The sequence below is a fragment of the Paracoccus gahaiensis genome, from assembly GCF_005048225.1.
Taxonomy (GTDB): Bacteria; Pseudomonadota; Alphaproteobacteria; order Rhodobacterales; family Rhodobacteraceae; genus Paracoccus; species Paracoccus gahaiensis.
The window spans coordinates 223,997-279,268 of sequence record NZ_SUNI01000004.1 but is presented as its reverse complement, the minus strand read 5'-3'; the positions used below and the strand labels follow the sequence as shown (position 1 = coordinate 279,268).

55 protein-coding genes (2 of these 55 only partly in view) are annotated in these 55,272 nt (G+C 69.8%); 22 read left to right on the top strand and 33 right to left on the bottom strand.

The window, feature by feature from the left end; all coding sequences use genetic code 11:
• The 4 genes from FA743_RS07605 to argH form a co-directional block, all read right to left on the bottom strand.
• Positions 1–1,348 carry the 5' portion of a DUF4175 domain-containing protein gene (locus tag FA743_RS07605; protein WP_342774377.1) on the bottom strand. It extends 1,166 nt beyond the left edge of the window, so the window shows 1,348 of its 2,514 coding nt (coding positions 1–1,348); its start codon is at positions 1,346–1,348; its stop codon lies off the left edge, out of view.
• A gap of 83 nt (positions 1,349–1,431) precedes the next feature.
• Entirely contained in the window at positions 1,432–2,697 is a 1,266-nt protein-coding gene (gene lysA / locus FA743_RS07600) for a diaminopimelate decarboxylase (RefSeq protein ID WP_136885261.1), read from the bottom strand.
• The gene (locus FA743_RS20260; RefSeq protein WP_169308808.1) at positions 2,698–2,865 is read right to left on the bottom strand and encodes a hypothetical protein; all 168 of its coding nucleotides are present in this window, start codon (positions 2,863–2,865) and stop codon (positions 2,698–2,700) included.
• A complete protein-coding gene (argH, locus tag FA743_RS07595; RefSeq protein WP_136885260.1) occupies positions 2,862–4,262 on the bottom strand; it encodes an argininosuccinate lyase in 1,401 nt (466 codons plus the stop codon). The genes FA743_RS20260 and argH overlap by 4 nt, the downstream gene beginning before the upstream one ends.
• 22 nt (positions 4,263–4,284) lie before the next feature.
• Here argH and FA743_RS07590 point away from each other — a divergent pair, with 22 nt between their 5' ends.
• Positions 4,285–4,833 (top strand): TlpA disulfide reductase family protein, encoded by a 549-nt coding sequence (locus FA743_RS07590; RefSeq protein WP_246054876.1) that lies wholly within the window; start codon positions 4,285–4,287, stop codon positions 4,831–4,833.
• Here FA743_RS07590 and FA743_RS07585 read toward each other — a convergent pair.
• The gene (locus FA743_RS07585) at positions 4,811–5,386 is read right to left on the bottom strand and encodes a DNA-3-methyladenine glycosylase I (protein ID WP_136885258.1); all 576 of its coding nucleotides are present in this window, start codon (positions 5,384–5,386) and stop codon (positions 4,811–4,813) included. The genes FA743_RS07590 and FA743_RS07585 overlap by 23 nt on opposite strands.
• Positions 5,387–5,490: 104 nt before the next feature.
• Between FA743_RS07585 and FA743_RS07580 the strand changes: the two genes are divergently transcribed.
• From FA743_RS07580 to phbB, 3 genes are all read left to right on the top strand, one after another.
• The gene (locus FA743_RS07580) at positions 5,491–6,297 is read left to right on the top strand and encodes an EAL domain-containing protein (RefSeq protein WP_246054882.1); all 807 of its coding nucleotides are present in this window, start codon (positions 5,491–5,493) and stop codon (positions 6,295–6,297) included.
• Positions 6,298–6,440: 143 nt separating this feature from the next.
• Positions 6,441–7,613: an acetyl-CoA C-acetyltransferase gene (locus FA743_RS07575; RefSeq protein ID WP_136885256.1), complete on the top strand. Its 1,173-nt coding sequence runs from the start codon at positions 6,441–6,443 to the stop codon at positions 7,611–7,613.
• A 78-nt stretch (positions 7,614–7,691) separates the two neighbouring features.
• Positions 7,692–8,414, top strand: a complete 723-nt coding sequence (gene phbB / locus FA743_RS07570; RefSeq protein WP_136885255.1) for a beta-ketoacyl-ACP reductase — start codon at positions 7,692–7,694, stop codon at positions 8,412–8,414.
• 75 nt (positions 8,415–8,489) lie between these two features.
• On the opposite strand, the gene FA743_RS07565 is transcribed toward phbB, so the two are convergent.
• From FA743_RS07565 to FA743_RS07555, 3 genes are read right to left on the bottom strand one after another with little or no spacing between them, the layout of a single operon-like run.
• Positions 8,490–8,654, bottom strand: a complete 165-nt coding sequence (locus FA743_RS07565; RefSeq protein WP_136885254.1) for a YdcH family protein — start codon at positions 8,652–8,654, stop codon at positions 8,490–8,492.
• A gap of 60 nt (positions 8,655–8,714) precedes the next feature.
• Positions 8,715–9,473, bottom strand: a complete 759-nt coding sequence (locus FA743_RS07560; RefSeq protein ID WP_136885253.1) for a tRNA1(Val) (adenine(37)-N6)-methyltransferase — start codon at positions 9,471–9,473, stop codon at positions 8,715–8,717.
• Complete coding sequence (locus FA743_RS07555; RefSeq protein ID WP_135311930.1) at positions 9,466–9,675, bottom strand: putative signal transducing protein; 210 nt, start codon at positions 9,673–9,675, stop codon at positions 9,466–9,468. The genes FA743_RS07560 and FA743_RS07555 overlap by 8 nt, the downstream gene beginning before the upstream one ends.
• A 75-nt stretch (positions 9,676–9,750) precedes the next feature.
• Between FA743_RS07555 and FA743_RS07550 the strand changes: the two genes are divergently transcribed.
• Positions 9,751–10,752, top strand: a complete 1,002-nt coding sequence (locus FA743_RS07550; RefSeq protein ID WP_246054875.1) for a polyprenyl synthetase family protein — start codon at positions 9,751–9,753, stop codon at positions 10,750–10,752.
• Between the two features lie 150 nt (positions 10,753–10,902).
• On the opposite strand, the gene FA743_RS07545 is transcribed toward FA743_RS07550, so the two are convergent.
• Entirely contained in the window at positions 10,903–12,237 is a 1,335-nt protein-coding gene (locus FA743_RS07545) for an ammonium transporter (protein WP_136885252.1), read from the bottom strand.
• Between the two features lie 391 nt (positions 12,238–12,628).
• Between FA743_RS07545 and FA743_RS07540 the strand changes: the two genes are divergently transcribed.
• On the top strand, positions 12,629–14,914 hold the full coding sequence (locus tag FA743_RS07540) for a transglycosylase domain-containing protein (RefSeq protein ID WP_136885251.1): 2,286 nt from the start codon (positions 12,629–12,631) through the stop codon (positions 14,912–14,914).
• 69 nt (positions 14,915–14,983) lie between these two features.
• Here FA743_RS07540 and FA743_RS07535 read toward each other — a convergent pair whose 3' ends face one another.
• A complete protein-coding gene (locus FA743_RS07535; RefSeq protein WP_136885250.1) occupies positions 14,984–15,607 on the bottom strand; it encodes an MlaC/ttg2D family ABC transporter substrate-binding protein in 624 nt (207 codons plus the stop codon).
• Entirely contained in the window at positions 15,576–16,379 is an 804-nt protein-coding gene (locus FA743_RS07530) for an MlaA family lipoprotein (protein WP_246054874.1), read from the bottom strand. The genes FA743_RS07535 and FA743_RS07530 overlap by 32 nt, the downstream gene beginning before the upstream one ends.
• A 118-nt stretch (positions 16,380–16,497) precedes the next feature.
• Between FA743_RS07530 and FA743_RS07525 the strand changes: the two genes are divergently transcribed.
• The 3 genes from FA743_RS07525 to FA743_RS07515 all read left to right on the top strand — a co-directional run bounded on the left by FA743_RS07525 (position 16,498) and on the right by FA743_RS07515 (position 20,968).
• The gene (locus tag FA743_RS07525; protein WP_136885248.1) at positions 16,498–18,249 is read left to right on the top strand and encodes a type I secretion system permease/ATPase; all 1,752 of its coding nucleotides are present in this window, start codon (positions 16,498–16,500) and stop codon (positions 18,247–18,249) included.
• Entirely contained in the window at positions 18,246–19,562 is a 1,317-nt protein-coding gene (locus FA743_RS07520) for an HlyD family type I secretion periplasmic adaptor subunit (RefSeq protein ID WP_136885247.1), read from the top strand. Before FA743_RS07525 ends, FA743_RS07520 begins: the two co-directional genes overlap by 4 nt.
• Before the next feature lie 95 nt (positions 19,563–19,657).
• The gene (locus FA743_RS07515) at positions 19,658–20,968 is read left to right on the top strand and encodes a short-chain fatty acid transporter (protein ID WP_136885246.1); all 1,311 of its coding nucleotides are present in this window, start codon (positions 19,658–19,660) and stop codon (positions 20,966–20,968) included.
• Between the two features lie 82 nt (positions 20,969–21,050).
• Here the strand turns inward: FA743_RS07515 and rnr are convergent, their stop codons facing one another.
• The 4 genes from rnr to FA743_RS07495 are packed head-to-tail and all read right to left on the bottom strand — an operon-like array spanning position 21,051 to position 25,626.
• A complete protein-coding gene (rnr, locus tag FA743_RS07510) occupies positions 21,051–23,297 on the bottom strand; it encodes a ribonuclease R (protein WP_136885245.1) in 2,247 nt (748 codons plus the stop codon).
• Positions 23,298–23,304: 7 nt separating this feature from the next.
• Positions 23,305–23,721: a GNAT family N-acetyltransferase gene (locus FA743_RS07505; protein ID WP_136885244.1), complete on the bottom strand. Its 417-nt coding sequence runs from the start codon at positions 23,719–23,721 to the stop codon at positions 23,305–23,307.
• The gene (gene dapE / locus FA743_RS07500; protein ID WP_136885243.1) at positions 23,718–24,857 is read right to left on the bottom strand and encodes a succinyl-diaminopimelate desuccinylase; all 1,140 of its coding nucleotides are present in this window, start codon (positions 24,855–24,857) and stop codon (positions 23,718–23,720) included. The genes FA743_RS07505 and dapE overlap by 4 nt, the downstream gene beginning before the upstream one ends.
• A 1-nt stretch (position 24,858) precedes the next feature.
• On the bottom strand, positions 24,859–25,626 hold the full coding sequence (locus tag FA743_RS07495; protein ID WP_136885242.1) for a sulfite exporter TauE/SafE family protein: 768 nt from the start codon (positions 25,624–25,626) through the stop codon (positions 24,859–24,861).
• 181 nt (positions 25,627–25,807) lie between these two features.
• Here FA743_RS07495 and FA743_RS07490 point away from each other — a divergent pair, with 181 nt between their 5' ends.
• Both FA743_RS07490 and FA743_RS07485 read left to right on the top strand, forming a co-directional pair.
• Positions 25,808–27,415, top strand: a complete 1,608-nt coding sequence (locus tag FA743_RS07490) for an acyl-CoA dehydrogenase family protein (protein WP_246054873.1) — start codon at positions 25,808–25,810, stop codon at positions 27,413–27,415.
• A 94-nt stretch (positions 27,416–27,509) separates the two neighbouring features.
• On the top strand, positions 27,510–27,965 hold the full coding sequence (locus FA743_RS07485) for an META domain-containing protein (RefSeq protein WP_169308807.1): 456 nt from the start codon (positions 27,510–27,512) through the stop codon (positions 27,963–27,965).
• 104 nt (positions 27,966–28,069) lie between these two features.
• On the opposite strand, the gene recO is transcribed toward FA743_RS07485, so the two are convergent.
• From recO to FA743_RS07430, 11 genes are all read right to left on the bottom strand, one after another.
• The gene (gene recO, locus FA743_RS07480) at positions 28,070–28,789 is read right to left on the bottom strand and encodes a DNA repair protein RecO (RefSeq protein ID WP_136885239.1); all 720 of its coding nucleotides are present in this window, start codon (positions 28,787–28,789) and stop codon (positions 28,070–28,072) included.
• 120 nt (positions 28,790–28,909) lie between these two features.
• On the bottom strand, positions 28,910–29,839 hold the full coding sequence (rarD, locus tag FA743_RS07475) for an EamA family transporter RarD (protein ID WP_136885238.1): 930 nt from the start codon (positions 29,837–29,839) through the stop codon (positions 28,910–28,912).
• Positions 29,840–29,878: 39 nt separating this feature from the next.
• Complete coding sequence (locus FA743_RS07470) at positions 29,879–30,214, bottom strand: DUF1491 family protein (protein ID WP_136885237.1); 336 nt, start codon at positions 30,212–30,214, stop codon at positions 29,879–29,881.
• On the bottom strand, positions 30,211–31,218 hold the full coding sequence (gene era, locus FA743_RS07465) for a GTPase Era (RefSeq protein ID WP_136885236.1): 1,008 nt from the start codon (positions 31,216–31,218) through the stop codon (positions 30,211–30,213). Before era ends, FA743_RS07470 begins: the two co-directional genes overlap by 4 nt.
• Complete coding sequence (gene rnc, locus FA743_RS07460) at positions 31,215–31,907, bottom strand: ribonuclease III (protein ID WP_136885235.1); 693 nt, start codon at positions 31,905–31,907, stop codon at positions 31,215–31,217. Before rnc ends, era begins: the two co-directional genes overlap by 4 nt.
• Positions 31,904–32,695, bottom strand: a complete 792-nt coding sequence (lepB, locus tag FA743_RS07455) for a signal peptidase I (protein ID WP_136885234.1) — start codon at positions 32,693–32,695, stop codon at positions 31,904–31,906. The genes rnc and lepB overlap by 4 nt, the downstream gene beginning before the upstream one ends.
• Positions 32,696–32,806: 111 nt before the next feature.
• Positions 32,807–33,217, bottom strand: a complete 411-nt coding sequence (gene acpS, locus FA743_RS07450; protein ID WP_136885286.1) for a holo-ACP synthase — start codon at positions 33,215–33,217, stop codon at positions 32,807–32,809.
• Between the two features lie 46 nt (positions 33,218–33,263).
• A complete protein-coding gene (locus FA743_RS07445) occupies positions 33,264–33,998 on the bottom strand; it encodes a pyridoxine 5'-phosphate synthase (RefSeq protein ID WP_136885233.1) in 735 nt (244 codons plus the stop codon).
• 29 nt (positions 33,999–34,027) lie between these two features.
• A complete protein-coding gene (locus FA743_RS07440) occupies positions 34,028–34,852 on the bottom strand; it encodes a 4-(cytidine 5'-diphospho)-2-C-methyl-D-erythritol kinase (RefSeq protein ID WP_136885232.1) in 825 nt (274 codons plus the stop codon).
• 13 nt (positions 34,853–34,865) lie between these two features.
• Positions 34,866–36,842: a tetratricopeptide repeat protein gene (locus FA743_RS07435; protein ID WP_246054872.1), complete on the bottom strand. Its 1,977-nt coding sequence runs from the start codon at positions 36,840–36,842 to the stop codon at positions 34,866–34,868.
• Between the two features lie 88 nt (positions 36,843–36,930).
• Positions 36,931–38,586 (bottom strand): electron transfer flavoprotein-ubiquinone oxidoreductase, encoded by a 1,656-nt coding sequence (locus FA743_RS07430; protein ID WP_136885231.1) that lies wholly within the window; start codon positions 38,584–38,586, stop codon positions 36,931–36,933.
• A 242-nt stretch (positions 38,587–38,828) separates the two neighbouring features.
• Here FA743_RS07430 and greA point away from each other — a divergent pair, with 242 nt between their 5' ends.
• Together greA and FA743_RS07420 are read left to right on the top strand one after the other, a co-directional pair.
• Positions 38,829–39,299, top strand: coding sequence for a transcription elongation factor GreA (gene greA, locus FA743_RS07425; protein ID WP_136885230.1), 471 nt, complete (start codon positions 38,829–38,831; stop codon positions 39,297–39,299).
• 4 nt (positions 39,300–39,303) lie between these two features.
• Positions 39,304–40,317, top strand: coding sequence for a hypothetical protein (locus FA743_RS07420; RefSeq protein WP_136885229.1), 1,014 nt, complete (start codon positions 39,304–39,306; stop codon positions 40,315–40,317).
• Here the strand turns inward: FA743_RS07420 and FA743_RS07415 are convergent.
• Positions 40,314–40,802 carry a GNAT family N-acetyltransferase gene (locus FA743_RS07415; protein ID WP_169308806.1) on the bottom strand — a complete coding sequence of 163 codons (489 nt, stop codon included), beginning with the start codon at positions 40,800–40,802 and terminating at the stop codon, positions 40,314–40,316. The genes FA743_RS07420 and FA743_RS07415 overlap by 4 nt on opposite strands.
• Before the next feature lie 49 nt (positions 40,803–40,851).
• On the opposite strand from FA743_RS07415, the gene FA743_RS07410 reads away from it, so the two are divergent.
• Both FA743_RS07410 and FA743_RS07405 read left to right on the top strand, forming a co-directional pair.
• Complete coding sequence (locus FA743_RS07410; RefSeq protein ID WP_246054871.1) at positions 40,852–41,661, top strand: AzlC family ABC transporter permease; 810 nt, start codon at positions 40,852–40,854, stop codon at positions 41,659–41,661.
• A 1-nt stretch (position 41,662) separates the two neighbouring features.
• Positions 41,663–41,992 (top strand): AzlD domain-containing protein, encoded by a 330-nt coding sequence (locus tag FA743_RS07405; RefSeq protein ID WP_136885226.1) that lies wholly within the window; start codon positions 41,663–41,665, stop codon positions 41,990–41,992.
• Here FA743_RS07405 and FA743_RS07400 read toward each other — a convergent pair.
• The 4 genes from FA743_RS07400 to FA743_RS07385 are packed head-to-tail and all read right to left on the bottom strand — an operon-like array spanning position 41,977 to position 45,542.
• Complete coding sequence (locus tag FA743_RS07400; RefSeq protein ID WP_136885225.1) at positions 41,977–42,603, bottom strand: hypothetical protein; 627 nt, start codon at positions 42,601–42,603, stop codon at positions 41,977–41,979. The two genes, FA743_RS07405 and FA743_RS07400, sit on opposite strands and share 16 nt — an antisense overlap.
• Before the next feature lie 16 nt (positions 42,604–42,619).
• On the bottom strand, positions 42,620–42,772 hold the full coding sequence (locus FA743_RS07395; RefSeq protein WP_136885224.1) for an aa3-type cytochrome c oxidase subunit IV: 153 nt from the start codon (positions 42,770–42,772) through the stop codon (positions 42,620–42,622).
• A gap of 53 nt (positions 42,773–42,825) precedes the next feature.
• On the bottom strand, positions 42,826–43,848 hold the full coding sequence (locus tag FA743_RS07390; RefSeq protein ID WP_169308805.1) for an MBL fold metallo-hydrolase: 1,023 nt from the start codon (positions 43,846–43,848) through the stop codon (positions 42,826–42,828).
• Positions 43,845–45,542: an acyl-CoA dehydrogenase family protein gene (locus tag FA743_RS07385; RefSeq protein ID WP_136885223.1), complete on the bottom strand. Its 1,698-nt coding sequence runs from the start codon at positions 45,540–45,542 to the stop codon at positions 43,845–43,847. The genes FA743_RS07390 and FA743_RS07385 overlap by 4 nt, the downstream gene beginning before the upstream one ends.
• A 112-nt stretch (positions 45,543–45,654) precedes the next feature.
• On the opposite strand from FA743_RS07385, the gene FA743_RS07380 reads away from it, so the two are divergent.
• Positions 45,655–46,602 (top strand): L-threonylcarbamoyladenylate synthase, encoded by a 948-nt coding sequence (locus tag FA743_RS07380; protein ID WP_136885222.1) that lies wholly within the window; start codon positions 45,655–45,657, stop codon positions 46,600–46,602.
• Between the two features lie 83 nt (positions 46,603–46,685).
• Here FA743_RS07380 and FA743_RS07375 read toward each other — a convergent pair whose 3' ends face one another.
• A complete protein-coding gene (locus FA743_RS07375) occupies positions 46,686–48,113 on the bottom strand; it encodes a Glu/Leu/Phe/Val family dehydrogenase (RefSeq protein WP_246054870.1) in 1,428 nt (475 codons plus the stop codon).
• 260 nt (positions 48,114–48,373) lie between these two features.
• On the opposite strand from FA743_RS07375, the gene FA743_RS07370 reads away from it, so the two are divergent.
• The 4 genes from FA743_RS07370 to FA743_RS07355 all read left to right on the top strand — a co-directional run bounded on the left by FA743_RS07370 (position 48,374) and on the right by FA743_RS07355 (position 50,301).
• The gene (locus FA743_RS07370; protein WP_136885221.1) at positions 48,374–48,982 is read left to right on the top strand and encodes a TetR/AcrR family transcriptional regulator; all 609 of its coding nucleotides are present in this window, start codon (positions 48,374–48,376) and stop codon (positions 48,980–48,982) included.
• Between the two features lie 134 nt (positions 48,983–49,116).
• On the top strand, positions 49,117–49,629 hold the full coding sequence (locus FA743_RS07365; protein ID WP_169308804.1) for a hypothetical protein: 513 nt from the start codon (positions 49,117–49,119) through the stop codon (positions 49,627–49,629).
• A 5-nt stretch (positions 49,630–49,634) separates the two neighbouring features.
• Positions 49,635–49,919, top strand: coding sequence for an I78 family peptidase inhibitor (locus FA743_RS07360; RefSeq protein ID WP_136885220.1), 285 nt, complete (start codon positions 49,635–49,637; stop codon positions 49,917–49,919).
• 46 nt (positions 49,920–49,965) lie between these two features.
• Positions 49,966–50,301, top strand: coding sequence for a DUF2794 domain-containing protein (locus tag FA743_RS07355; protein ID WP_136885219.1), 336 nt, complete (start codon positions 49,966–49,968; stop codon positions 50,299–50,301).
• 17 nt (positions 50,302–50,318) lie between these two features.
• Here the strand turns inward: FA743_RS07355 and hrpB are convergent, their stop codons facing one another.
• Positions 50,319–52,787 (bottom strand): ATP-dependent helicase HrpB, encoded by a 2,469-nt coding sequence (gene hrpB / locus FA743_RS07350; protein ID WP_136885218.1) that lies wholly within the window; start codon positions 52,785–52,787, stop codon positions 50,319–50,321.
• 128 nt (positions 52,788–52,915) lie between these two features.
• On the opposite strand from hrpB, the gene FA743_RS07345 reads away from it, so the two are divergent.
• Both FA743_RS07345 and FA743_RS07340 read left to right on the top strand, forming a co-directional pair.
• The gene (locus tag FA743_RS07345; RefSeq protein WP_136885217.1) at positions 52,916–54,286 is read left to right on the top strand and encodes a YcjX family GTP-binding protein; all 1,371 of its coding nucleotides are present in this window, start codon (positions 52,916–52,918) and stop codon (positions 54,284–54,286) included.
• A protein-coding gene (locus tag FA743_RS07340; protein ID WP_136885216.1) for a YcjF family protein crosses the window boundary here: on the top strand, positions 54,283–55,272 show its 5' portion. It continues 90 nt past the right edge of the window; 990 of the gene's 1,080 nt are visible here — the first part of the coding sequence; it begins with the start codon at positions 54,283–54,285; its stop codon lies beyond the right edge, outside the window. The genes FA743_RS07345 and FA743_RS07340 overlap by 4 nt, the downstream gene beginning before the upstream one ends.

Below are 55,272 nucleotides of genomic sequence, written 5' to 3'. Positions count from 1 at the left end.
CCAGCAGGCCCACGGCCCCGCGCAGCTCGGCATAGAGGTCGGGGGCCACGAACCCGTCGGGCTGCCAGGTGACGGCGCGCAGGATCTCGGCGCTGCGGCGGGCATTGTCGCGCGACCACAGCAGATCGCGGCGCATCTCGATCAGCGCGGCCGCGACGGGGTTGAAGAAGCGCCGCCCCGGCAGGGCGACCGCCACCGGGTCGGACTGGCCGACCTGCGCGATGCCGTCCTCGGCGCGCAGGGTCACGGTGACCGGCAGGTTGGCCCAGGGGTGGCGCGACAGATCCTCGGCCAGCTGGCCCCGGACCTCGCGCCGGTCGCCGCGCGGCAGGGCCAGGTCCAGTGTCACCGGATCGCGCGGCTCGGGCGCGGTCGCCAGGCCGAAGCGGCGGTCGACGGCGCCCAGGTCCAGCGCGATCACCGCCTGCCCCTGCACGACGCCATGATCGTCGCCCGCCTCGAAATCCTGCAGCATCCGCCCGTCGGCGCGCCGCACCGGCGCGGCCCCGGCCCGGATGACCGGAGGCGAATCGGGCAACACCGTCACGTCGAACTGCCGGTCCGCGATGCGGATGGTGCCCGACTGCTCGGCGCGAAAGGCCGAGGCGCCGGCCGCGTCCTCGCTCGCCGGACCGATATCCTGCTCGGGCCCCGCGCCCCCGTCATAGAGGCGAAAGCTGACCGTGCTGCCCTTGGGCAGCTCCAGCGCCACGGGCGCGGGGCCCGCCTCGCCCGCCAGCGCGTTCAGATAGATCGTCGGGCGCCGCGTATAGGCGGGCGGCTCGGCCCATCCCTCCCAGGCCGGGCCGGTCAGCGCGGCCTCGCCGGAAACAGGCGCGGTCATCGTCGCCGCGATGGCGCGCAGGCCCTGCCCGGTCTGGGCCGCGCCCCCGAAGACCAGCGCCATGACCAGCGCGACCATGCCCGCCAGCCGCAGCGCATAGGGATCGCGCCGCGCCAGATCCGCATCGGGCCGCACCGCCCGCGCCGCATCCGCCGCCGCCTGCATCTGCGCCAGATGCGCCTGCCACAGCGCACCCTCGCCGCCGATCGCGGCCCGGTCGGCCAGCGCGCTCAGGGGCCGCCCGGGCAGCGTCCGGTCCAGCCGCGCCAGCGCCTCGGCCTGCCGCACCCGGCGAAAGCGCCAGCCGCCCCAGCCCGCCGCCCCGACCACCGCCAGCAGCCAGACCCCCGCGATCCACGGCAGCACCGCATCCGGCAGCCCGGCAACCAGCCCCAAGGCCAGCGCGGCGAATCCCACGGCCAGCAGCGTGACCAGCGGCCAGAAGGCCCGGGCGCCCCGCTCCCACGCCATGCCCCACAGGGTCAGGCGCAGCGCGCGGCCCACCGGGCCCTTCTTCTTTGCGAAAATACCCTCTAGGGTCCGGGGGCGGACAGCCCCCGGCCTTCCGGCTGCATCCTGACGTCCGTTCAAAGCCATGCGGGGATGCTATCGCGCCCCAGCATGTCCTCATATGTCGGGCGTGCCCGGATGACGGCGAAGTGATCGCCCTGCACCAGAACCTCGGGCACCAGGGGCCGCGAGTTGTATTCCGACGCCATCACCGCCCCGTAGGCCCCAGCCGAGCGGAAGGCCACCAGCTGACCAGCCGCCATTCCGGGCAGTTCGGCGCCCTTGCGAAAGGTGTCGCCCGATTCGCAGACCGGGCCCACCACGTCATAGGGCCGCACCCCGGCGCCCACCGAAGGTTCGATCAGCGGGACGATGTCGTGATGCGCCCCGTACATGGCCGGGCGCAGCAGGTCGTTCATCGCCGCGTCCAGGATCAGGAAATCGCGATCCTCGCCGCGCTTGACATAGATGACCTGCGACAGCAGCACGCCCGCATTGCCGACGATGTTGCGGCCCGGCTCGATCTCGATCTCGCAGCCCAGATCGCCCACCGTCTCGCGGATGACCTGTCCGTAATCCAGCGGCAGCGGCGGCGCCGAGTTGTCGCGGCGATAGGGGATGCCCAGGCCCCCGCCCAGATCCAGCCGGGTGATCGCATGGCCCTCGGCCCGCAGCGCGCGCGTCAGGTCCGCCACCTTGGCATAGGCCGCGCGGAACGGGTCCAGGTCGGTCAGCTGGCTGCCAATATGCACGTCCACGCCCACGACCCGAAGGCCCGGCAGCGCGGCCGCCTCGGCATAGACCTCGATCGCGCGCGAGATCGGGATGCCGAACTTGGTGTCGGACTTGCCGGTGGCGATCTTCTCGTGCGTTTTGGCGTCCACGTCGGGGTTCACGCGGACGGCCACCGGAACCTCGACCCCCATGCTGGCGCAGAGCGCCGACAGGGCCCGCATCTCGGGCTCGGATTCCAGGTTGAACTGGCGGATGCCGCCCTCGATCGCCATGCGCATCTCGGGGATGGTCTTGCCCACGCCGGAAAAGACGATCCGGTCGCCGGGCACGCCCGCCGCCTTCGCGCGCAGGTATTCCCCGCCCGAGACGACATCCATCCCCGCGCCCAGATCGCCCAGCAGCTTCAGCACCGCCAGGTTCGAGTTCGACTTGACCGCAAAGCAGACCAGATGGTCGGTCCAGTCCAGCGCCTGCCGGAACAGGCCGAAATGCCGCGTCAGGGTCGCCGCCGAATAGACATAGACCGGGGTGCCGACATGCTGGGCGATGCAGGACAGGGGCACGTCCTCGGCATGCAGCTCGCCCTGCTTGTACTGGAAATGGTCCATCTACAGCTGCGCCGACACGCCGATCCGCGCGTCTCCGCTGAGGGTGACGCCCATCTGCTGCTGCAGCGGCTTCTCGACCGGGCGCTGCGGGGCGCCATCGACGCCGCAGCCGGTCAGCAGCAGAACCACAACCACCACGACGGCCACCAGGATCGTGACGTTTCTCATGCCAGTTTCTCCTTCCAACGGGCGATCTGCGCGCGGACCTGATCCGGCGCCGTGCCGCCATAGCTTTGGCGCGAGGCGACGGAATTGTGCACGCCCAGCACGTTGAACACATCCTGCCGGATCTGGCCATGCACCGATTGCATGTCCTCCAGCGTCAGGTCGGGCAGGTCGACGCCCCGCCCCTCGGCCATGGCGACCAGCGATCCGGTGACGTGATGCGCGTCGCGGAAGGGCAGGCCAAGTTCCCGCACCAGCCAGTCGGCCAGATCGGTCGCGGTGGAGAACCCGATCCCCGCCGCCGCCTCCAGCCGGTCGCGATTGGCGGTCAGGTCCGACAGCATCCCCGTCATCGCCGCCAAGGCCAGCATCAGCGTGTCGGCGGCGTCGAAGGTCTGTTCCTTGTCCTCCTGCATGTCCTTGGAATAGGCCAAGGGCAGGCCCTTCATCACCGTGAACAGCGCCACGGTCGCACCCAGAATGCGGCCGATCTTGGCGCGGATCAGCTCGGCCGCATCGGGGTTGCGCTTCTGCGGCATGATCGAGGACCCGGTCGACCACTTGTCCGACATCGACACGAAGCTGAACTGGGCCGAGGACCAGATGACCAGCTCTTCCGCCAGTCGCGACAGATGCACCGCGCAGATGCTGCTGGCCGACAGGAATTCCAGTGCGAAATCGCGGTCGCTGACGGCATCCAGAGAGTTAGCCATGGGCCGGTCGAAGCCGAGCGCCTGCGCCGTCATGTCCCGGTCGATGGGATAGCCGGTCCCCGCCAGCGCCGCCGCCCCCAGGGGCGATTCGTTCATCCGGGCGCGCGCGTCCTGGAACCGCGACAGATCTCGGCCGAACATCTCGGCATAGGCCATCATGTGATGGCCCCAGGTCACCGGCTGCGCGGTCTGCAGATGGGTGAAGCCCGGCATGACCCAATCGGCCCCCGCCTCGGCCTGCGTCACGGTGGCGCGGATCAGGGCGCGCAGCCCCTCGATGGCGGCGTCGCACTGGTCGCGGACCCACAGCCGGAAATCGGTCGCAACCTGGTCATTCCTCGACCGGCCCGTGTGCAGGCGGCCTGCGGGTTCGCCGATGACCTCCTTCAGGCGGGCCTCCACGTTCATGTGGATGTCCTCCAGCGCGGTCTGGAAGGGGAAATCGCCGGCCTCGATTTCTGACAAGACGGTGAGCAGGCCTTTCCCGATCGCCTCGGCATCGCTATCGCTGATGATGCCTGTGGCGGCCAGCATGGCCGCATGGGCCCGGCTGCCCCGGATATCCTGGGCGTAGAGCCGCCGGTCGAACCCGATCGAGGCGTTGATCGCCTCCATGATCGCATCCGGCCCGGCGGCAAAGCGCCCGCCCCACATGCTGTTGGCAGAGGTCTTGGGCCGGTCGGTCATATATCAGTCCTTCGGAGGTCACATGCTGCGTTCCGCCCTGCTTTATACGGCCCTTGTTTTCGGTGCAAACGCCGCCTTCGCGGCGGACCCCGACTGGCAGGCCGCCCGCGACGGGGGGCTGGACAAGCTGGTCGTGGCCGACGCGCCCGTCCCCGTCCCGGACACCGAGTTCACCGACCCCGAGGGCGGCACCCATAGCCTGGCCGACTGGCAGGGTCAGGTCGTGCTGCTGAACTTCTGGGCGACCTGGTGCGCGCCCTGCCGCGAGGAGATGCCCGCGCTGGACCGTCTGCAAGCCGAACTGGGCGGCGACGATTTCCAGGTGGTGACCATCGCCACGGGCCGCAACGCCCCCGACCGGATCGACGACTTCTTCGACGAGGTGGGCGTCGAAAACCTGCCCGTGCTGCTGGACCCGCGCCAGCAGGTGGCCCGCGCGATGGGCGTGGTGGGCCTGCCCGTCACCGTGCTGATCGACCGTGAGGGACGCGAGGTCGCCCGCTATCTGGGCGACGCCGAATGGGATTCGGAGGCCGCCAAGGCGCTGGTCACGCAGCTGACAGCGCCCTGACCTGGGCGTGCCGGGGGCAGGTCGCCAGATGGTCGTTGACCATGCCGGTGGCCTGCATGAAGGCATAGGTGATGACGGGGCCGCAAAAGCCGAAGCCCCGCGCCTTCAGCGCTGCCGACATGGCGCGCGAGGCCTCGGTCTGGGTCGGCACCGACCCCATGTCGGGCCAGGCGTTCTGGACCGGAGCGCCGCCCACGAAGGACCAGAGCCAAGGGGCAAAGCCCTCCTCCGCCTCGATCTGCCCGAACAGGCGGGCGCCGCGCACGGTCGCCTCGATCTTGCCGCGATGGCGCACGATGCCGGGGTTCTGCAGCGCGCGGGCCACGCGAGCCTCGTCCCACAGCGCCACGCGGGCGGGGTCGAAGCCCTCGAACTCGGCCCGGAAGGCGTCGCGCTTGCGCAGGATGGTGATCCACGACAGGCCGGCCTGAAACCCGTCCAGCACCAATTTTTCCCACAGCGCGCGCCCGTCATGTTCGGGAACGCCCCAGTCGCGGTCGTGATAGGCGACATAGAGGGGATCGGTCCCGCACCACGGGCATCTGTCAGTCATCGGTTAACCCTGAGCCCAGAAAGCCGTCCTGATTCACCTCAGGTTAGGGCATCATGTCCAGAGTGCAAGCTGACCCGACCGCAATGAGGCCCCTCGTGAGCGACATGACCACAGACAACAGCTCGCCCTTGGACGACGCGATCCGACGGCAGTCCCGCCTGACCCTGTCGGCCGTCACGGCGGCGGTCGAAAAGCGCAGCGCCACACTGGCCTTCCAGCCGATCGTGCAGGCCGACCAGCCCGGCAGGGCGGCCTTCTACGAAGGGCTGATCCGCATCATCGACACGACCGGCCGGCTGGTGCCGCTGCGCGATTTCATGCCGCAGGCAGAGGTCACCGAACTGGGACGCAAGATCGACTGCCTGTCGCTGTCGCTCGGTCTCGAGACCCTGGCCGAGGATCCCAGCCTGCGCCTGTCGATCAACATGTCGGCGCGCTCGATCCTCTATCCCGACTGGATCGGGGCCCTGCGGCGCGGCATCACCGAGGATCCCACGATCGGCGAACGGCTGATCCTCGAGATCACCGAAAGCTCGGCCATGGGCATGCCCAAGGAGGTGCAGGGCTTCATGGAAGAGGTGCAGGGCCACGGCATCAGCCTGGCGCTGGACGATTTCGGGGCGGGCTACACCTCGTTCCGCTATCTGCGGGATTTCTGCTTCGACATGATCAAGATCGACGGGCAGTTCATCCGCGAGATCGCCACCAAGCCCGACAATCAGGTGCTGACCCGGGCGCTGCAATCCATCGCGCATCACTTCGACATGTTCACCGTGGCCGAGGCGGTCGAGACTGCGGACGAGGCCGCCTTCCTGATCGATATCGGCATCGACTGCCTGCAAGGCTATTATTTCGGCGCGCCCACCATCGCCCCGCCCTGGCGCCGCCCCCCCTCTCTCGCCAGCCGCTGAGGGGCGGGTCCAAATCTAAACCAATCGGTTCGATATGGGCGGACCATCCTAAAGTCAGAGGGTTCGGCTTGACCTTGCGTCCTGAAACAGCATCCTGACCCCAGATTGCCGGCCAGCCCGGCAACAGAGGGAAGGAGCCCGTCATGACAAAAGCCGTTATCGTTTCCGCCGCTCGGACACCGGTCGGAAGTTTCCTGGGGGCGTTTGCGAATGTGCCCGCACATGACCTGGGGGCCGCCGTCCTGGCCGAGGTCGTCCGCCGGTCGGGCATCGACCCTGCCGAAGTCGACGAGACGATCCTGGGACAGGTCCTGACCGCCGCGCAGGGACAGAACCCGGCCCGTCAGGCGCATATCAAGGCCAGCCTGCCGCAGGAATCGGCAGCTTGGGGCATCAACCAGGTCTGCGGCTCGGGCCTCAGGGCCGTCGCGCTGGCAGCCCAGCAGGTGATGCTGGGCGATGCGCGGGTCATCCTGGCCGGCGGTCAGGAAAGCATGTCGCTGTCGGCCCATGCGACCTATCTGCGGGCCGGCCAGAAGATGGGCGACATGCAGATGATCGACACGATGATCCGCGACGGGCTGTGGGACGCCTTCAACAACTATCACATGGGCCAGACCGCCGAGAACGTGGCAGAGAAATGGCAGATCAGCCGCGAGCAGCAGGACGAATTCGCCGTTGCCTCGCAGAACAAGGCCGAGGCGGCGCAGGTCGCAGGCCGCTTCGACGACGAGATCGTCGGCTACACCGTCAAGACCCGCAAGGGCGACACGGTCGTGGACAAGGACGAATATGTCCGCCACGGCGCCACGATCGAGGCCATGCAGAAGCTGCGCCCGGCCTTTGCCAAGGACGGCTCGGTGACGGCCGCGAACGCTTCGGGGCTGAATGACGGCGCGGCGGCGGTGATGGTGATGACCGAGGACGAGGCCGCCCGGCGCGGCCTGACGCCCCTAGCGCGCATCGCCAGCTATGCCACCGCCGGCCTGGACCCCGCCATCATGGGCACCGGCCCCATTCCCGCCAGCCGCAAGGCTCTGGAGAAGGCCGGCTGGTCGGTCGGCGATCTGGATCTGGTCGAGGCGAACGAGGCCTTTGCCGCCCAGGCCTGCGCCGTGAACAAGGACATGGGCTGGGATCCGTCCATCGTGAACGTGAACGGCGGCGCCATCGCCATCGGCCATCCCATCGGAGCCTCGGGCGCGCGGGTGCTGAACACGCTGCTGTTCGAGATGAAGCGCCGCGACGCCAAGAAGGGCCTGGCAACCCTGTGCATCGGCGGCGGCATGGGCGTCGCCATGTGCCTCGAGCGCTGATCGATATTCCGGCGCGCAACGATCTTGCGTGCCGGATACCTATTGTTTACCAAGATTTCGAGTTAAAGGGAGGGGATCATGTCCAGAATTGCACTTGTCACCGGAGGGTCGCGCGGGATCGGCGCCGCCATCTCGAAGGCGCTTCAGGCTGCCGGCTTCACGGTCGCAGCGAATTATGCGGGCAATGACGACGCCGCCCGCGCCTTCACCGAGGAAACGGGCATCAAGACCTTCAAATGGTCCGTCGCCGAGTACGATGCCTGTGCCCAGGGCGTGGCGCAGGTCGAGGCCGAGCTGGGCCCGATCGACGTGCTGGTCAACAATGCCGGCATCACCCGCGACGCGCCCTTCCACAAGATGACCCCCCAGCAATGGAAGGAGGTCATCGACACCAATCTGAGCGGCGTCTTCAACATGACCCATCCGGTCTGGCCCGGCATGCGCGAGCGCAAATACGGGCGGATCATCAACATCAGCTCGATCAACGGGCAGAAGGGCCAGTTCGGCCAGGTGAACTATTCCGCCGCCAAGGCGGGCGATCTGGGCTTCACCAAGGCCCTGGCGCAGGAGGGCGCGCGCGCCAACATCACTGTCAACGCGATCTGCCCCGGCTATATCGCGACCGAGATGGTGATGGCCGTTCCGGAAAAGGTCCGCGAATCGATCATCTCGCAGATCCCGGTCGGCCGCTTGGGCGAGCCCGACGAGATCGCCCGCGCGGTCGTCTTCCTGGCATCCGACGAGGCCGGCTTCATCACCGGCTCGACCATCAGCGCGAATGGCGGCCAGTTCTTCGCCTGACCCTGGCCCCTGAACGACGGAAGGCCCGCGCAGATGCGCGGGCCTTCTTCATGAATTCTTCATGGTGCGACGATATCAGTGGGCGTATCGGGTGATCTGTTCCTTCAGACGAAGCTTTTCACGCTTCATCGCGGCAATTTCGAGATCGCTTGTCCCGGGACTTCTCTGCGCCCTTTCGACGGCGACAGACAGGTTCTGGTGTTTCTTGCGAAGTTCCTCGACGTGGGAAGCAACAGTCATCACAATCCTCCTGTATGGTTGTGTCGGACAGGTCGAGTGCATCACAGGATTTCGATTCTGTCACGGGACTTTCGCAATCCCGAGGTCGATCGGCGCGCCCTGGCGCAGGATTGCCTGCGCGGTGACCGTCAGATCCTCGCCGTCACGCCCGTGGACGGGTGCCGCATGGGTGATCAGGGGCGCCAGCAGCCGCAGCGGGCTGCGGGCCCCCTTGCGCGCGGCGACCAGCACGCGCCCTGCGGGATGGCCCACGCGCGCGGCGATCGGCAGGATCGTGACCCCCCCCGCCCGGCCTTGCAGCGCCGCCATCACCCCGTCCAGACGGTCGGCACGTTGGATGACCACCAGCCAGCCGCCCGGACGCAGCCGGCGCAGACCCGCATCGATCCAGAGCGCCAGCGGCGTCTCCTCGCGCCGCGCCCCGGCCCGGCCGGGATCGGGGGCGGGCGTGCCGCCCAAGAAGAAGGGCGGGTTCATCAGCACATGATCGAAGAGGGCAGCCCGCAGCGCCGGCGGAGGATCCGCCAGATCGCCGGTCAGCACGTCCAGCGCGATCCCGTTCGCGGTCGCATTGGCACGGGCCAGGTCGGCATAGGCGGCCTGCCGCTCCAGCCCCGTCAGGATCAGGCCGGGAATGCGCCAGCCCAGGCACAGGCTGGCCGTGCCCGCCCCGCAGCCCAGTTCCAGCACCGCTTGCCCCGCCCGGGCCGGGCAGGCGGCGGCCAGCATCACCGCATCGGCGCCCGCCCGATAGCCCCGCGCGGGCTGCGCGATGCGCAGCCGTCCGTCCAGGAACCCGTCAAGGCGGGTGTCACTCATCCAGCCCGTTGTCGCGCAGGATGGCGCGGGCGATGAATTCGTCGCGATCCGCGACCATCAGGCGCGCGGGCAGGATCCCGATCGAGCCCTCCAGCACGCTCATGTGCTGGTCCATGGGAAAGGTCATGATCCCCTCGCCTTCCAGCAGGCTGGTGGCGGCGGACATGCGCACGGGATCGTTGCTGCGAAAAAGCTCTTTCATGGGCGCGACGTTAAGCGGCAGTTGCGCATTTGTCGATGCCGTGGCAATGCGTGAGGCGCAGATACGGGGTACGCCATGACCATGCAGGACAACGTCCGCAAACCGCTGGATCGGCTGAGCGAGGCCCTGACCGACGAGATGGCGGCGGTCAATGTGCTGATCCGCGACCGCATGGCCAGCCGCCACGCCCCCCGCATCCCCGAGGTGACCGCCCATCTGATCGAGGCCGGCGGCAAGCGCCTGCGCCCGATGCTGACCTTGGCCGCGGCCAAGCTGCTGGGCTATCCCGGGCCGTGGCACATCCATCTGGCCGCGACCGTCGAGTTCATCCACACCGCCACGCTGCTGCATGACGATGTGGTGGACGAAAGCCGCCAGCGGCGCGGGCGCCCCACCGCCAACCTGCTGTGGGACAACAAGTCCAGCGTGCTGGTCGGCGACTATCTGTTCGCCCGCAGCTTCCAGCTGATGGTGGAACCCGGCAACCTGCGCACGCTGGAGATCCTGGCCAATGCCAGCGCCACCATCGCCGAGGGCGAGGTGCTGCAGCTGACCGCCGCGCAGGATCTGGCCACGGATGAAAACGTGTATCTTCAAGTGGTTCGCGGCAAGACGGCGGCGCTGTTCTCGGCCGCGACCGAGGTGGGGGGCGTCATCGCGGGGGCGCCCGACGATCAGGTTCAGGCGCTGTTCGACTATGGCGACGCGCTTGGCATCAGCTTCCAGATCGTCGACGACCTGCTGGATTACGGCGGGGCGACCGAGACCATCGGCAAGAACACGGGCGATGATTTCCGCGAGCGCAAGCTGACCCTGCCGGTCATCAAGGCCATCGCCCAAGCCACCCCGGACGAGCGCGCCTTCTGGGCCCGCACCATCGAGACGGGCGACCAGCGCGAGGGCGATCTGGACGAGGCGCTGGCGCTGATGGCGCGGCATGGGGCGATGGCGGCGGCGCGGCGCGATGCGCTGGACCATGCGGCCCGTGCCAAGGCGGCGCTGCAGGTGCTGCCCCCGCATCCGATCCGCGACATGCTGTCCGACCTGGCCGATTTCGTCGTCAGCCGCGTCGCCTGAAGACCCCCTCACCGCCCGTCCACGCCCCGTGCACCGCGCGTGCACAGGCTGTGCACAGGTCTGATCCGTCACGATAATCCGGCCCCTCCAGACATGCGAAAGGGGCGGGCCGCCTGCGCGACCCGCCCCCCCTTGGAAGAGACCTTCGGATTACTTGGCCTGCACGAAGTCGGGATAGGCCTCCATGCCCATCTCCGAGATGTCGAGACCGCTGATCTCGGCTTCCTTGCTGACGCGGATGCCCATCGTGGCCTTGAGGACCAGCCAGACGACCAGGCTGACGCCGAAGGTGAAGCCGCCCACGCAGAGCACGCCGATGGCCTGGGTGACGAAACTGGTGCCATCATTGGTCAGCGGCACGACCATGGTGCCCCAGATGCCGGCGACCAGGTGGACGGGGATGGCACCGACGACATCGTCGATCTTCATGCGGTCCAGCATCGGGACCACGAAGACGGCAATCGCACCGCCCACGCCGCCGATCAGGATCGCGGCGAAGACCGAGGGCATCAGCGGCTCGGCGGTGATCGAGACCAGACCGGCCAGTGCGCCGTTCAGCACCATGGTCAGGTCGATCTTGCCGTAGAGCAGCTGCGTGACGATGATCGCCGCGACCGCGCCGCCCGAGGCCGCCATGTTGGTGTTCACGAAGATCCGGCTGACATCGGCGGCGTCATTGATCGAGCCGATGGCCAGCTGCGACGCGCCGTTGAACCCGAACCAGCCCAGCCACAGGATGAAGGTGCCCAGGGTGGCCAGCGCCAGGTTGGAGCCCGGCATCGGCTGCTGGCGACCGTCCTCGCGGTACTTGCCGGTCCGCGCGCCCAGCACGATGGCGCCCGCCAGGGCGGCGAAGCCGCCTGCCGCATGGACCAGCGTCGAGCCGGCGAAGTCCGAGAAGCCCATCTCGGACAGGAAGCCGCCGCCCCACTGCCAGCTGGCCTCGATCGGATAGATGAAGGCGGTCAGGATGACGGTGAAGATCAGGAAGGGCCACAGCTTGACGCGCTCGGCCAGGGTGCCCGAGACGATCGAGGCGGTGGTCGCACAGAACATCAGCTGGAAGAAGAAGTCCGAGGCGGCGGAATAGCCGTCCTCCGCGGTGCCGGTTCCGACCGGGTCCAGTGCCTTGGGGCTGAACAGGTCGCCCACATAGCCGGTGATCGTCCAGGCATCGCCCGGATACATCAGGTTGTAGCCGACCAGCCAGTACATGATGCCCGCGATGGCAAAGAGCGAGATGTTCTTGAACAGCTGGGTGGTCACGTTCTTGGACCGCACCAGCCCTGCTTCCAGCATGGCAAAGCCCGCGGCCATCCACATGACCAGGAAGCCACCGATCAGGAACAGCAGCGTGTTGAAAATATAGGCGACATCCGCGCTGACGGCGACCGCCGCCTCCACGGGCGCCGCGGCGTCCTGCGCCCCCGCGGGGAAGGCCGCCAGCGTCGCGAGAGTCGCGATGAGCGGGAGGGTCTTGTTCATGTGCTGTAACCTCGCTTCGTGCCGCAGCCGCCGGTCCGGCTGCCATCGCCCCTTTCATCTGCAATTCCGTCCCTTGGGCAAAGACGCGCCGACCGCCCGGCAGGACGGAATCCGGGACTGCCGCTTTGTTGGGCGGAATCAGCGGCCATCGCCCGCGATTCGGGCAGCATCTGTCTGGAACCTGGGCGAATCTGCCCGCCCTCTGGGCAGGATGCCCCTGCACGCGCCAGTGCGGCGTGGTCCGGCGCAGGCGCCCCTGCCGCGCCGGTCCGCGCCGGGCGGGCCATCACGGATTGGTCACCCCAATTCCCCTGGCGCATGTCTTGCTGTAGTCTGCTGCCAATCCCATGGCCGGACCAACCGGCATCGCAGTCACGCAGGCATCCGACGCATGAAAAGACCCACCGGCACCCCGACCCGCACGGGCAAGAGTCCTGTTGCTGACAAGCGCAGCCAACCCGCGCCTGCCAAGGCCAAACCCCGCAGGGTCACGCGGCACCGCAAGCCGCGGCGCGGCGGCATCCTGGGCTGGATCGCGGGCTTCGTCACGTTGATCTGGCGGATCATCTGGGGCTCGGTCTGGCGGCTGGCGATGACGGTCGCGCTGATCATCGGGGCGGCCAGCGCCTATTTCTATGTCAGCCTGCCCGAGGCGTCCGAGCTGTTCGACGGCCGCGCGCGGGGCAGCGTCACCATGCTGGACCGCGACGGCCGGGTCTTTGCCTGGCGCGGCGAGACCTTCGGCGCGGTGGCCAGCGACCAGATCGCCCCGATCCTGCGCGAGGCGGTGCTGTCGACCGAGGACCGGCGCTTCTATCGCCATCTGGGCGTCAGCCCGCGCGGCATCGCCAGCGCGGTGCGCATCAACATGGCCGAGGGCCGCGGCCCGCTGGAGGGGCATGGCGGGTCGACCATCACCCAGCAGGTGGCCAAGCTTCTGTGCCTGGGCGAGACCTTCGATCCCACCCGCTTCGCCAACGAGGCCGAGTTCGAGGCCGAATGCCGGTCGGGCGGGATCTGGCGCAAGATCAAGGAAATCCCCTACGCCTTCGCGATGGAGGCCAAGTATTCCAAGGACGAGATCCTCAGCATCTACATGAACCGGTCCTATCTGGGCGGCGGCGCGCGCGGCTTCGAGGCCGCCAGCCAGCGCTATTTCAACACCCCCGCCAGCCAGGTGAACGCCTCGCAGGCGGCGATGCTGGCCGGTCTGCTGACCGCGCCGAGCCGCTATGCCCCCACTGCCGACCTGCAGCGCAGCCAGGAACGGGCGAACGTGGTTCTGGGCCTGATGAACGAAGAGGGCTATCTGGACGACCAGGAGCTGGCGCAGGCGCGGGCCAATCCGGCCACTCTGTCCCAAGCCGCGACCGCGCGGGCAGGCGGCTATTTCGCGGACTGGCTGATGGAATCGGGGCCGGGCTTCCTGACATCCGAGACGACCGAGGACGTGACCATCACCACCACCTTCGACCAGCGCATCCAGCGCGCGGCCGAACGGGCACTGCAGCAGGTCTTCGACGAGAAGGTCAAGGACGGCTCCACCGCCGAGGCGGCCGTGGTCGTGATGTCGGCGGACGGCGCCGTGCGGGCGGTGATCGGCGGGCGCGATACGCGGGTGAACGGCGTCTTCAACCGCGCCACCCAGGCCAAGCGGCAGACCGGGTCCAGCTTCAAGCCCTTCGTCTATGCGGCGGGGCTAGAGGCGGGCTTTTCCCCCGCCGACCGGATCGAGGACGGGCCGCTGACCATCCGCATCCCCGGCGGGCGCAACTGGCAGCCGCAGAACTACAGCCGCAACTATCGTGGCATGGTCTCGCTCACCACCTCGCTGGCGCAGTCGCTGAACACCTCGACCATCCGCCTGCAGGAGGCCGTGGGCCGTGACCAGGTGATCCGGGTGGCGCGCGATTTCGGCATCGTCAGCAACCTGACCACCAGCCCCTCGCTTGGGCTTGGCGCCTCCGAGGCGACGCTGCTGGAGCTGACCGGCGCCTATGCGGGGATCCGCAACGGCGGCACCTCGGTCGCGCCCTACGGGCTGGTCGAGCTGACCGTGCAGGGCGACGACCGCCCGCTGATGGGCCAGACCGGCGGTTTCGGCGAGCGTGTCATCAGCCAGCGCGCGGCGGGGCAGCTGATCTACATGATGCAGCAGGTGATCTCGTCAGGAACGGGCACCCGGGCGCAGCTGGGCGATCGCCCCGTGGCGGGCAAGACCGGCACCACCAGCAGCTATCGCGACGCTTGGTTCGTGGGCTTCACCGAGCAGTACGTGACCGGCGTCTGGATGGGCAATGACGACAACACGCCGCTGACCGGGGTCACCGGGGGCGGGCTGCCCGCCGAGATCTGGCAGGCGGTGATGTCCGAGATCCATGACGGGCTGCCGGAACTGGCGCTGTCCACCGTTTCGCCCGATGGCAGCGGGATCATCATGTCCTCGGGCGGCTCGACGCCCCAGGTGGTGACCAGCGGCTCGGCCGATGATCCGCTGGCGGCAGCGCTGGCCGGGGTGATGAACTCGGTCGAGCAGCAGAACGGCGGCGGCGGGCGGGTCATCGGCGCGCCCTCGACCGAGGTGACGGGCGGGGCGCCCGCGACATCGGGCGACAGCGCGGGGGCCAGTTCCGAAGATGCGCTGTCGCGCGCCTTGCAGGGGATCCTGGGGAACTGATCCCCTCTTGGCTCATGAAAAAGCCCGCCCGGTGCGCACCGGGCGGGCTTTGTCATGGGTGGGGCAGGCTCAGCCCGCCTGGCGCAGATCGGCGGCCAGCGCGGTCACGTCGCCCTGACGGCGGGCCAGCATCGCCCCGATCTCGGCGCGTTCGCTGGCCAGCATGTTCACGCCCTCGATGATGATGTTGAAATAGAGGTCCTGCCCCGAGCGGTCGGAGACGTGCCACTCGACCTCCATCGGCGCGCGCCCGTTCAGATGCGCCACCGAGGTCACGGCATAGAAGCTTTTCAGCGGCCGCGCGCCCGTCACCTCGATCCGCGAGCCGATGAACTCGCGGAAGCGGGCGCCGTATTTGCGACCGATATAGCCCTGGAAGGACTGCCGGTAATCGGCAAAGACCGGCGCATCGGTCTGGCGCGCCATGGGGCCAAGCGCGGAACGCGCGATCACGTCCACATCGGCATAGCGGGCGAAGATCGCCTCGAACTGCTGATACATCTGCGCGGCGGGCTGGCCGGAATTGATGACCTGATAGACCTCGCCCAGAGAGCGGTCGATCAGCGCCCGCGCGCCGGCGGAATCCAGCGCGAAGGCCGGACGTCCCGGCAGCAGGGCGGCCCCACCGGCGCAGGCGATCAGGCCCAGAAAGCGGCGCCGGTCAGTCCTGATAGGGGTCCATGACCTCGGCATCGTCATAGGGGTCATAATCGTCACGGGTCTCTCCCAGATCAAAGCGGCGGTTCATCAGCCAGATGAGCCGTGTCTGCGCATAGCTATCCGCACTTCCCTGCAGGATGCCATCCACCGTGTCGCCGAACCGCGCCCGATCACCGGCTTTTGAGGCGACGCGCAGCCCGAAGACCGCCCCCGCCTCGGGGCCGTCCAGCAGGTGATAGAGCGGGTCGATCAGCAGGTCGGCCACCTGCCCCACCGCATCGCGCTGCGTCGAGGGACCCAGCAGCGGCAGTTCCAGATAGGCGCCCTCGGGGACGCCCCAGACCGCCAGGGTCTGGCCGAAATCGGTGTTGCGCTCGGTCAGGCCGAAGCTGTCGGTGGCCGGATCGAAGATCCCGCCCAGGCCCACGGTCGAATTGACCGCGAAGCGCGCCAGGTTGGCGCCAGCGTCGCGGGGCTTGCCCTGCAGCAGCCCGTTCACCGACTTGACCGGCAGCGACAGGTTGCGCCCGGCATTGATGACCATCTGCAGCGGCCCGATGGGGGCGTCGGGGTCGCGCGGGGCGCTGTCGTCCTCGTCGCTGCCCTTCAGGCGGTTGGCGACGGGGCCGATCACGCGGGCGTCCAGGCCCTTGTTGAAGGCGTGGACGCGGCGGTTCTGCGCCTCATAGGGGTCGTTGATGGTGATGCCGTCCTGCTGCACGGGGGCCGAGGCACAGCCTGCGGCGACAAGGGCGGTCAGGGCCAGAGCAGCCACCGGGACAAGCGGACGGAAGATCGGAGGCAAGAGTTTTCCTAACCATTTCGTGCAAGGGTTGTGATGGGCTGGCATCGGCCCTGAGCGGTGATATGGTCGCCCGACAAACGAGGCAAGCCCCCGGCAGCGGGGCAGATGGGCGCGGTGGATGAGCAAGGGCGGCAATTATCCCGAGGGCGAGCGCGAACTGCGCGCCGCGCGGGCCACGGGCTGGCGGCTGTTTCTGGCCGTGGGCGTGTTTTCGGCGGTGGTGAACCTGCTGATGCTGACCGGCCCGCTGTTCATGCTGCAGGTCTATGACCGCGTGCTGGCCTCGCGCAGCGTCGAGACGCTGACCGCGCTGTTCGTGCTGGTGGTGTTCCTGTTCGCGCTGATGGGGGCGATCGACCTGATTCGCAACCGCGTGACCGGCCGGATCGCCGCCCGCTTCCAGGACCGGATGGAGGGGCGGGTCTTCAACGCCGCCCTGCGCGAGGGCGCGCTGCGCGGCGACGAATCGGCGGCCACCGCCGGGGGAATGCGCGATCTGGACGCGGTGCAGCGGCTGATCGCCTCGCCGGTGATGCTGGCCTTCTTCGACCTGCCCTGGGCGCCGCTGTTCCTGGCGGCGATCTATATCTTCCACCCGATCCTGGGGATCGTGGCCACGGTGGGCGGGCTGATCCTGGTGGTGACCACCATCCTGAACCGGGTGCTGACGCGGGTGCCGCTGCAGGGCTCGGCGCAGGCGGGGGGGCAGGCGCAGCGCATGGCCGATCTGTACCGCGACGAGGGCGAGGTGATCGGCGCGCTTGGCATGCGCGGGGCGACCTTCGCCCGCTGGCGCGTGGCGCGGGCCGAGGCGCAGGACAATTCGGTGAAGGCGGGCGACGTGTCGGCGGGGTTCAGCGTCTTCTCGCGCACCTTCCGGCTGTTTCTGCAAAGCGCCATGCTGGCCGCCGGCGCCTGGCTGGTGCTGCGCCAGGAGCTGACGCCCGGCGCGATGATCGCCAGCTCGATCGTAATGGGCCGGGCCCTGGCGCCGGTCGACCAGCTGGTCGGCGGCTGGCCCAACGTGCAGGCGGCGCAGGACGGATGGGCGCGGCTGGCCGGGCTCTTGTCCCGCCAGCCCGCCGAGGGTCCGCGCACCACCCTGCCCCGCCCCGAGGCCCGGCTGGAGGTGCGCAACCTGACCGTCGCCCCGCCGGGCGAGGGACAGGCCACGCTGCGCGCGATCAGCTTCGGCGTGGCGCCGGGCACGGCGCTTGGGGTGATCGGGCCGTCGGGCGCGGGGAAATCGACGCTGGCCCGGGCGCTGATCGGCGCCTGGCCGGTCGGCGGGGGCAGCATCCGGCTTGGCGGGGCGACGCTGGATCAGTACCATCCCGACGTGCTGGGCGGGCTGATCGGCTATCTGCCCCAGCAGGTCACCCTGTTCGACGGCACCATCGCCGAGAACATCGCCCGCCTGTCCGACAGCCCCGATCCCGACCGCGTGGTGACGGCGGCCCGCGCCGCCGCCGCCCATCAGATGATCCTGGACCTGCCGCAGGGCTATGACACGCGCATCAGCCAGACGGCGGGTCGCCTGTCGGGCGGGCAGATCCAGCGCATCGGGCTGGCGCGCGCGCTCTATCCCGACCCGGTCCTGCTGGTCCTGGACGAGCCGAACTCGAACCTGGACAACCTGGGGTCCGAGGCGCTGAACGCGGCCATCCGGCGGCTGAAGGCGCAGGGCGGCGCGGTCATCATCATGGCCCACCGCCCCGCCGCGATCAACGAATGCGAAAACCTGCTGGTGCTGGAGGCGGGCCTGCGCCGTGCCTTCGGACCGCGCGACAAGGTGCTGGAACAGATGGTACAGAACTCGGCCCAGATCCGGCAGGCGCAAAGCGCGGGCCAGGGCGGGGGCATCGCATGAGCGGGCGCCCCGCCTCGGGCGATCGGCGCTGGCCGGTGCGCGGGCCGATCCTGGCCGGAATCATTGCCGTCGTGGTGCTGGTCGGCGGCTTCACGGTCTGGGCGGTGACCACGCGGATCTCGGGCGCGGTGGTGGCCACCGGCCAGGTCGAGGTCGAGCAGCAGCGCCAGGTGGTCCAGCATCCCGATGGCGGCGTCGTCGACCGCATCGCCGTCTCGGAGGGCGCGACGGTGGCGGCGGGCGATCTGCTGCTGGCGCTGGACGGCACGCTGCTGCGCACCGAGCACACCATCGTCGAGGGCCAGTATTTCGAGATCCTCGCCCGGCGCGGCCGGCTGGAGGCCGAGCGCGGCGATGCGCAAGCCGTCACCTTCCCCGAGGAACTGCTGCAGGCCGCTGACCGCGTGCCCGCACTGGAGGATCTGATCGAGGGCCAGACCAGCCTGTTCCTGACCCGCCTGGACACGCTGCGCCAGTCCCGCGATCAGCTGTCCAAGCAGTCCGAGCAGATCGACAGCGAGATCGATGGCATCGACGCCCAGATCACGGCGCTGGCCCTGCAGCGCGAGCTGATCGGCCGCGAGCTGACCGACCAGCAGAGCCTGCTGGACCGGGGTCTGGCCCAGGCCAGCCGCGTGCTGGCGCTGCAGCGCGAGGCGGCGCGGATGGATGGCGAGCTGGGCTCGCTGCAGGCCGCCCGCGCCTCGGCGGCCAGCCGGCAGACCGAGCTGGAGATCCAGCGCCTGCGCCTGGCCGGCGAGCGGCGCGAACAGGCCGAGACCGAATTGCGCGATCAGGGATATCGCGAGCTGGAACTGGTCGAGCGCCGCCGCAGCCTGACCGAGCAGCTGGACCGGCTGGACATCCGGGCGCCCGTCTCGGGCATCGTCTACAACATGCAGGTGACGACGCCGCGCTCGGTGATCCGGCCCGCCGATCCGCTGCTGTACCTGATCCCGCAGGACCGGCCGCTGGTCATCGGCGCGCGCATCGCCACGATCAACATCGACGAGGTGCAGATGGGCCAGCCGGTCGTGCTGCGCTTTTCGGCCTTCTCGTCGCGCACCACCCCCGAGATCGACGGCCGGCTGGACCGCGTCTCGGCCGATGCGCTGATCGACGAGGCGACGCGGACGCCCTATTACCGCGCCGAGGTCTCGATTCCGCCCGACGAGCTGGAGAAGCTGGGCACGCTGGCGCTGGTCCCCGGCATGCCGGTCGAGGTCTATATCCAGACCGGCGACCGCAGCCCGATGACCTATCTGCTGAAGCCGCTGACCGATTACTTCAACCGGGCCTTCCGCGAAAGCTGATCCGGCACAGCTAAACAGCCTCGGACCCCGACGGACGCATTGCCATCGCGCCCCACCTGTCGCAGCCTATGGGCCGCAAAAGGAGGAGGAACGAGATGCTGAGACTTCTGGCCCGGCCCGCGACGCGGTTGATGGAACGATGGCTGCCCGACGCGTTCATCTTCGTGATCGTGCTGACGCTGATCGCGGCGCTGGCGGCGATGCTGACGCAGGGCACCAGCCCCGTCGCGCTGGTCGAGATGTGGGGCAACGGCTTCTGGGAACTGCTGTCATTCGCCATGCAGATGCTGCTGGTGCTGGTGACGGGCTATATCCTGGCCTCGTCGCCGCCGGTGCGGCGGGTGCTGGCGCGGCTGGCCGGACTGGCGACCTCGCGCGGCGGGGCGATCGTGCTGGTCAGCGTGGTCTCGCTGGCGGCCAGCTGGATCAACTGGGGCTTCGGCCTGGTCGTGGGCGCGATCTTCGCGCGCGAGATCGCCCGACAGGTGCAGGTCGATTACCGGCTGCTGGTGGCGGCGGCCTATTCGGGCTTCGTGATCTGGCATGGCGGGCTGTCGGGATCCATTCCGCTGACGGTGGCCACGCCGGGGCATTTCACCGAAAGCCAGATCGGGGTCATCGCGACCTCGGAGACGATCTTCGCGGGCTGGAACCTGCTGATCGTGGCGGCGCTGTTCATCGCCGTGCCGCTGGTCAACCGCCTGATGCTGCCTTTGGAGCACGAGCAGGTGCTGATCGACCCGGCGAGGTTGCGCGACGCGCCCCCCGAGCCGCGCAGCGCCCGCCCCACCCCCGCCGAATGGCTGGAGACCAGCCCGATCCTGATGCTGCTGATCGGTATCCCGGGGCTGGCCTGGCTGATGCTGCATTTCCTGGGCGGCGGCGCGCTGAACCTGAACGTGGTGAACTTCCTGTTCCTGTTCCTGGGCATCCTCTGCCACGGCACGCCGCGCAGCCTGCTGGCCGCGCTGGACGATGCGGTGCGCGGCGGCGCAGGAATCGTGATCCAGTTCCCCTTCTATGCGGGCATCATGGCGATCATGGTCGAGAGCGGGCTGGCCGCCAGCCTGTCGCAATGGTTCGTGTCGATCTCGACCGCCGAGACGCTGCCCTTCTGGAGCTTCATCTCGGCGGGGATCGTGAACATCTTCGTGCCCTCGGGCGGGGGGCAATGGGCGGTGCAGGCGCCGGTCATGCTGCCCGCCGCCGAGGCGCTTGGCGCCGATGTCGCCAAGGTGGTGATGGGCGTGGCTTGGGGCGATGCCTGGACGAACCTGCTGCAGCCCTTCTGGGCGCTGCCGATGCTGGGCATCGCCGGGCTGAAGGCGCGCGACATCATGGGGTTCTGCGTGATCCACCTGGTGGTGGTCGGCGCGGTCGTGGGCGCGGTGCTGTATGTGATCTGATCCGGGGGCGCGCTGCCCCCTCCCTCCGGACCTGAGTGGCGGGTCCGGAGGGGTATTTGGGCAAAGAAGAAATTGCGGGGGCTCAGGTCTTCTTGCGGCGGCGCTTGGTGGCGCGCTTGACCTCGGCCAGGCGCGACTTCACCGCCATGGCGCGGGGGCCGCGACCGCGGGTCTTGGCGCCGGGGCCGCGCGGCAGGGTGCGGCCCTCGAGTTCCAGCAGGTCCAGCACTAGCCCGCCGGTCAGGGGCAACGCCTCGGCCAGGCGGACGGTGACGCGCTGGCCGATGCCGATTTCCAGCCCCGTGTCGCTGCCGACCAAGGTGCGCGCGTCGGGATCGTAGTGGAAATATTCCTGGCCGATGGCGCGGATCGGCAGGAGCCCGTCGGCGCCGGTCTCGTCCAGCTTGATGAAGGCGCCGAACTTCTGGACGCCGCTGATACGGCCGGTCATCTCGGTGCCCACCCGTTCGGAGAGGAAGGCGGCGAGGTAGCGGTCGGTCGTGTCGCGTTCGGCGGCCATGGAGCGGCGCTCGGTCTCGCTGATATGGATCGCGGTCTCGGGCAGGCGCTCGACCTCGTCATGGCTGAGCCCGTCCTTGCCCCAGCCATGGCCGCTGATCAGGGCGCGGTGCACGATCAGGTCGGCATAGCGGCGGATCGGCGAGGTGAAATGCGCGTAGCTTTTCAGCGACAGGCCGAAATGGCCGTAATTCTCGGGGTGGTAATAGGCCTGGGTCATCGAGCGCAGGGTCGAGATATTGATCAGCTCGTCGAAATCGGTGCCCTCGGCCTGGGCCAGCAGGCGGTTCAGCTGACTGGTATGCAGCACCTGCCCCTTGGCCAGCGTGAAGCCCGAGGCCTGGGCCACCTCGCGCAGCGCGTCCATCTTGTCGAGGCTGGGCTCCTCGTGGACGCGGAACAGGAGCGGGCGCTGGCGTTTCGACAGTTCCTCGGCGGCGGCGACATTGGCCAGCACCATGAATTCCTCGATCAGCTTGTGCGCCTCCAGCCTTTCGCGGAAGGCCACGGCCTTGACGCGACCCTCGGGGGTCAGCTCGATCCGGCGTTCGGGCAGGTCCAGGTCCAGCGGCTGGCGGCGCTCGCGGGCGCCCTTCAGCAGGCCGTAGACGTGCCAGAGGGGGCGGATCACCGCGTCCATCAGCGGGGCCGTCTGGTCGTCGGGCGTGCCGTCCGCGGCGGCCTGCGCCTGTTCATAGGCCAGGCTGGCGCGGCTGTTCATCATCGCGCGATGGAAGCGGTGGCCGGTCTTGTTGCCCTGCGCGTCCAGCCGCATCTCGACCGCGATCACGGGGCGGTCGACGCCCTCGTGCAGCGAACAGAGGTCCGCCGACAGCGCCTCGGGCAGCATCGGCACCACGCGGTCGGGGAAATAGGTCGAGTTGCCGCGCCCCCAGGCCTCGCGGTCCAGCGCCGAGCCGGTGCGGACGTAATGGGCGACATCGGCGATGGCCACCCAGATCGAGGCGCCGCCATCCTCCTCGACCACTGCCGCGACCGCGTCGTCATGGTCGCGCGCGTCCGAGGGGTCGATGGTGACCAGCGGCAGGGCGCGCAGGTCGTCGCGGCCCTTCATCGTCGCGGGCTGGGCCGCCTCGGCCTCGGCCAGGGCCTTGTCGGGGAAATGGTCGGGGATGCCGTGCTGGTGAATGGCGATCAGGCTGACGGCGCGCGGAGCGGACGGGTCGCCCAGACGCTCGATGATGCGGGCATAGGGCAGGCCCATGCGGGCGCGGGGGCCGGCCTGTTCGGCCTGCACCAGCTCGCCGTTCTCGGCGCCGAGCGTCGCGTCGGGGCGGATGCGCCATTCGCGGTCCTGGCCCTTGTCGACGGGCAGGATGCGCCCGCCCTCGCTGTCCTTGCGGAAGATCCCGGTGATGCGGTTGGGGCTGGCGGTGATGCGGCGGATCAGCCGCGCCTCGTATTGGTGATCCTCGCCCAAGACCGGGATCAGGCGACCGAGGAAGCGGTCGCCGCGCCCAAGCGCGGGGTCGGACCTGCGCGGCACGAAGAGGATGCGCGGCGTGGGCCCCTCGCCGCTGGCCTCCAGGGGCCGGGCGAACAGATCGCCCGATCCGTCAGGCGCCAGCAGCTCCAGCACCGTGACGGGGGGCAGCTTCTCGGCGTCCAGATAATGGCGGCGGCGGCGTTCCAGCTGGCCCTCGGCCTCCAGCTCTTTCAGGAGGCGCTTCAGCTCGATGCGGGCGGCGCCCTTGATGCCGAAGGCCTTGGCGATGTCGCGCTTGGAATTGGCCTCCGGGTGTTCGGCCACCCATTCGAGGATCTGGGCCTTGCTGGGGATCTGGGTCATTCGCGGGTCACTTCAGGTTCAGGGCCATGTCGCGATGCGGGATGCCGGCGTCGTCATAGACGGGCCCTTCCGCGACGAAGCCCAGTTTCTCGTAAAAGCCGATGGCATGGGTCTGCGAGCCCAAGCGCGCCTGATCCAGGCCGCGTGCGCGCAGCACGTCCAGCGCGGCGCGGATCAGCGCGGCGCCCAAGCCTTGGCCGCGATGGTCGGCCAGCACGCAGACGCGGCCGATCTTGCCGGTCCGGTCCTTGACCAGCAGCCGGGCGGTGCCGACGGCACGGTCGCCCTCACGGGCCAGCAGATGGATGGCGGCACCGTCCTGGTCGTCCATCTCCTCGGCCTCGGACACGCCCTGCTCGTCGATGAAGACGGTGCGGCGCAGGGCGTGGCAGGCGGCCAGATCGCGGGTCTCCTCGATGATCATGCGAAATATCTTTCCAGGATGCGCTGATAGATGGTCTTCAACTGCCGCACCTGCTGGGCGGGCACACGTTCGTTCACCTGATGCATGTGGGCACCCACCAGCCCGAATTCCACCACCGGGCAGTGATCCTTGACGAAGCGCGCATCCGAGGTCCCGCCCGAGGTGGACAGGACCGGCTGGCGGTTGGTTTCCTGCTGGACCACGCCGCGCACCAGATCGACGAAGGGGCCGGGCTGGGTCAGGAAGGCCTCGCCCGAGATCTCGGCGGTGACGCTCAAGGCCACCCCGGTCTCGGCGGCGATCCGGTCGGCATGGGCGCGCAGGAGGTCGCTCAGCGAGTCGCCGGTATGCAGGTCGTTGAAGCGGATGTTGACGATGGCCCGCGCCGCCTCGGGGATCACGTTCGAGGCCGGGTTGCCGCAATCGATCGAGGTGATCTGCAGGCCCGTGGGGTCGAAATGCGCGGTGCCCTGATCCAGCGGCGCGGCGGTCAGCTCGGCCAGCATCCGGGTCAGCGCGTGCAGCGGGTTCTTCGCGCGATGCGGATAGGCGGCATGACCCTGCACCCCCCGGGCGTCGATGCGGAAGGTGGCCGAGCCGCGCCGGCCGATCTTCATCATCTCGCCCATCACCTCGGGGTTCGAGGGCTCGCCCACGATGCAGGCATCCATGCGTTCGCCCTGGGCCGCCATCCAGTCCAGCAGCGCGATGGTGCCGTCGCGGGACGGCCCCTCCTCGTCGCCGGTGATGGTCAGGATCACCGCGCCGTCGGGGGGCGTGTCGCGCACGAAGTCGATGGCGGCGGTCACGAAGGCCGCGACGCCCGACTTCATGTCCGTGGCCCCGCGCCCCCAGATCACGTCATCGGCGTCCCAATGCCCCGAGAAGGGGGGATGCGTCCAGGACGCCGGATCGCCCGGCGGCACGACATCGGTATGGCCGTTGAACCCGATGGTCCGCGCGCCCTTGGCGCCCCACCGGGCAAAAAGGTTCGAGGTGCCGTTGCGGTCCACCCGGTGACAGTCGAAGCCCGCCCGGCGCAGTTCTTCCTCCAGCAGGACCAGTGCGCCGCCCTCCTCGGGGGTGACCGAGGGGCAGCGGATCAGGCGGGCGGTCAGGTCGGCGGCATCCAGCATCTCAAAGGCTCCAGAGTTCAAAGGCGCGGCGGATCAGGTTCAGCCCGGTCAAAATCAGCAGCACCAGCGTCCAGCGGCGAAACTGCCCCACATCCAGCCGGTCCTGCAAGGCAAAGCCCGCCATCATCCCCGCCAGCGCCGGAAGGCACAGCACGGCCGACAGGGGCAGCGTCGCCGCATTCAACAGCCCCGAGGCCAGATGCGCCACCGTCAGCACCACCGCGCCCAGCAGGAAGACCACGCCCTGCACGCGCACCTGCTCGCGCTTGTCGGTGCCGATGGACAGCAGATAGACGATCAGGGGCGGCCCCCAGATCCCCGAGATGCCGCCGTAAAGGCCGCCGATCACCCCCGACCAGCCCTCGGCCCGGCGCCGGTGGCGCAGGTTCAGCACCATCGGCCGGCCCGACAGCTGCCACAGCGCGAAGATCGTGATCGGCAGGCCCAGCGCCGCATACATGATCCATTGCGGGATCAGGGTCACGAAGCCCGCCGACACGCAGATGAACAGGCAGACCATCGCGATATGCAGGCGGAACTTGCGGGTCGACGCCCAGGCCTCGGCCCTCCCGTCGCGGAAGCCCTGCTGCAGATTGGTCAGCAGCGTCGGCAGGATCATCGCCGCCAGCGCCACCGGCGCCGGCATGATCGACCCGAAGGCCGAGATCATGATCATCGGCATCGCAAAGCCGAGCGCGCCCTTCACGAACCCCGCAAAGGCGGTGATCCCGAGGGCCGCCACGAATTGCCAAGGCTCCAGTCCGAACATGGGGGCCAAGCTAACCGCGACGCCCGGAAAGGAAAAGGCCGCTTCTTCTTTGCCCAAATACCCCTCTGCCTTCGAAACGCCTGCGACAGATTGGGTCGTCCCGGATGCGCCTTGCGCATAATTATTGCGTTGCGGGTGCGAAGGCGCTACCCATGCCGCAATGCCGCAAAAGGACGAATCGATGAAAGACCTGCAGCCCCGGGCCGAAACGGTCCTGTCCGAGATCGACGCGCTTCTGACCCGCGCCACCGCCGCCCTGCGCGATCTGACCGCGCCCTCGGGCCGCGTGGAGCCCGCCGCGCTGGAACGCCACCAGCATGCCGCCCATGCCCTGTCCTGGCTGGCCACCTATGTCGAGGCGCTGAAGCAGCTTCACGCCTGGTCGACCCGCGTCGAAGGCCCGATCGAGGCGCTGATCGCCCGGATCGGCATGGGCGAATATCTGACGCAGATCGCCGGCGGCATCCCGATGAGCCAGACGGAATTCGCCCGCCTGTCCGATCTGGGCCTCGACTGGCAGCCCTCGGAGGATGCGCGCGCCCTGATGGCCGGCAATTCCGCCGAGGCGCGGGCCGAACTGGCCGCGCTGATCGCCGACAACCGCGGCGCCGCGACCTTCGGCGCCTCGGGCCTGGACGAGGACCTCGAGATGATCCGCGACCAGTTCCGCCGCTGGACCGAGGACAAGGTCACCCCCCATGCCCATGGCTGGCACCTGCGCGACGAGTTGATCCCGATGGCCATCATCGAGGAGCTGGCCGAGCTGGGCGTCTTCGGCCTGACCATCCCCGAGGAATTCGGGGGCCTGGGCATGTCCAAGGCCGCGATGGTCGTCGTCTCCGAGGAACTCTCGCGCGGCTATATCGGCGTGGGCAGCCTCGGCACCCGCAGCGAGATCGCGGCCGAGCTGATCCTCTGCGGCGGCACCGAGGCGCAGAAGGCCCAGTGGCTGCCCCGGCTGGCCTCGGGCGAGACCCTGCCTACTGCCGTCTTCACCGAGCCCAATACCGGCAGCGATCTGGGCGCGCTGCGCACCCGCGCGGTGCCCGAGGGGGATGACTGGCGCATCACCGGCAACAAGACCTGGATCACCCATGCCGCGCGCACCCATGTGATGACGCTGCTAGCCCGCACCGAGCCAGGCACGGACGACTATCGCGGCCTGTCGATGTTCCTGGCCGAGAAGACCCCCGGAACCGATGCCGACCCCTTCCCCACCCAAGGCATGACCGGCGGCGAGATCGAGGTGCTGGGCTATCGCGGCATGAAGGAATACGAGCTGGCCTTCGACGGCTTTGCCGTCTCGGGCGCGAACCTGCTGGGCGGGGTCACCGGCCAGGGCTTCAAGCAGTTGATGCAGACCTTCGAATCGGCCCGCATCCAGACGGCGGCCCGGGCCATCGGCGTGGCGCAGAACGCGCTGGAGCTGGGGCTGGCCTATGCGCTGGACCGCAAGCAGTTCGGCAAGCCCCTGGCCGCCTTCCCCCGCGTGGCCGACAAGCTGGCGCTGATGGCCGTGGAAATCACCATCGCGCGGCAGCTGACTTATTTCAGTGCGTGGGAAAAAGATCACGGTCACCGCTGTGACGTGCAGGCCGGAATGGCCAAGCTCCTGGGGGCCCGGGTGGCCTGGTCGGCGGCGGACAATGCCCTGCAGATCCACGGAGGCAACGGTTTCGCGCTGGAATACCAGATCAGCCGGGTGCTGTGCGATGCCCGGATCCTCAACATCTTCGAGGGTGCGGCCGAGATCCAGGCCCAGGTCATCGCGCGGCGCCTGCTGGAATGATGCGCCAACGGGCTGGATCGGCTGGACGAATGGCGCTAGACCACGTCAGTTCCGCCCGATCCACGCCCGCATGCCTGCCCAAGGAGCCTGCCCCATGTCCGTCTCGATCCGCACTTCCTTTGCCGCCGCCCTGGCCGTCCTGACCCTCGCCGCCTGCGAGACGACGCCCGCCGGCGACCCGATGGGCGGCATCCCGGCCAATGACTACGTGCTGGTCGGCATCGGCAACGGCACCGTGCCCCTGCGCAACATCACCCTGACCACCCGGCCCGAGGGCGTGTCGGGCCGCGGCCCCTGCAACGGCTATGCCGCGACGAACACCGTCCCCCTGCCCGCCGTGGCCTTCGAGCCGCTGCAGACCTCGGGCGTGACCGGCTGCGCCGACAGCGCGATCGAGCAGCGCTATTTCGACGCCCTGCAGCAGGCGACCGAGATGGACTATTACGGCGGCGTGCTGCGCATCAAGGGCCCGACCTGGCTGATCTTCGAAAGCGGCCGCCCCGCCGACCAGACCACCGACGCCCTCTCTGCCGCCCGCGGCAACCAGTAAGCCCCCCGCGGGCCAGAACCCGGCCCGCCCTTTCATCTTGGTGCAAATATCCCGGGGGGCCGCGGCACGCGGCGGGGGCAGCGCCCCCTCCCAAGGCCGGGAAATCAGGACCGCAAGATCCGCCGCATCAGCCGCCCCCGGGCGGCGGGCAGCATCCGGCCCACCAGCTCCACGGCCAGGCGATGCTCCAGGAAATGCCCGGTGATCGCCAGACCCTCGGCCAGCTCGTTGCCGCGATTGTCCCCCGCCCCGCCCATCAGCCCGGGCAAGGGCAGCAGGCGGTCGGCCCAGTCCCCCGCACCTTCGCGGCTGACCGCCCGGCCAGATTTCGGACTGACATAGGCCAGCCCCTCCGAGGCGCCGGTCACCGCGCAGGCCGTCAGGTCCAGACCGAAGCCCATCTCCTCCAGAAGCAGCATCTCCCAGTCCAGATAGGCGGGCGGCCAGTCGCCACCCGCCTCGATCAGGTCCAGCAGCGCCTCGGTCCGCGCGACCAGCCGGGGATGGGGATCGCGTTCGGGCAGCACGAAGACCAGCAGCGCGCAGACCGCGTTCAGCCCCGCCAGCGCCGCCGGGTCGGCCATCAGCCCCGCGCGCATCCGCAGCGGCTCGGCGGTGAAGCTGCCCAGCTGGTCGGCCTGCCGCGCGCGCCAGCGCAGCGACAGCCGCGCGCCCGGCTGCAGCATCGCCGCCCGCTTCTGCGAGGCCCCGCCCGGCACCACGCCCGCATGGCGCCCGTGTTCCAGCGTCAGCACGTCGATGATCACCGCCGTCTCGCCATGCGGGCGGCGCGCGATCACCGTGCCCTCGGCCTGCCACTCCATCCGCTAGCCACGCCCGTCCGGGCAGCCGGGGAAGATCGGAAAAACGCGCTGTGGGCGATGGGTCATGGCGGCTCCTTGCCCCTCAGGCTGGCACACGGCGCGCCGCCCGGCAAGCGCGCCCTATTGCATGCGCCGCGCGGCCAGCTCGCGCCGGTCGCGGCGGCGCTGGCCCGCTTGCCGGACCAGCGTCACCGAATAGATCGCCAGCGCCGCCCAGATCATCGGGAAGGCGATCAGCCGGGCACCCTCGAAGGGCTCTCCGAAGATCAGCACCGCGCAGAGGAAGATCATCGTCGGCGCGATATATTGCAGGATGCCGATGGTCGACAGGCGGATCAGCTTGGCGCCATTGGCATAGAACAGCAGCGGGATGGCGGTGATCGGCCCGCAGCCGATCAGCAGCAGCGTCTGGCCCCAGCCCCCCGAGGCAAAATGCGCCTGCCCCTGCGCGGCCTGCCAGATCAGGAAGCCGGCGGCGAAGGGGGCCAGCAGCAGCACCTCCAGCGTGAAGCCCTGATTGGGGCCAAGCGGCAGGCTTTTCTTGCAATAGGCATAGAACCCCCAGGACAGGGTCAGGCCGATGGCGACCAGCGGCAGGCTGCCCGCCTGCATCGTCAGGATGATCACCGCCGCCGCCGCCAGCGCGATGGCCGCGAACTGCCCACGCGTCAGCCGTTCCTTGAGCAGCGTCGCGCCCAGGAACACGCTGAACAGCGGGTTGATGTAATAGCCGAGCGCCGCATCCAGCGCCTGGTCGTTGGCGATGGACCAGACATAGATCAGCCAGTTGACCGAAATCAGCATCGCCGTCAGCGCCGCCATCGCCACCAGGCGCGGCTGGCGCAGGGCCTGGCCCACCTCGGCCGCGCGGCCCTGCCAGATCAGCACGGCGGCGGCGATGGGCAGGGACCACAGGATGCGATGGGCGATGATCTCGGCGGGCGGCAGATGGGCCAGCGCCTTCATGTAGATGGGCAGGAACCCCCACATGCCATAGGCGGCAATGGCATAGACAAGGCCCTTGGGCGAATCGGTCTGGGGGATGCTCATGGCAGATGCATATTCTGCAATCCGCAGCCGGGCCAGAGGTCAGAACAGCCCGTCCTGATCCAGAAGCGTGGTCCCGTCGCGGCTTTCCAGCTCCAGCACCCACAGGTCGCGGTCGCGGGCGCGCTGGCGGGCGATGGCGGCGTCGATGTCACGCTCAAGGCCCCGCTCCACGGCCAGCCAGGGGCGGGTGTCGGTGCCCATGTCCCATTCGCGCATCCACAGGGCCGCGCTGCCGTCCAGATGCGCGCATTTGATCGCGATGGCGCCGGCGGTCTCGTCGCCGCGCGCCAGCACATAGGCGGGGATGTTGGCTTGGGCCAGCCGCGCCCGATAGGCCGCGACCCAGAGGCCGGCGGCCAGCCGGGCGTCGCTCACGAGCGGCCTTCGTCGCCGTCGCGGAAGTTCAGGCCGATCTCGTCATAGCGTTCGGCCTCGTTCTCCCAGTTCTCGCGGACGCGGACCTGCAGGAACAGATGGACGCGGCGGCCCATGAACTCCTCCAGTTCCACGCGCGAGGCCTGGCCCACGGCCTTGATCGTCTCGCCGCCCTTGCCCAGCACGATCCCCTTGTGGCCCTGCCGCGCGACATAGACGACCTGCTCGATCCGCGCGGAGCCATCGGTCTTCTCCTCCCAGCCCTCGGTTTCCACGGTCAGCTGGTAGGGGATCTCCTCGTGCAGGCGCAGGGTCAGCTTCTCGCGGGTGATCTCGGCGGCGATCATGCGCATGGGCAGGTCGGCAATCTGATCTTCCGGGTACAGCCACGGGCTTTCGGGCAGGGTCTTGGCCAGCCAGCCACGCAGCTGCTGGCAGCCATGGCCCTTCATGGCCGAGATCATGAAGGTCTCGGCGAAGGGATAGGCCTCGTTCAGCTTCTGCGACAGGGCCAGCAGTTCCTCGGCCTTGACGCGGTCGATCTTGTTGATGATCAGCGCGACGGGGGTGCCGCGACCCAGCTGCACCAGCTGGTCCAGGATCGCCTGCGTGCCGTCGGTCAGGCCGCGATGCGCCTCGATCAGCACCAGCACGATATCGGCATCCGAGGCCCCGCCCCAGGCCGCCGCGACCATGCTGCGGTCCAGGCGGCGGCGCGGGCGGAAGATGCCCGGCGTGTCGACAAAGACGATCTGCGCGGGGCCGTGCATCGCGATGCCCCGGATCCGGGCGCGGGTGGTCTGCACCTTGTGGGTCACGATCGAGACCTTGGCGCCGACCATCTGATTGAGCAGCGTCGACTTGCCCGCATTGGGTTCGCCGATCAGGGCCACGAAGCCCGCGCGGGTGGGCTGGTCGTCCTGCGGCGCGGCGGGGGTGGCGCCGAGCTCCTCGGGGGTGTCGTCCTCGGGGCCGGTGTCGTCGGAGGCGGTCTCGTCGGTCATGTCGTTGGTCCTTCCAGCCGGTCCAGCAGCGCTTGCGCGGCGGCCTGTTCGATGCTGCGCTTGGTGCCCGTGCCTTGGGCCTGCGCGTGGCGGCCGTCTTCCAGCCGCACGGTGATCAGGAAGACCGGCGCGTGGTCGGGACCGCTGCGCTCGGTCTGCTCGTAGACGGGGGGCGGCATGCCCTGGGCCTGCGCCCATTCCTGCAGGGCGGTCTTGGCGTCCCGGCTGTCATGGGCCACCTGCGCCAGACGCGGGCCCCAGTGGCGCAGCACGACGGCGCGGGCGGCCTCGAACCCTGCATCCAGATAGACGGCGGCCAGCACGGCCTCCATCGCATCGGCCAGCAGCGCCTCCTTGCGGCGCCCGCCCGACAGCATCTCGGACCGGCCCAGCTTCAGCACCTCGCCCAAAGCCAGGTCGCGGGCGACCCCGGCGCAGGTCTCGCCGCGCACCAGCGCATTGTAGCGGGGCGCCAGCTGCCCCTCGGAGGCGGCGGTGTCGGCCGAGAACAGCGCCTCGGCCATCACCAGGCCCAGCACGCGGTCGCCCAGGAATTCCAGCCGCTGGTTGTCGGGCCGCGTGACGGAGGCGATCGAGCCGTGGGTCAGCGCGCGGATCAGCAGTTCGGGGCGCGCGAAATCATGCCCCAGACGCCCCATGAAGGCGCGGATGTCGGCCGAGGGCGTCAATTCACCGCCTTGAGGAAACGGTCCGCGCGCCAGGTCCAGAAATACAAGAGCGAGCTGCCCGCCGAGGAGAACATGATCCGGTCGGCCCGCCCGATCAGGAATTCGGCCGGCACGAAGCCCAGGCCGCCGATCTCGGCGGGGAAGCGGCTGTCCTCGGAATTGTCGCGGTTGTCGCCCATGAAGAAATATTGCCCCTCGGGGACGGTGAAGGTCGGCGTGTCGTCGGCCACCCAGCCATCGAGGATGTTGAGGACATCATGGCTGTTGCCGCCCGGCAGCGTCTCGGTCATGCGCTCCTTGATGCACTCGCCGCCCTGCGCGACGGGATCGTTGATGCAGCGCGGGATCAGGCCCTGCGGGCCCTGCTGGTCCTTGGTCTCGATGAATTCGCCGGCCGGGGTCACCGGGACCGCCTCGCCATTCATCCACAGCCGTCCGCCGCGCATCTGGATCGTGTCGCCGGGCAGGCCGATGACGCGCTTGATGAAATCGACATCGCGGGTCGGGTGGCGGAAGACCGCCACGTCGCCGCGTTCGGGCGCGCGCTCCAGCAGCCGCCCCGAGATCGGGCAGAGCGAGAAGGGGCAGGAATGGGCCGAATAGCCATAGGCCATCTTGTTGACGAAGAGGAAGTCGCCGATCAGCAGCGTGTCCTTCATACTGCCCGAGGGGATCCAGAAGGGCTGGAAGAACAGCGTGCGGAAGATCCCCGCGATCACCAGCGCCCAGAAGATGGTCTTGACCGTCTCCCAGATGCCGTCCTTTTTCTCGGGCGCAGCCGTTGCCATTCCGCGTGGTCCTTTTGGTTCATGGGCCGGGGTCCGGCATCGCGCAGTCGTCCCGCATCGCTCGCAGGCGCAGTCGTTGGGGGCGTTCATGGTCCGGGCGGCGGGCAAAAGTCAAGCAGGGGCAGGCCCGGGCCGGGCCTCGATCACCACGAAAGCCTGCGCCCAGGGGTGGTCGTCGGTCAGGGTGACATGCACGATGGCGTGATGGCCCGCAGGCGTCATCGCGGCCAGCCGGTCCGCCGCCCAGCCCGTCAGCGCCATCACCGGCTGGCCCGAGGCGAGGTTGGCCACCGCCATGTCGCGCCAGCTGATCCCCATGGCGAGCCCGGTGCCGAGTGCCTTGGAGCAGGCCTCCTTGGCGGCCCACCGCTTGGCCAGCGTGCCGGCCTCGTCCTTGCGGCGGGCGGCCTTGGCCAGTTCGACGGGGGTGAAGACCCGGTTGCGGAAGCGGTCGCCGAAGCGGTCCAGCGTGCCCTGGATCCGGTCGATATTGGCGAGGTCGGTGCCGATGCCCAGGATCATCGGCGGTGGCACCGCCGGAAAGGCGGGTATTTGGGCAAAGGAGATGTCATGCGCGCGCCGCATCCATCCGGCGCCGCATTTCGGCGATGGCGGCGGGCAGGCCGGTGAAGACCGATTCCGCGATCAGGAAATGGCCGATGTTCAGTTCCGCGACCTCGGGGATCGCGGCGATGGGGCGGACCGTGTCGAAAGTCAGGCCGTGGCCGGCATGGACCTCGAGCCCCAGGTCATGGGCCAGTGCGGCGCCCTGGCGCAGGGCGTCCAGTTCGGCATCGCGCTCACCGGTGCGGCCTTCGGTGTCCAAGTCGCAATAGGCGCCGGTGTGCAGTTCCACCACGGCGGCGCCGATGCGGGCGCTGGCGCGGATCTGGTCGGGTTGGTGACCGATGAACAGCGAGACGCGGCAGCCCGCCTCCCTGAGCGGCGCAATGTAGGCGGCCAGCGCGTCCTCGTTGCCCGCCACGTCCAAGCCGCCTTCGGTCGTGCGCTCCTGCCGCTTCTCCGGGACGAGGCAGACGGCGTGGGGCCGGTGGCGCAGGGCGATGGCCTGCATCTCGGGGGTGGCGGCCATCTCGAGGTTCAGGGGCAGGGTCAGGCGGGCCATCAGCGCGTCGATATCGGCATCGGTGATGTGGCGGCGATCCTCGCGCAGATGGGCGGTGATGCCCTGCGCGCCCGCGCCCTCGGCGGCCAGAGCCGCACGGACGGGGTCGGGCCAGGGGGTGCCCCGGGCGTTCCGGATGGTCGCGACGTGATCGATATTGACGCCAAGGCGCAGCATGGGGTCCCTCCGCTGGATCTGCGCGCAGTCTAGCGGGGGCGCGGGTCGGGCGCCAGTTCGGTCGCCACCGCCCACCAGCCGCTGCGCGCCAGTGCCGCAGCCGCCGCCGCCGCCCGGGAGGCGTCGGGAAAGAGACCGAAGCAGGTCGCGCCCGATCCCGACATGCGCGCCAGCTGCGCGCCCGACGCCTCCAGCGCCTGCAGGACATCCGCGATGACCGGGGCCAAGGCGATGGCGGGGGGCTGCAGGTCGTTGCGCACCGTCCGCAGCCAGCCGATCAGTGCGGGCGCGTCGGGGAAGGCCGGGAGGGGCGGCAAGGGCGGACCGTCGCGCCGGTCCAGCCGGGCGAAGATCGCGGGCGTGGGCACGGCCACGCCGGGATTGACCAGCACCAGATGCAAGGGCGGCAGCGCGGGCAGCGGGGTCAGCACCTCTCCGATGCCCTGCATGCGGGCGGGCAGGCCCATCAGGCAGACCGGCACGTCGGCGCCAAGCCGTTCGCTGCGCTCGGGCAACGGATGGCCCATCCGCGCCAGGCCCCGCAGCACCGCCGCCGCATCCGCCGAGCCGCCGCCGATGCCCGAGGCGACGGGCAGGGCCTTGTGCAGGTGGAGGGCCGCCTGCCCGCCCACCAGCCGGGCGGCGCGCAGGCACAGGTTGTCCGCATCCACCTCCGCCAGCCCTGCCGCGAAGGGGCCGTCGATGGTCAGGGTCAACGGCCCGGGGGTCAGCGTCACGCGGTCGCCGATGGCCGCGAAGCAGACCAGCGAATCGAGCAGGTGATAGCCGTCGGCCCGCCGTCCGGTGACATGCAGGGCCAGGTTCAGCTTGGCCGGGGCGGGCTCGACGATCATGCCGGGGCAAGGCTCATTCGGTGGCGTCGGCCTCGGTCTGCGGGGCTTGGCCGGGCTGGCTGGCGACGGGGTCGCCCTCGTCCTCCAGCACGGCGGTCAGGCCACGATCCAGCTTGGCGCGGATGCGGTCGGGATCGACCTCGCCGCTTTCGCCGGGCTCCAGCGACAGGGCGCGCTGCCACTGGATCTGCGCCTCGCGCTGTCGGCCCACCATCCAGTAGATGTCGCCCAGATGGTCGTTGACCAGCGGATCCGAGGCCATCGTGGCGATCGCCTGTTCCATCGGCGCCACCGCCTCGTCATAGCGGCCCAAGCGGTAATAGGCCCAGGCCAGCGAATCGAGGATATAGCCGTCGCCCGGCGACAGCTCGGCGGCGCGCTGGATCATCTCGAGCGCGCGTTCCAGGTTCTCGTTCCGGTCGATCCAGGAATAGCCCAGATAGTTCAGCAGGCTGGCATGATCGGGCCGGATCTGAAGCGCGGCCAGAAGATCGGCCTCGGCCCGGTCGAACTGACCCGCGCGTTCCAGCGCGATGCCGCGCGCATAGAGCGGGAACCAGCGGACCTCGGGCGGCGCCTCGGCCAGAAGGTCCAGCGCGGTGTCATAGCTGGGGACGGCCTCGGCATATTTCTCCTGCTGGCGCATCACGTCGCCAAGCGCGATCCAGGATTGCGGCAGATCGGGATAGGCGGCGGTCAGGGCGAGGGCGGCCTTTTCGGCCTCGTCGCGCCGGTCGGCCTGCGAGAGGGCGTCGATGCGCGACAGTTCGGCCTGCGGGCGCATCTGGCCCATGCGGCGCACGGCCTCGAATTCCGCCTCGGCCAGATCGAACTGCTGGCGGTCCTGCAGAAGCTGCGCCGCCATCAGCCGCGCCTCGGGGTTCTGGGGCGCGATCCAGGCGGCCAGACGGGCATGGATCAGCGACAGCGGCTCGGGGTCCGGGCTGCTGGCCAGAGCCGAGGCGAAGGACAAAAGCAGATGCGCAATGCCGTCCTCGGGGCCCGAGATCACGTCGAAGGGCACCGGCTGGTCCTGATCCAGCCGCTGGCGCAGGTCCAGCAGCTGCGGCTCGGCCTCGATCCCCTCGAGGCTGTCCAGCAGCGCCAGCGCCTCGTCGCGCCGGTCCAGCTGCGACAGGATCTGCACCCGGGCCATCAGGCCCATCAGGTGACCCCCGGCCTCGGATTGCGCGATCAGGCGGTCGGCGGATTCGTAATCGCCCGCCAGCGCCCGGGCCAGCGCCAGATGATAGTTCACGATGGGGGCCAGATCCTCGGAGACGGTCATCGCCTCGAAGGCGGCCACGGCATCCGAGGCGCGCCCCGCACCCAACAGCGCCCAGGCCCGGATGGTGCCGTCCATCAGGTCCTGATCCAGCGGCAGGTCGGGATTGCGCGTCGTGTCGATCAGGCTCACCAGCGCGTCCCAATCCCCCGCACGGGCCAGTTGCGCGCGGCGCAGAAGGCCCGACAGATCGGTCGGGCGATCCTCGTCGAAGAGGCGCTCGGCGAGGGCCACGGCCTGATCGACCTCGCCCGCCGAGGCCAAGGCCACCAGCGCGCTGTCCTGCAGGAAGATGTCGTCGGGATCCTGCAGCGCGGCCTGCATGAAGTAGCGGGCGGCGGCGCGGAAATCGTTCTCGACCGTGGCCATGCGCGCGGCCAGATAGGCCCCGGCCAGCCCCTGCATCTGCGGATTGGCGGGCTGCTCCTGCGGCGGCGGCGGGGCGAGCGTGGTCGGCGCCCCGATCTGCGCTTCGGCGGGGCCCGACTGCGCTTCGGCGGGGCCCGGCTGTGCCTCGGCGGGGCTTGGCGGCACCTCGGCCGGCGTGGATTGCGCCTCGACGGGGCGGGGCGCGGGCCGGTCCTCCTGCGCCAGGGCCGGCAGGGCGGCAGAGCAGGTCAGCGCGACCAGCAGGGCCAGCCGCGACAGTTCCGGTCGGAACCGGGCGCGGCGCTGCAGGGTCGGGCTGGGGCGGAATGGGGTCACGACGGCCCTTTCGGAAATCACGTTTGCGTTCCGGCCAGCCTAGAGGCGCGGTCCGGGGGGCGCAACGCCCCCCGCCCGGATGGTTGCATCACATGTTCGGGTAATTCGGCCCGTCGCCGCCCTGCGGTACCGTCCAGACGATGTTCTGGCTGGGATCCTTGATGTCGCAGGTCTTGCAGTGGACGCAGTTCTGGAAGTTGATCACGAAGCGCGGCCCGGTCGCATCCTGAACCACCTCGTAGACGCCCGCCGGGCAATAGCGCTGTGCGGGCTCGTCGTATTCGGGCAGGTTCATGGCGATCGGGATGGCCGGATCGCGCAGCTTCAGGTGGCAGGGCTGGCTTTCCTCGTGATTGGTGAAGCTGAAGGCCACGTTGGTCAGCCGGTCGAAGGACAGCTTGCCGTCCGGGCGGGGATAGTCGATGCGCTTGTACTCGGCGGCCTTGCCGGTGGCCGCGGCGTCGGACTTGCCGTGCTTCCAGGTGCCCAGCAGGTTCAGGCCTGTCAGGTTGGCCGTCCACATGTCCACCGCGCCCAGCATCAGGCTGGCCGACAGGCCCAAGCGCGACCAGATCGGCTTGACGTTGCGGACCATCTTGAGGTCCTTGCCGATGGCGCCCTCGCGCACCGCGTCGTCGTAATCGGTCAGGCGGTCGCCCATCCGCCCGGCCTTGATCGCCGCCGCCGCCGCATCCGCCGCCTCGATCCCCGAGATCATCGCGTTGTGGTTGCCCTTGATGCGCGGCACGTTGACCATGCCCGCTGAACATCCCAGCAGCACGCCGCCCTCGAAGGACAGCTGCGGCAGGGATTGCCAGCCGCCCTCGCTGATCGCCCGCGCGCCATAGGAGATGCGCTTGCCGCCCTCCAGCAGGTCGGCCACCATCGGATGGTGCTTGAAGCGCTGGAATTCCATGTAGGGATACAGATGCGGGTTGCGATAGTTCAGGTGGACGACAAAGCCCACCAGCACCTGATTGTTCTCGAAATGATAGATGAAGCTGCCGCCGCCGGCGTTCTTGCCCAGGGGCCAGCCCATCGTGTGCACGACCCGGCCCTTGTGGAACTTCTCGGGCGCGACCTCCCAGATCTCCTTCATGCCCAGGCCGAACTTCTGCGCGTCGGCATGTTCGGACAGCTTCAGGCGCTCGTTGATCTGCTTGGCCAGGCTGCCGCGCACGCCCTCGGCGATGAAGACATACTTGCCGTGCAGCTCCATCCCCGGCTCGTAGCCGTCGCCGGTGCTGCCGTCGGGATTGCGGCCGAACTCGCCCGCGACCACGCCCTTGACGCGGTTGCCGTCCCACACGACCTGGCTGGCCGACATGCCGGGGAAGATCTCGACGCCCAGTTCCTCGGCCTGCTCGGCCATCCAGCGGCAGACATTGCCCATGCTGACGATGTAATTGCCGTGGTTCGACATCAAGGGCGGCATCGGCCAGTTCGGCACCCGCATCTGTCCCTCGGGGCCCAGCACGTAGAAATTGTCGTCGGTGACCTCGGTGCTGAGGGGCGCGCCCTTGTCCTTCCAGTCGGGGATCAGGCGGGTCAGGCCCGAGGGGTCCAGCACCGCGCCCGACAGGATATGCGCGCCGACCTCGGAGCCCTTCTCCAGCACCACGACGGACAGTTCGGGGTCGATCTGCTTCAGCCGGATCGCGGCGGACAGGCCGGCGGGCCCGGCGCCCACGATGACGACGTCATAGTCCATCGATTCACGCTCGATGTGGGTCTCGTCGGTCATGTGCTGGCCCCTCCCTGGCAATCTGGCTGCCCGACAGATAGCGGTCCCGCGCCCGGGGAGCAATCGTGACGCGGCGAAGCGGCGCAGGGAATGCGGCGCGATCCCGCATGCAGGCTTGCATTGGCCGTCAAATTCGTCACGATGTGGGGGATCACCGTTCCGCGCCCCTGCCATCTTGCAATGGCAGGGGCGTTGGTTTGGCATCTGCAAGGCAAACGCCTCCCACCAAGGACAGGGCAGCGATGGAAAAGATACCGATGACCCCCGCCGGCGCGCATGCGCTGGAGCGCGAACTGGGCGAGCTGAAATCGAAGGAACGCCCCGCCATCATCCGCGCCATCGCGGAGGCGCGCGAGCATGGCGACCTGTCCGAGAACGCCGAATACCACGCCGCCCGCGAGAAGCAGGGCTTCGTCGAGGGCCGGATCAAGGAGCTGGAGGGCCTCTTGTCGCGGGCCGAGGTGATCGACCCCGCGAAACTGTCGGGCAGCGTCAAGTTCGGCGCCCGCGTCAAGCTGATCGACGAGGACACCGAGGAAGAGCGCAACTATCAGATCGTGGGCGAGGCCGAGGCCGACATCGAACGCGGGTTGCTGAACATCCGCTCGCCCCTGGCGCGCGCGCTGATTGGCAAGGACGAGGGCGACAGCGTCGAGGTCACCACGCCCGGCGGGCAGCGCAGCTATGAAATCGTCGAGATCCGCTACGGATGACCCCATGTCCCTGATCGCCCGCATCTCCAGCCTGTCGCAGCGCGACCGCATCACCACCGTCGGCCTGACGCTGACCGGGGTCTGGCTGCTGCTGCTGTTCCTGTTCTGGCTGCTGGTCCCCGCCGGAGAGACCGGCCGGGGCGGCATCACGCCGCTGATCACCACCGCCGGGATCATCCTGCCGCCCGCGCTGGTCTGGCTGGGCGTGTCGCTGGCCCGGCAGCTGGCCATCCTGCGGGCCGAGGCCGAGGATCTGCGCCGCCGTCTGGGGCAGATGCGCGACGCCCCTCCGCCCGCGTCGGACCGGGCGCCCGAACGGATTCCCGACGCGCCCGAGCCGCAGGGCAGCGCCTCGCGCGGCGCCCCGGGGACGACGACCGTCGCCCCGCCCGCCCGTCCGGCCAAGGCCGCGGCCCTGTCGACGACCGCCGGTGCGGCACAGACCCGCGCCCGGGCGACACCCGATCCCCGTCCCTCCGAGGCGCGCCAGCCCGAGTCCCGCGCCGATGCGCGGCAGGCCGCGCTGCGCTTTGACGCGCAGGGCGGCACGGTCGATCCGGGCACGCTGATCCGGGCGCTGAACTTTCCCGACGGCCCCTCGGATCACGAGGCGATCGAGGCGCTGCGCCACGCGCTGAAGGACCCGGTCCAGTCCCGCGTGCTGCGCGCCGCGCAGGATGTGGTGACGCTGCTGGCGGGGCAGGATGTCTACATGGACGACCTGCCGCCCGAGCCCGCGCGCCCCGATGTCTGGCGCCGCTTCGCCGAGGGTGATCGCGGCAGCTCCGTCGCGGCGCTTGGCGGCATCCATCACCGCCCCGCGCTTGAGACGGCCCAAGCGATGCTGCAGGGCGACGAGATCTTCCGCGATACGGCCCAGCATTTCCTGCGCCATTTCGACGGGATGCTGGCCGCGCTGGTGCCGCAGCTGGACGACCTGCAGATCGCGGTGCTGGCCGACAGCCGCTCGGCCCGCGCCTTCATGCTGCTGGGCCGCGTCTCGGGCAGCTTCGGCTAGGACCGGTCCGGGGCCGGCAGCCGCAGCAGATGGACCTGCCCCCACCAAGGCAGGCCATAGCGCCCCTGGCCGATCTGGGTGAACCCCATCGCGGCGTAAAATCGCAATGCCCCGGCATTGCGGGCGCGCACCTCGGCGCGCAGGCCGGGATGGCCGGACCGCGCGGCGATCGCGCAGGCGGCGGCGATCAGCGCGCCGCCGGTGCCTTGGCGCGGGTCCGCCACGGCCAGCCCGTCGATCACCAGATCCCTGGTCGCAGGCGCGGGGTGGAACAGCCAGCCCGGCAGCGGCGGCAGGCCTTGGGCAAAGCCGCCCTCTGCCCGCCGCAGCCCCATCACCCCAGCCACCCGGCCTCTGCCATCGACGGCCACCAGACCGTGGGCAGCGCTGATCCGGCGCGGCCATCCCGCCGCGCCGAAATGCCCTCGCCAGAGGGCGGCGGCCTGTCCCGACAGCGCTTGGGGGATGGGGGACAGGATCTGCATCGGCCGGCCTTGCCTCGGATTGCGCGTCGTGCAAGCAAGATGGCGCGAAATGCAGAAAGACGAAAGCACCATGTCTCCGGTCCCAGAACCCCGGCCCTCGCTTGCAGAGGCCGCCGCCGATGCGGCATCGCGGCGTGCGCTGGCCCGCAGCCCGCGCGCGGCCTTTCGCCACGGGGTCGTCCAGACCCTGCCCTTCCTGATCGTCATCGTGCCCTTTGCGCTGCTCTTCGGCGTGGTCGCGACCGAGGCGGGGCTGAACATCGCGCAGGTCATGGGGTTTTCCGTGCTGGTTCTGGCGGGCGCGTCGCAATTCACCGCCGTGCAGCTGCTGACCGACAATGCCCCGACCCTCATCGTGATCCTGTCGGCGCTGGCGGTGAATCTGCGGATGGCGATGTACTCGGCCTCGCTGCTGCCGTGGCTGAACGAGGCCAGCCGGGCGCAGAAGGCCTGGATCTCCTTCGCGCTGATCGACCAGAGCTATGCGCTGTCGATCCAGCATTACGAGCGCCACCCCCGCCTATCGATGCCGCAGCGCCTGGCCTATTTCGGCGGCACGGCGGTGATGCTGTGCCTGCCCTGGATGCTGTTCAGCTGGGTCGGCGCCACGGTGGGCGAGGCCATTCCCGACGGGATCGCGCTGGATTTCGCCATGCCGATCACCTTCCTGGCGATGATCGCGCCGATGCTGCGCACGCCCGCGCATCTGGCCGCCTGCTTCGTGGCGATCGCGGCGGCCCTGCTGCTGGCGGGGCTGCCCTCGGGGCTGGGTCTCTTGATCGCGGCGCCCATGGGCATGGCCACCGGCGCCGTCGTCGAGGCCCGCAGCGACACGCGCGCCGCCGCGCAGGAGGGCTGAGATGCAGGCATCGGACCTGACGATCTGGACGATCATCCTGGTGCTGGGGGTCGGCACCTATCTGATCCGCTGGTCCTTCCTTGGTGCGCTCGGGAACCGCGAGCTGCCGGGCTGGGTGCTGCGGATGCTGCGCTATACGCCCGTGGCGGTGCTGCCCGCGCTGGTGGCGCCGCTGGTGCTGTGGCCCGAGGCGACGGGCGGTGCCCCCGACCCCGCCCGCCTTGCGGCGGCAGCGGCCACCGTGGCGGTGGGGGTGCTGACCCGCAACGTCATGCTGGCCATCCTGGCGGGGGCCACGACGCTGTTCGGGCTGCTTTACCTTCTGGGATAGCCGACGACCTGCCCGTCCTTCTGGCGCAGGAGCACGTCGTGGTTGTTGGCCGGGTCGCCATCCTCGTGACGCTTGGACTGCACGCCCGGCAGCGTCAGGAACCAGGCCCGCAGGCGCAGCGGCGAGAAGCCGCGCGGCACCCCTTCGAACCCCGGCACGCCGGACAGAACCTTGCCCGATTCGACGGCACAGAAGCTCTTGTTGCCGGCGCCGTTCTGCTCGGCCCGGCGGATGGCCAGATCGGCCACCTCGCGCGTGACCGGCACCGTGTCCTCGGCCACCCAATAGGTCGAGCGGGCGTGGTAATCGATGTAGAAGTTCTTGAAGTTGTCGGTGATCCCGTACAGCACGTCGTTGCGCTCGGGGATCCGGGGGTGCTGCCAGCTGCCCGCCGGGTCATAGATGACGCGCTGGCTGCCGTTGAGCATCAGCCCCGAATGCCCGCCCTCGCCCCGCGGAATGCCGATCACCGTCAGCAGCGTGATCGAGGGCGGCTCGTCCGAGACATAGCGCGCGGCCCGCAGGCTTTCGTCGCTGGCCCAGATGTTCTGGGCGCCGCAGGCGGCCAGGGTGACCGGCATCGCAGCCGCCAGAAAGACGCGTCGTTTCATGTCCGTGATCGTCCGTTCAGGCGTTGGCCAGGGCAAGGAACAGCAGGATGGCCACGGTCAGGCCGCAGACCCACACGGTCGCCCGCATGAAGCCCGAGAAGGTCTTCTTGTGGTCGGTGAGGTCCATCGAGCCCTGCGTGGCTTCCGGTTTGTTGTCGTAATCGGCCATGACTGCCCCCTTTTGATGCGTTTGACCCGCGATAGCCGAAAGCCGCGGACCTGTCACGCCCCCCACAGCACCGCACCCCCGCTTTCGCCCACCGGACGGATGACACCTGCGCGATGAAGGTGGTTCAGGTGGGCCACGGCCTCGACCAAAGCCAGCCCGAATTCGGCATCCCCGATGCGGCGCTTGAAGAGGATGTCGAAGCAGTCGACCGCGTGGCGGGGGGCCACGGCCAGCGCCTCGGTCAGGCGGTCCAGCGCCGTACGGTGGTTCGCCATCAGCTGGTCCAGCCGGAAGGGCAGCCCGGTGAAGGGCAGCTTGTGCCCCGGCAGCACCAGCTGGTCGTCGCGGGACAGCGCCCTCAGCCGGATGCAGCTGTCCAGCCACTCGCCCACCGGATCGGCCAAGGGCTCGGTCGGATAGACCCCCAGATTGGGCGAGATGCCGGGCAGCAACTGGTCGCCCCCGATCACCAGAGAGTCATCCTGCGACCAGAAGGTCGCGTGGCAGGGCGCGTGCCCGTGCCCCATCGCCACCCGCCAGCGCCGGCGGCCGAAGGTGACCTCTTGCCCCTCGGTCAGCCGGGTGAAGCCCAAGGGCAGCGGATGGACGACATCGGCAAAGTTGAAGGGCCGTTCGGTCGCCCGCCGGTCCAGCATCGGGGCCGGCATCCCGGCGCGGCGCCAGAAGGCCAGCGCCTGCGGGCTGGCGCGGTCCTGCACGTCCAGGACCAGCATCCGCGCCATCAGCCAGGCGGTGCGGCTCATCCACAGATCGGCCCCGTCCCGGTCCATGAACCAGCCCGCCAGCCCGATATGGTCGGGATGATGATGCGTGCCGATCACCCGGACCACCGGCCTGCCGGCCAGAGGCCCGGCGCGCAGGCCGTCCCAGATCGCCCGGCCCCGCAGGCTGTCGAAGCCCGTGTCGATCAGGGTCCAGCCGTCGTCCTCCTCCAGCGCATAGACATTGACGTGGTCCAGCTTCATCGGCAGCGGCAGGCGCATCCACAGCACGCCCGGCGCGACCTGGATGGCCGCGCCCTCGGCGGGCGGCTCGGCATGCGGGCTGCGGATCACGCCGCGAAATCGCCCGCCAGCGCCGCATCCGACAGGCCGGTCAGATCCCCCGCCCCGGCCAGCGCCTCGGCCAGATCGCCGGTGTGATGGGGCAGCACGCGCGCCATGAAGACCCGCGCCAGCGCCTGATGCCCCGCCCCGCCCGCCATCGCGGCGCGCAGGTGGAAATGCCCGCCCAGCACCCGCGCGAAGGCGGTCAGATAGGGCACCGCCCCGGCAAAGCGGTCGGGCATGTCGCGCTCCAGCAGCGCGTGGGTCGCCTCGCGCAGGGTCTCGGCGGCCTGCCACAGCTGATGGGCCAGATCGGGATGGGCCCCCTGCGCGGATTTCGCACCGTCCAGCACCTCATCCAGCAGGCGCATGGCCGCGTCGCCCCCGTCCGCAAGCTTGCGCCCGACCAGATCCATCGCCTGAATGCCGTTCGTGCCCTCGTAGATCGAGGTGATGCGCACGTCGCGCTGATACTGCGCGGCGCCCGTCTCCTCGACATAGCCCATGCCGCCATGGACCTGGATGCCCATGTCGGCCACGCGGATGCCCATGTCGGTGCCATAGGCCTTGGCGATGGGGGTCAGGAAGGCCGCGCGGGCGGCGTGGTCGGCATCCCCGGTCGCGCGGGCCAGGTCGATGGCGGTGGCGCAGGCCAGGCCGATGGCGCGCCCGGCAAAGACCTCGGCCCGGGCGGTGGCCAGCATCCGGCGCACGTCGGGATGGCCGATAATCGGCCCCATCTGGTCGCGGTCGGTGGCATAGGCCACCGCCTGCTGCAGCGCCGCCTCGGCCACGCCCACGCCCTGCATCCCGACGCCGAGGCGCGCCACGTTCATCATCGTGAACATGGCGGCCATGCCCTTGTTCTCCTCGCCGACCAGCCAACCGGTGGCGCCGTCATAGGACATCACGCAGGTCGGGCTGCCATGGATGCCCAGCTTGTGTTCCAGGCTGACCACGTGGAGGTCGTTGGCAACGCCCGGATCGCCCTGATCGTCAGGCAGGAACTTGGGCACCATGAACAGGCTGATCCCCCGCGTGCCCTTGGGCGCCCCGGGCAGCCGCGCCAGCACCAGATGGCAGGTATTCGCGGTCACGTCGCCGTCGCCCCAGGTGATGTAGATCTTCTGCCCGCTGATCCGGTAGGTTCCGTCCCCCGCCGGTTCCGCCTTGGTGGTCAGCGCCCCCACGTCGCTGCCCGCGCCGGGCTCGGTCAGGTTCATGGTGCCCGACCAGTCACCGCTGATCAGCCGGGGCAGGTACAGCGCCTTCAGTTCGTCGCTGGCGTGATGCTCCAGCGCCTCGATCTGGCCTTGGGTCAGCAGCGGGTTCAGCTGCAGCGCCAGGTTCGCGCCCGACATCATCTCGGCCACGGCCATGTTCAGCGCCTGCGGCAAGCCCATGCCGCCATATTCGGGATCGGCCGAGACGCCGACCCAGCCCCCCTCGGCAATCGCCCGGAACCCTTCGGCAAAGCCCGGAGAGGTCCGCACGACCCCGTTCTCCAGCCGCGCGGGATGCAGATCACCCGCCCGGTTCAGCGGCGCCAGCACGTTCGTGGCCAGCTTGCCCGCCTCGGCCAGGATGGCGCGCGCGGTCTCGAGGCTGGCCTCGCCGAACAGCTCGGTGCGGGCCAGATCGGGAAAGGGCACGACATGGGTCAGGATGAAGTCGATCTGCTCGACCGGGGCCGTGTAGCTCATCGTGCATTCCTTTCGGCGCCTTGGCATCGGGGCCGGGCGCGTCTATCAACTGCGGTCAGGCGGCATCTTGGGCCGCGTTCCCCTCAGGCTCAACCGAAACCCCGCGTCACACATGCAGACCCTACGACTGTCCCCCGATGCCTCCGGCCTCGCCCGCGCCGCAGCCCTTCTGTCGCAAGGCGCCTGCGTGGCGATGCCGACCGAGACGGTCTACGGCCTCGCCGCCGATGCCCGAAACGCCGAAGCCGTGGCGCGGATCTACGAGGCCAAGGGCCGGCCGGGCTTTAACCCGCTGATCGTGCATGTGGCCGATCTGGGCGCGGCGCAGGCCCTTGCCACGTTCCCCGACCAGGCCCTGCTGCTGGCTCAGGTCTTTTGGCCCGGCGCGCTGACGCTGGTCCTGCCCCTGCGCGCGGACAGCGGCATCGCCTCGCTGGTGACGGCGGGCTTAGACACGGTGGGGCTGCGGGTGCCCGCCCATCCGGTCGCGCAGGCCCTGCTGCGCGCCGCGGGCGCCCCGCTGGCCGCACCCTCGGCCAATGCCTCGGGTCGGATCAGCCCGACCACGGCGGATCACGTGCTGGCACCCGAGGGCGGCCTCGACGGCCGCATCGCCGCCGTGCTGGACGGAGGCCCCTGCCCCCTGGGCCTCGAATCGACGATCATCGGCTGGCCTGATGGCCGGCCCAGCCTGCTCCGCCCCGGCGGCATCCCCGCCGAAGAGATCGAGACGACCCTCGACCAGCCCCTCGCCCGCCCTCAGGCTGATCCTGCCGCCCCGAACGCGCCGGGCCAGCTCGGCAGCCACTACGCCCCCACGGCGCCCCTGCGCCTGAACGCCCACCCGGAACCGGGCGAGACGCACTTGACCTTCGGCCAACCCGGCCCCTTCAGCCTGTCCGACGCGGGCGACCTGACCCAGGCCGCCGCCCGCCTCTTCGACCTCCTGCGCCGCGCCGATGCCCAGGGCCGCCCAATCTCGGTCGCGCCGATCCCGGATCACGGCCTCGGCGCCGCGATCAACGACCGCCTGCGCCGCGCCGCCGCCCCCCGACCCTGAACCGCGGCCCCTGATCCCTCCCCCTTTCATCTTGGCCGGAAATATCCCGGGGGGAGTCCGCAGGACGGGGGGCAGCGCCCCCCTTACAGCCCCAGGGAATTGTAGACGTTGGAGATGCGCCGGATCGCCACCACATAGGCCGCGGTGCGCATGTCCTCGACCTTGGGGTTGCTCATCCAGACCTCCTTCATCTTCTTGAAGCTCTCGCGCATCGTGTCGTCCAGGCCCGAGCGTACCAGCTGCAGCTCGTCCGCGCCGGTCAGGAAGGCCTCCTTGAAGCCCTTCGACAGGGTCCAGTTCAGACCCGTGTCGGCCGAGAGCCGCTCCAGCTCCTCGACGATCATGCGGGCGCGGGCCTCCTCGTTGCGGCGCTCCAGCCGGCCCAGGCTGATCTGGGACAGGTTCTTGACCCATTCGAAATAGGACACGGTCACGCCGCCCGCGTTGGCATACATGTCGGGGATGATGACGATGCCCCGGCGGCGCAGGATCGCATCCGCATCCGCCGTCACCGGGCCGTTCGCGGCCTCGATGATCAGCTTGCAGCCGATCCGCTCGGCATTGCCGGCATGGATCACGCTCTCCACCGCCGCCGGGATCAGGATGTCGCACTCGGCCTCCAGCTGCGCCAACCCGTTCTCGCGGTATTCGCCGCCGACAAAGCCCTTGATGCCGCCGGTCGCCCGGATATGGCCGCGCAGCGCGTCGATGTTGAGGCCCTGCGGGTTCACGATGGCGCCGTCGCGCTCGATCACGCAGGTGATCAGGCAGCCATCCTCGGCCGACAGGAACTGCGCGGCGTGATAGCCCACATTGCCCAGGCCCTGCACGATCACGCGCTTGCCGCCAAGCGTGCCCTCCAGCCCGGCCTTCTTCATCACGTCGTCATGGCGGAAGAACTCGCGCAGCGCGTATTGCACGCCGCGCCCCGTGGCTTCCACCCGCCCGTCGATCCCGCCCGCGGTGCGCGGCTTGCCGGTCACGCAGGCCTTGGCGTTGATGTCGTCGGGATGCAGCCGCTTGTAGGCATCGGCCATCCAGGCCATCTCGCGCTCGCCCGTGCCCATGTCCGGCGCCGGCACGTTCTGGGACGGAGAGATCAGGTTCCGGCGCGACAGCTCGTAGGTGAAGCGCCGGGTGATCCGTTCCAGCTCGTCCTCGTTCCAGGCGCGCGGATCGATCTTCAGCCCGCCCTTGGACCCGCCGAAGGGCACCTCGACCAGCGCGCATTTGTAGGTCATCAGCGCGGCCAGCGCCTCGACCTCGTCCTGGTTCACGTCCAGCGAATAGCGGATGCCGCCCTTCACGGGCTCCATGTGCTCGGAATGGACCGACCGATAGCCGGTGAAGGTGTGGATCTGCCCCCGCAGCCGCACCCCGAATCGCACCGTATAGGTCGAGTTGCAGACCCGGATCTTCTCTTCCAGACCCGGGGACAGCTGCATCAGCCCCGCGGCATGGGTGAACATCCGGTCGACCGAGTCCCGGAACGAGGTATTGGTCGTGGACATGGGCATCTCTCCTCCTGGTGACGGCAGACGCCGCCGTTCTAAGGGCCAAGCTAGGACAAACGTCGCGCCCCGGCTACCGCAGATTCGGGGACATAACACCTCATTTGCTCATGATCTGAGCAAATATTCGCAGACAAAACGATCTTGTTAATGATGGCGAAATCCTTTCGCGCCCTATTTAACGGCCCGCACGTTATTTCTTCCATTTGATAGTGTTTTGTGGCACTTGACCTGAACCACTCATACGGGATTTGGATCAGATGCCCATTCAGTCGCGCATTACTCAGGGACGGAAATTCGATCAGGTACGCACCGGTGCGGCCGAGATCTTCTTGCGAGACGGTTTCTCGGGCGCCAGCGTGGACGACATCGCGCGCTCGGCCCGGGTGTCCAAGGCGACACTCTACAGCTACTTCCCCGACAAGCGGCTGATGTTCCGCGAAGTGCTGCGCTCGACCCTCGACACGGCCTTCCAGCAGCCGCCCTTCGATCCCGACCAGTCCGGCCCGGCCTCCGAGGCGCTGGCCCAGGTCATGACCGACCTGTCGCACTGGCTGCTGACCGAGCCGCGCCTGCACCTGCACCGCGTCATCATCGCCGAGGGCAGCCGCTTCCCCGAGGATGCGCTGACCTATGACAGCACCATGACCGCGCGCATCGTGACGCCGCTGGCCCTGCTGATCGACAGCTGGATCGCGGCCGGAGAGATTCGCGCCCATGACAGCACCATGTCGGCCCGCCAGCTGCTGGGCCTGCTGATCGGGCAGCTGCAGCACCGGGCGCTGCTGGACACCACCGATCCGTCCCCGGACGAGGTCCAGGCGACCGCCGGCGCCACCGCATCGCTGTTCCTGGCCGCCTATAACTGACCGCCCGGGGCACCGAGCTGTGACATTCCTGCGCTGATCGGAACGTGATCCGGCTTCCCGCTTCTCAAGCCGGGACGCCGGGCCTATGCTGCAGCGAAGAAGGCCCGGAACGAGGCCGGCAGGGGTGACAGGCAATGATCCGCAGGCAAGGAACGACACGGGCAGCGGTGCTGATCGTGATGGCGGGAACACTGTCGGGCTGCGCCTCGTCACCCAACCGGATGCCGCCCGCCGGACCGGCGGGCATGGCCCCGGCTCCGGTGCAAGGCTATGACACCCCCGCCTACGGTGCCGCGCCCGCCTATGGCGCAGCCCCGGCCTATGGCGCGGCGCCGATCGTCGCGGATCCCTATGCCACCCCTGCCGCCCCGTTCGACACCACGACCCCCTTCGAGACGGCCGCCGCTGCGGCGCCCGCCCCCGTGCGCGGCATTTCCGGCCTAACCGAACGCCAGCCCGACCTCTGCAAGGCCAGCGAGCAGGCCAGCGCCGTCGGACAGCCCGCCAGCGTGATCCCGACCCTCGGCCTGACCCGCAGCTTCCGGGTGGTCGAGTTCCGCGGAATCGAGCCGCAGGATTATGACCCCAACCGGATCGTCTTCCGCCTGGATGCGACCGGCACCATCACCCAGATCGATTGCGGATGACCCAGATGCGCCAGATTGCCCTCCCCCTGATCATCTCGGCCATCCTGCTGGCCGCCTGCGAACCCGTGCCCGCCCCCCCGGCGGCCCCCGCGCCCGCGCCCGACACCTGCGGGGCCGAGGGCTATCAGGGCCTGATCGGCCAGCCGCGCGCGGCGCTGGCCGCGATGACCTTCCCCATCGGCACCCGGCTGATCGGCCCCGAGGACATGGTGACCGCCGATTTCCGCCCCGAGCGGCTGAACATTGAATACGGGCTTAGCGGGCGCATCGACAAGGTCAGCTGCTACTGACGCCTTTGCCGTTGATCCCGGCGCGGCGGGGTGTCACGATCCGGACATGTTAAATGCCGGCCCGCCGTTCCAGCCCGATCCCGACCGCGTGGTCTTCGACCGCAAGGAGCTGGGCCTGATCCTGACCACCTATGGCCGATTCGTCGCAGCCGGGGAGTGGCGCGATTACGGCATGTCCTTCCTGCGCGACGCGGCGATCTTCAGCGTCTTCCGCCGCGCCGCCGAACATCCTCTGTACCGGATCGAGAAACGCCCCAAGCTGCGGGCGGCCCAGGGCGCCTATGCGGTGATCGGCATGGACGGGCGGGTGCTGAAACGCGGCCATGATCTGGCCCCGGTGCTGCGGGTACTGGACAGCAAGCTGATTCGCCCCGTCGACTGAGGCCCGCCAACCCCCGCTCAGGTCCCGCGCGGCTTGGCCCGTACGGTGGGATCGGCGGCGGTCGGATCCTCGGGCCAGGGATGGCGCGGATAGCGCCCGCGCATGTCCTTCCTGACATCGGCATAGGAGCTGGCCCAGAAGCCCGGCAGGTCCATCGTCACCTGCACCGGCTTGCCGCCCGGCGACAGCAGCGTGATCCGCAGCGGCCGCCCACCCACGGCGGGATGGCGCGTCACCCCGAACAGCTCCTGCAGGCGCAGCTCGATCGAGGGTTCCTCGCCGCTGTAATCGATCGGCACCCGCCGCCCCAGAGGCGTCGTGAACTGCCCCGGCGCCTCGCGCTCCAGCCGCTGCTGGCCGTCCCAGCCAAGCCGGGCCTTCAGCGGCTCGACCAGATCCAAGGCCCGCAGATCGGCCAGGCTGCGCGCCCGGCCCAGCCAAGGCAGCAGCCAACCGCCCTCGGCCAGCAGATTGGCATCGCCCACCGGACCCAGATCCGGCAGCAGCGCCATCCGCGCCCGCAGCCGCGCCGCCGCCGGGGTCCAAGGCAGGCCGTCCAGCCGCAGCCCTTCCAGCGCCGCCACGGCCAGCGCCTCGGGCGGCGCGTCGGCCCAGACCCGGTCCGACAGGACCAGCGCCCCCAAGCGCTCCTGCAGCCGCGCCCGCACCCGCCCCTCGCGGCGCGACCAGTCGCAGATGCGCGCCGGAACGATCCGCTCGCTAAACAGACCGCGCAATTCTCCCTCCTCAATCCGCGCGGCCAACCGGATCCGCGCCTCGCGGGGATCGCCGTCCAGATCCAGCGCCACGATCAGCCGCTGCCCCGCCAGGGCGTCCGCCCCCGCCATGACCGCCCCCTTGCCCCCCGACAGCACGAAGCGCGCCTCCTCACCGGGCCGCCGCAGCCCGATCCGGTCGGGATAGGCCAGGGCCGCCATCGCCCCCGCCGACCAGCTTCCTTCATCTTGGCGCAAATATCCCGAGGGGGGTCCGGGGGGGGCCGCGCCCCCCCCGGCGTCGCGGGACGCACCCATCCGGCGCAGACGTGTCGCCTCGGCCCGGATACGAGAGACGCCGGGCCGGTTCACCTCGAAGGGATAGCGCCCGCCCGGATCGCGAATCGCCCGCAGCCGCGCCTCCAGATCGACCCCCGCCCCGCGCAGGGGATCGCGATCCGACAGCAGCGCCGCCAGATCCGCCGCCTCCGGCCCCGCCACGACCCGCATATGCGCCAGCCGGGGATGCAGCGGCAGCCGGGCCAGCGCACGGCCATGCGGCGTGATCCGCCCCTGCCCGTCCAGCGCGCCCAGATCGGCCAGCAGCGCCCGCGCCTCGGCCAGCGCCCCCTCGGGCGGCGGGGTCAGGAAGGCCAGGTCGCCCGCGCCTGCCCCCCAGACCGCCAGTTCCAGCGCCAGCCCGGTCAGGTCGGCCACGGTGATCTCGGGCGGGGCGAAGGCCGGCAGCGCGCCCTCCTCGGTCCGCGCCCACATCCGATAGCAGAGGCCCGGCGCCACCCGGCCCGCCCGGCCGCGCCGCTGCTCGGCCTCGGCGCGGCTGACGCGCTCGGTCACCAGCCGCGACATGCTGCTGCCCGGATCGAAGCGCGCCCGCCGCGCCCGGCCCGCATCGACCACCACCCGCACGCCCGGGATCGTCAGCGAGGTCTCGGCGATGGCCGTCGCCAGCACGATCCGCCGCACGGCCCCCGGCGGGGCCAGCGCCGCCCGCTGCGCCGCGGCGTCCATCGCGCCGTAGAGCGGCATCACCTCGCAGCCCGTCCCGCCAAGCGCCGCCATCACCCGGCGGATCTCGCCCTCGCCCGGCAGGAAGGCCAGGATCGAGCCGCCACTCGCCCGCGTCTCGGCCTCGGCGCGCGCGATCAGGCGCGCGGCGTCGTCGGACAGCCGCCCCCCGGCGGGCAGGGGCCGGTCCAGCCAGCGGGTCTCGACCTCGAAGGCCCGCCCCTCGGACACAATGACCGGCGCATCGTCCAGCAGCGCCGCGACCGGCCCGGCCTTCAGCGTGGCCGACATGACGAGGACTGACAGATCCTCGCGCAGCGCGCCCCGCGCCTCCCAGACCAGCGCCAGGCCCAGATCGGCGTTCAGGCTGCGCTCGTGGAATTCGTCGAAGATGACGCAGCCCACGCCCTCCAGCGCGGGATCGGTCTGGATCATGCGGGTCAGGATGCCCTCGGTCACCACCTCGATGCGCAATCCGCCGACCGATTCGCCCCGGATGCGATAGCCGACGCGCGCGCCCAGATCCTCGCCCAGGGACCAGGCCAGCCGGTCGGCGGCGGCGCGGGCGGCCAGGCGGCGCGGCTCCAGCATCAGAATGCGGCCCGGTACCCGGTCCAGCAGGGCCAGCGGCACCCGGGTGGTCTTGCCGGCGCCCGGGGGGGCCACCAGCACCGCGCGGCCATGGGCCGCCAGCGCGTCGCACAAGGCGGGAAGGACATCGTCGATGGGCAGGGCATCTTGCATGGGGCCGGTGATACCGCCCCCCGCCCGCCCTTCACAATCGCCAAAGCCGCCATCTGGGCATCCCGGCGCGGCGGACCTATGTTGCGCCGACCGCGTTAGACGACGCGACAGGAACCTCAGGGGCAGGCATGGGCATCGGCAGCGACGTGATGGAGGGGCTGGGCCTCTCGGACCCGGTGGTGCGGATCGGCGTGACCGGTCTGTCGCGGGCCGGAAAGACGGTCTTCATCACCTCCCTGGTCGCCAACATGCTGGAGCGGGGGCGCATGCAGTCCCTGCGCGCCGCCGCCGACGGGCGGCTCAAGGCGGTGTGGCTGCAGCCCCAGCCCGACGACACGATCCCGCGCTTCGATTTCGAACGCCATCTGGCCGCCCTGACCGGCCCCGAGCCGCATTGGCCCGACGGCACCCGCCATGTCAGCCAGCTGCGCCTGTCGCTGCGGCTGCAGGGAGGGGGGCTGTTCGCGGGCCTGCGCGGCGCGCGCACCCTGCATCTGGACATCGTCGACTATCCCGGCGAATGGCTTTTGGACCTGCGCCTGATGGAGCGCGACTTCGCCCAATGGTCCGCCGAGGTGCTGGAGCGCATCGACGGTCGCCCGGGCGCCGAGCGCTTTCTGGCCGCGCTGGCGGATCTGTCGCCCGACGGCCCCCTGTCCGAGCCGCAGGCCCAAGCGCTGGCCGACATCTACACCGCCCATCTGAACGCCGCGCGCGAGGCGGGCTGGTCCGACTGCACCCCGGGCCGCTTCCTCATCCCCGGAGAGCTGGCCGGATCGCCCGCGCTGACCTTCGCGCCGCTGCCCCCCGCGCTGCAGCAGGGCAAGCTGGGCCGGGAATTCCGCCGCCGTTTCGACGCCTACAAGTCGCGCGTGGTGCGGCCCTTCTTCCGCGACCATTTCGCCCGGATCGACAGGCAGGTGGTGCTGGTCGACGTGCTGGGCGCCATCCATCAGGGCCCCCGCGCGGTCGAGGATCTGCGCCGCGCCATGGCCGACATCCTGGCGGCCTTCCGACCGGGCCGGGCCAGCTGGCTGGCGCAGATCCTGGGCACGCAGCGGGTGGAGCGCATCCTCTTTGCCGCGACCAAGGCCGACCACCTGCATCAGGTGCAGCACAACCGGCTGACCGCGATCCTGTCCGCGATGCTGCGCGAGGCCCGCGACCGCGCCGATTTCCAGGGCGCGCGGACCGAGGCCATGGCCATCGCCGCCCTGCGCGCCACGACCGAGGACATGATCGCCCATGGCGACGATCAGCTGCCTGCCGTGCGCGGGCGCCTGCTGGACGGGCGGCAGGCGGCCTTCTATGCCGGAGAGCTGCCCGCCGACCCCTCGCTGCTGCTGCATCCCGCGCGGCAGGGGGCCGAGGCTTGGCTGGACAGCGATTACGCGATCATGAACTTCGCCCCCGCGCCCCTGACCACGCGCCCCGGCGACGGCCCGCCCCATATCCGGCTGGACCGCGCCGCCGAGTTCCTGATCGGAGACCGGTTGTGAGCCCGCCGCCCAAGGCCCCCCCGCCGGGCACCCGGCGCGGCCCCGTCCTTCTGGAACTGGACGAGGCGCCGCGCCCCGACAGCCGCCCGCCCCGGTCCGAGACGGTGCTGGACGACCTGCAAAGTCCCGCCGACGCGCCCCAGATCGATGTCAGCGACGCGCCCGTGCCGCAGCCGCGCACCATGCAGATGGTCACGCGGCTAGTCGGGCGGCCGCCGTCGCGGCTGACGCGGCTGTTCCTGAATGCCGGGGCGGCGCTGTTCGTCTTCCTGCTGGGCGTCATGGCACTGGATTTCATCGACGGGCTGCTGACCCGGATGCCGCTGCTGGGCTGGATCGCGGTCGCGCTGTTCGCGCTGTTCACGCTGGCCGCCCTCGGGATGGCGCTGCGCGAGTGGCGGGCCTGGCGCCGCATCGCCCAGATCGACGGGCTGCAGCGGCAGGCGGGTGCGGCCCTGGCGGCGGACAGCCTGGACCAGGCGCGCGCCGTCACCGACGGGCTGGTCGCGCTCTATGCCCGCCGCGCCGACATGGAATGGCAGCGCCAGCGCTTGGCCGAGCGGCGGGCCGAGACCTTCGATGCCCAGACCCTGCTGACCCTGGCCGAGGCCGAGCTGCTGGCTGGCCTCGACCAGCAGGCCCGGCGCGAGATCGAGGCCGCCGCCCGCACCGTCGCCGCCACCACCGCGCTGGTGCCGCTGGCCTTCGCCGACGTGGCGGCGGCGCTGGCCGCCAACCTCCGCATGATCCGCCGCATGGCCGAGATCTATGGCGGGCGCGCGGGCGCGGTCGGCGGCTGGCGGCTGGCGCGCACGGTGATGACCCATCTGATCGCCACCGGCGCGGTCGCGGCGGGCGACGACCTGATCCACACGGTCGCGGGCGGGGGCATCCTGGCCAAGCTGTCGCGCCGCTTCGGCGAGGGGCTGGTGAACGGCGCCCTGACCGCCCGCGTCGGCATCGCCGCGATGGAGGTCTGCCGCCCC

Excerpts from the sequence above, each read along its gene's own strand:
- FA743_RS07370 (WP_136885221.1), top strand. The coding sequence starts at position 48,374 with ATGCCCATTCAGTCGCGCATTACTCAGGGACGGAAATTCGATCAGGTA.
- FA743_RS07505 (WP_136885244.1), bottom strand. The coding sequence starts at position 23,721 with ATGATCATCGAGGAGACCCGCGATCTGGCCGCCTGCCACGCCCTGCGC.
- FA743_RS07490 (WP_246054873.1), top strand. The coding sequence starts at position 25,808 with ATGAAAGACCTGCAGCCCCGGGCCGAAACGGTCCTGTCCGAGATCGAC.
- FA743_RS07575 (WP_136885256.1), top strand. The coding sequence starts at position 6,441 with ATGACAAAAGCCGTTATCGTTTCCGCCGCTCGGACACCGGTCGGAAGT.
- FA743_RS07560 (WP_136885253.1), bottom strand. The coding sequence starts at position 9,473 with ATGAGTGACACCCGCCTTGACGGGTTCCTGGACGGACGGCTGCGCATC.
- FA743_RS07445 (WP_136885233.1), bottom strand. The coding sequence starts at position 33,998 with ATGCTGCGCCTTGGCGTCAATATCGATCACGTCGCGACCATCCGGAAC.
- dapE (WP_136885243.1), bottom strand. The coding sequence starts at position 24,857 with ATGCTGGATGCCGCCGACCTGACCGCCCGCCTGATCCGCTGCCCCTCG.
- FA743_RS07395 (WP_136885224.1), bottom strand. The coding sequence starts at position 42,772 with ATGGCCGATTACGACAACAAACCGGAAGCCACGCAGGGCTCGATGGAC.
- recO (WP_136885239.1), bottom strand. The coding sequence starts at position 28,789 with ATGGAGTGGCAGGCCGAGGGCACGGTGATCGCGCGCCGCCCGCATGGC.
- FA743_RS07540 (WP_136885251.1), top strand. The coding sequence starts at position 12,629 with ATGAAAAGACCCACCGGCACCCCGACCCGCACGGGCAAGAGTCCTGTT.
- FA743_RS07380 (WP_136885222.1), top strand. The coding sequence starts at position 45,655 with ATGCAGACCCTACGACTGTCCCCCGATGCCTCCGGCCTCGCCCGCGCC.
- rarD (WP_136885238.1), bottom strand. The coding sequence starts at position 29,839 with ATGAGCATCCCCCAGACCGATTCGCCCAAGGGCCTTGTCTATGCCATT.
- FA743_RS07515 (WP_136885246.1), top strand. The coding sequence starts at position 19,658 with ATGCTGAGACTTCTGGCCCGGCCCGCGACGCGGTTGATGGAACGATGG.
- FA743_RS07360 (WP_136885220.1), top strand. The coding sequence starts at position 49,635 with ATGCGCCAGATTGCCCTCCCCCTGATCATCTCGGCCATCCTGCTGGCC.
- argH (WP_136885260.1), bottom strand. The coding sequence starts at position 4,262 with ATGACCGACCGGCCCAAGACCTCTGCCAACAGCATGTGGGGCGGGCGC.
- lysA (WP_136885261.1), bottom strand. The coding sequence starts at position 2,697 with ATGGACCATTTCCAGTACAAGCAGGGCGAGCTGCATGCCGAGGACGTG.
- lepB (WP_136885234.1), bottom strand. The coding sequence starts at position 32,695 with ATGGCAACGGCTGCGCCCGAGAAAAAGGACGGCATCTGGGAGACGGTC.
- phbB (WP_136885255.1), top strand. The coding sequence starts at position 7,692 with ATGTCCAGAATTGCACTTGTCACCGGAGGGTCGCGCGGGATCGGCGCC.
- FA743_RS07400 (WP_136885225.1), bottom strand. The coding sequence starts at position 42,603 with ATGAAACGACGCGTCTTTCTGGCGGCTGCGATGCCGGTCACCCTGGCC.
- FA743_RS07485 (WP_169308807.1), top strand. The coding sequence starts at position 27,510 with ATGTCCGTCTCGATCCGCACTTCCTTTGCCGCCGCCCTGGCCGTCCTG.
- greA (WP_136885230.1), top strand. The coding sequence starts at position 38,829 with ATGGAAAAGATACCGATGACCCCCGCCGGCGCGCATGCGCTGGAGCGC.
- FA743_RS07375 (WP_246054870.1), bottom strand. The coding sequence starts at position 48,113 with ATGTCCACGACCAATACCTCGTTCCGGGACTCGGTCGACCGGATGTTC.
- FA743_RS07545 (WP_136885252.1), bottom strand. The coding sequence starts at position 12,237 with ATGAACAAGACCCTCCCGCTCATCGCGACTCTCGCGACGCTGGCGGCC.
- FA743_RS07365 (WP_169308804.1), top strand. The coding sequence starts at position 49,117 with ATGATCCGCAGGCAAGGAACGACACGGGCAGCGGTGCTGATCGTGATG.
- FA743_RS07440 (WP_136885232.1), bottom strand. The coding sequence starts at position 34,852 with ATGATCGTCGAGCCCGCCCCGGCCAAGCTGAACCTGGCCCTGCATGTC.
- FA743_RS07415 (WP_169308806.1), bottom strand. The coding sequence starts at position 40,802 with ATGCAGATCCTGTCCCCCATCCCCCAAGCGCTGTCGGGACAGGCCGCC.
- FA743_RS07430 (WP_136885231.1), bottom strand. The coding sequence starts at position 38,586 with ATGACCGACGAGACCCACATCGAGCGTGAATCGATGGACTATGACGTC.
- FA743_RS07550 (WP_246054875.1), top strand. The coding sequence starts at position 9,751 with ATGACCATGCAGGACAACGTCCGCAAACCGCTGGATCGGCTGAGCGAG.
- FA743_RS07590 (WP_246054876.1), top strand. The coding sequence starts at position 4,285 with ATGCTGCGTTCCGCCCTGCTTTATACGGCCCTTGTTTTCGGTGCAAAC.
- FA743_RS07580 (WP_246054882.1), top strand. The coding sequence starts at position 5,491 with ATGACCACAGACAACAGCTCGCCCTTGGACGACGCGATCCGACGGCAG.
- era (WP_136885236.1), bottom strand. The coding sequence starts at position 31,218 with ATGACCGACGAGACCGCCTCCGACGACACCGGCCCCGAGGACGACACC.
- FA743_RS07420 (WP_136885229.1), top strand. The coding sequence starts at position 39,304 with ATGTCCCTGATCGCCCGCATCTCCAGCCTGTCGCAGCGCGACCGCATC.
- rnr (WP_136885245.1), bottom strand. The coding sequence starts at position 23,297 with ATGACCCAGATCCCCAGCAAGGCCCAGATCCTCGAATGGGTGGCCGAA.
- FA743_RS07410 (WP_246054871.1), top strand. The coding sequence starts at position 40,852 with ATGCAGAAAGACGAAAGCACCATGTCTCCGGTCCCAGAACCCCGGCCC.
- FA743_RS07355 (WP_136885219.1), top strand. The coding sequence starts at position 49,966 with ATGTTAAATGCCGGCCCGCCGTTCCAGCCCGATCCCGACCGCGTGGTC.
- FA743_RS07555 (WP_135311930.1), bottom strand. The coding sequence starts at position 9,675 with ATGAAAGAGCTTTTTCGCAGCAACGATCCCGTGCGCATGTCCGCCGCC.
- FA743_RS07385 (WP_136885223.1), bottom strand. The coding sequence starts at position 45,542 with ATGAGCTACACGGCCCCGGTCGAGCAGATCGACTTCATCCTGACCCAT.
- FA743_RS07585 (WP_136885258.1), bottom strand. The coding sequence starts at position 5,386 with ATGACTGACAGATGCCCGTGGTGCGGGACCGATCCCCTCTATGTCGCC.
- acpS (WP_136885286.1), bottom strand. The coding sequence starts at position 33,217 with ATGATCCTGGGCATCGGCACCGACCTCGCCAATATCGACCGGATCCAG.
- FA743_RS07525 (WP_136885248.1), top strand. The coding sequence starts at position 16,498 with ATGAGCAAGGGCGGCAATTATCCCGAGGGCGAGCGCGAACTGCGCGCC.
- FA743_RS07565 (WP_136885254.1), bottom strand. The coding sequence starts at position 8,654 with ATGACTGTTGCTTCCCACGTCGAGGAACTTCGCAAGAAACACCAGAAC.
- FA743_RS07495 (WP_136885242.1), bottom strand. The coding sequence starts at position 25,626 with ATGTTCGGACTGGAGCCTTGGCAATTCGTGGCGGCCCTCGGGATCACC.
- FA743_RS07345 (WP_136885217.1), top strand. The coding sequence starts at position 52,916 with ATGGGCATCGGCAGCGACGTGATGGAGGGGCTGGGCCTCTCGGACCCG.
- FA743_RS07520 (WP_136885247.1), top strand. The coding sequence starts at position 18,246 with ATGAGCGGGCGCCCCGCCTCGGGCGATCGGCGCTGGCCGGTGCGCGGG.
- FA743_RS07405 (WP_136885226.1), top strand. The coding sequence starts at position 41,663 with ATGCAGGCATCGGACCTGACGATCTGGACGATCATCCTGGTGCTGGGG.
- FA743_RS20260 (WP_169308808.1), bottom strand. The coding sequence starts at position 2,865 with ATGAGAAACGTCACGATCCTGGTGGCCGTCGTGGTGGTTGTGGTTCTG.
- hrpB (WP_136885218.1), bottom strand. The coding sequence starts at position 52,787 with ATGCAAGATGCCCTGCCCATCGACGATGTCCTTCCCGCCTTGTGCGAC.
- FA743_RS07535 (WP_136885250.1), bottom strand. The coding sequence starts at position 15,607 with ATGCCGAGGTCATGGACCCCTATCAGGACTGACCGGCGCCGCTTTCTG.